Raw genomic sequence first — 57671 nt, 5'->3', positions numbered from 1 at the left:
GTGCCCGGCCCCGGTCACTTCTCCCTGCTGGCCGTCTGGGAGTCGGCGAACGACCCGCTGCCGTTCATGACCACCGACGTCCTGACCAACGTCCGGAACAACAACAACATCGCCTGGCTCGACCTGGTGTCGGTCTGACGCCGCGCGGCGAAGATCCCACCGGCGGCCCGGTCAGGCCCAGCGGCGCAGCTCCCGCTTGGCCAGCGACGACCGGTGGACCTCGTCCGGGCCGTCGGCGAGGCGCAGGGTGCGGGCCTGGGCCCAGAGCCCGGCGAGCGGGGTGTCCTGGCTGACGCCCGCGCCGCCGTACCCCTGGATCGCCTTGTCGATCACCCACTCCGCCATCGCCGGGGTGGCGATCTTGATGGCCTGGATCTCGGTGTGCGCGCCCTTGTTGCCGACGGTGTCCATCAGCCAGGCGGTCTTGAGCACCAGCAGCCGGGCCTGCTCGATGCGGACCCGGGACTCGGCGATCCACTCCCGCACCACACCCTGCTCGGCCAGGGGGCGGCCGAACGCGATCCGCTGGTTGGCCCGGCGGCAGAGCAGCTCCAGGGCCCGCTCGGCCATGCCCACCAGCCGCATGCAGTGGTGGATGCGCCCCGGGCCGAGGCGGGCCTGGGCGATGGCGAAGCCCGCCCCCTCCGCGCCGACCAGGTTCTCCGCCGGCACCCGGACGCCCGTGAAGTCGATCTCCGCGTGGCCGCCGTGCGGGGCGTCGCTGTAGCCGAAGAGCGTCATCCCGCGCCGCACGGTCACGCCCGGCGTGTCCCGGGGGACCAGGATCATGCTCTGCTGGCGGTGCCGGTCGGCCCCGGGGTCGGTCTTGCCCATCACGATGAAGATCTCGCAGCGCGGGTCCATCGCCCCCGACGACCACCACTTGCGCCCGTCGATCACGTAGGAGTCGCCGTCGCGGACGATCCGGGTGGCGATGTTGGTGGCGTCGGAGGAGGCGACCTCCGGCTCGGTCATGCAGAACGCCGAGCGGATCTCCCCCTCCAGCAGCGGCTTGAGCCAGCGGTCCCGCTGCGCCTCGGAGCCGAACTCGGCGAGCAACTCCATGTTGCCGGTGTCCGGTGCGGCGCAGTTGACCGCCTCCGGGGCCAGGTGCGGGCTGCGGCCGGTCAGCTCCGCCAGCGGCGCGTACTGGAGGTTGGTCAGCCCCGCGCCGTAGCGGGGGTCGGGAAGGAAGAGGTTCCACAGGCCGCGCCGCCGCGCCTCGGCCTTCAGCTCCTCCAGCACGGGGGAGCGGGCCCACGGGTCGCCGGCCGCCGCGACCTGCTCGGCGTGCACCGCCTCCGCCGGGTGGACGCACTCTTCGAGGAACGTGCCGAGGCGCGCGCGCAGCTTCTCGGTGCGGGCGTCGAACTGGAAGTCCATCACTGCTCCCTGACTGCGCGCAGACCGTGCTCGACCAGCGGCGCGACCATGTCGCCGATCCGGTCGAAGCCCCCGCCGAGCGTCTGCCCGAGGGTGTGCCGGTAGTGGATCCCCTCGCAGATCACCGCGAGCTTGAAGCAGCCCAGGGCGACGTGCCAGTGCAGCGGCCCGACGTCGACGTCGGCGCGCCCGGCGTACCGCTCGATCAGCTCGCGCCCGGCGGGGAAGCCGGCGCGCGGCCCGAGCCCGTCGGCGACCGGGTTGCCGGCGGCGGCGTCGCTGTCGCCGAGCACGTCCCAGTACGTCAACAGGAGCCCGAGGTCGGCCAGCGGGTCGCCGAGGGTGGCCATCTCCCAGTCGAGCACCGCCCGCACCGACACCGCGCCCGCGGTGTCGCCGGTCCCGTCGGCGGAGGGGGCGGCGCCGACCGTGGCGAGCAGGTTGTCCAGCCGGTAGTCGCCGTGCACGATCCGCCCGGCGTTCGCGCCCTCGGGCACCGAGCCGGCGAGCGCGGCGCGCAGCTCGTCGATGCCGGGCAGCGGGCGGCTGCGGGACTGGTCGAGCTGGGCGGCCCAGCGCCGCACCTGCCGGCCGAGGAAACCCTCGGGGCGGCCGAAGTCGGCCAGCCCGACGGCGGCCGGGTCGACCGCGTGCAGGTCGGCGAGGGCGTCCATCATCGCCATGGCGAGGTCGCGGCGCTGCCCGGCGGTCAGCGCGTCGGTCTGCGACCGGCTGCGGAACACCTCGCCGTCGACCTTCTCCATCAGGTAGAACGGCGCGCCGAGCACGGCGGGGTCCGGGCAGAGCAGCAGCGCCGCCGGCACCGGCACGGCGGTCGGGGCGAGCGCCGAGATGATCCGGTGCTCCCGGGCCATGTCGTGCGCGGTGGCGAGCACGTGGCCCAGCGGCGGGCGGCGCAGCACCATCTCCCGCCCGGTCGCGCCCTCGCCGACCCGCAGGGCGTACGTCAGGTTGGACTTGCCGCCGGCGATGAGCCGGGCCCGCAGCGGCGGGGCGGCCAGCTCGGGCCGGTGCGCGGCCAGGTAGGCGGCGAGCCGGTCGAGGTCGAGACCCTTCGGGGCGCCCGCGTCCGCACCGGCACCGGGGCCGGTGCGCGGGTCGACGACGGCCGGATCGGTCATCCGACTAGTTGATGGCAGCTCACGCACCTTGTCAAGGTGGGATTTTCCCCGGGGACACGGCGCGGCAACAGGGGCGAAATGGTCAACGGGCAGGCTGGTGCCCAGCCTGCCGGCCGCCCTGCGCCGGCCTGCCGAGCGGAGGGACGATCATGTTGCTGAGAGTTCGGGTGACCCTGCCGGACCGCCCCGGCACCCTCGGCCAGGTGGCCCGCACACTCGGCGTCTCCGGTGCCGACATCGTCCAGGTCGTGGTCCTGGAACGGCTCGGCGGGCGGGCGGTCGACGACTTCACCGTGGTGTGGCCGGGCGCCTCCCGGGTCGAGCGGCTGCTGGCCGGCCTGGCCGCGATCCCCGGCGTGCGGGTCGACGGCGTCTGGCGGGCGATCGGCGCGCCGACCACCACGGGGCAGGACGCCGAGCTGCTGGCCCAGGTGGCCGGCAACCCGGCCGACGGCCTGGCCACGCTGGTCGACGCGGTGCCGGGGCTGCTCGCCGCGGACTGGTCGGTGGCGGCGGTGGTCCCGCTGGACTGGGCCTCGCGCACCGGCGGCGGGGGCGGCGACGCCACGGTGGCCCACGCGAGCTGGCGGGTGCCGGTCCCGCCCCTGCTGCCCGAGATCACCCCGCTGCGGGCCCGCGCGATGACCGGGGCCGACGGCACCCACTACGCGATCGCGCCGTTCGGCCGGGCCGGGCTGGTCCTGGTGGTGTCCCGCGACCACACCGAGGCGCTGAGCCCCGCCGCGTTCCACTCCACCGAGGTGGACCGGCTCGCCCAGCTGGTCCGGGCGAGCGCGGTGATCCTCGGCGACCGGCTGGACCTGGTGGGCGCACCCCCGGTGGTGGCCGGCGGCTGAGACTGTCGGGCCCCGGTGCGGGGCCCGTCGGCCGGAGCCGGGCCCCGGTGCGGGGCCCGTCCGGCGGCACCAGTGCGGGCCCGGCCGATGCGGCCGGGTCCGCACTGTCGTTCTCCCGCCCGGCGTTGCTCCTGCGCCCGGCGTGGCCGAGGTCACCACCTGTGGTGATGGTCATGCATGCGGTTCCCGCGCCGTCACCACCGGGCAACGGGCCCGCAACAGCCGGCCGGCATCGTCGTAGGCGGGTGAAGGGAGACAACCATGGCGCTGTGGCGGATCCGAGCCACCGTGGACGACCGGCCCGGCTACCTGTCGGTCCTCACGGCGAGCCTCGCGTTGCGCGGGGTCAACATCCTCACCGTGCAGGTGCACACCACCGAGGTCGGCGCGGTCGACGACTTCCTCGTCGACGCGCCGGACACGCTCGACGAGGCGGAGCTGATCGCCGCCGTGGAGCGGGGCCGGGGCCGGGACTGCTGGGTGGCGCGCAGCGAGGCGCGCGGCCTCGCCGACCAGCCCACCCGGGTGCTCGGCCTGGCCACCCGGCTGGTCCGCGACCCCGACGCGGCGGGCGAGGCGCTGCGGACGCTGCTCGGCGCCGACGAGGTCACCTGGCGGCCCGCGGTCGTCGCGGGGGGCATCGCCGGCACGACGATGGTCCTGCCCGACCCCACCGGCGGGTCGTACGAGCTGCGCCGGGCCGCGCCGAGCTTCACCCCGGCCGAGTACGCCCGCGCCCAGGCGCTCGCCGAGCTGGCGGCGGCCGTGGGCCGGCGGGACGCCGACCAGGTGACCCTCGTCCTGCCCGACGGCGCGGAGGCGGTCGTCCGCCCGGCGACGGCCGGCGACCTGACCGGCGTACTGGAGCTGCACGGGGCCTGCTCGGCGGGCACCCTGCACCGCCGCTACCTGGGCGGGGCGGCGCTGCCCGCGCCGGCCCGGTTGGGGCGGCTGCTGGAACCGGCCCAGGGCCTCACCCTCGTCGCGACGGCCACCGGCTCCGGCGGGGCGGCGATCGACGCGGGCGGGGCGGCGGAGCCGGTCGTCGCGATGGCGAACCTGCTCGTCGAGGGCGACGAGGCCGAGGTGGCGCTGCTGGTGCGCGACGGCTGGCAGCGGCGGGGGGTCGGCACCGCCCTGCTGCGCCGGCTGGTCCGGCACGCCGAGCGGGCCGGCCTCGCGGGTCTGGTGCTGCACGTCCAGGCGGAGAACACGCCGATGCTGCGGACCCTGCGTCGGCTCGCCCGGCCGATGGTGACGGAGCGGGACGGCTGCCTGGTCACCGTCAGCGTGCCGGTGACCGCCGCCCCGGCCGCGGTGGTGCCGGCCCAGGTGCACCGCAGCTGACCCCGCGCCCGGTCGGGCGGGGCTCGGCTGCCCGGGGTCCGGCCGCGCGGGCTCGGTCACGCGCGGCCCGGCCGGTCGGCTGATCAGCGGGCGGGCGGTCGGCCGGCGACGCAGAACCGGTTGCCCTCGGTGTCGGCGAGCACGACGTACGGGGAGGCGCCCGGTTCGAGCTGCGCCGGGTAGTGCGGCCAGTCCACCCGCCGCGCGCCGAGCCCGACGAGGCGGTCCACCTCGTCGTCGAGGTCCCGCGCCCCGGCGGTCAGGTCCAGGTGCACCCGAGGAAACGCCTCGGCCGGGCTCTCGCTGAGGTCCATCGCGAGCGCCGTGCCGGGCACCCCGGGCGGCGGTGCGAGCACGATCCATTCGTCGCCCGGATAGCGCGGCGGCCGGCGCACGTAGCCCAGGGCGGCGGCCCAGAACCGGGCGGCCCGTCCGCAGTCGGAGACCCCCAGGGAGACCTGCGTGATCACTGCCATCCGGTGACCGTACCGCCGTGCCGGGGTGTTAACAGGGGCCCCTGCTCTACCGAATGCGTTAACGGGGGGCCCTTCCTTACCGCGCAGCCGCGGACCGGCCGCCGGACGGAGGTCCGGCGGCCGGTCGCGGGGCGCCTGCCCGAGGGGGGCGGGCGGGCGCGCTCGGGGTCAGCCCGTGAAGGTGATGCGGTCCCGGCGCCGGCGCAGCGTCATCAGGGCGACGCCGCCGCCGACCAGCGCGACGCCGGTGAGCGCCATGCCGGTGACGGCCACGCCGGTCAGCGGCAGGTCACTGCCGCCGCCGGTCCCGCCCGACGGGGAGGTCGTCGGCGACGCCGAGTCCGACGGGGTGGGCGACTCGGAGGCCGACGGGGACTCCGACGCCGACGGCGACTCCGACGGCTCGGGGGACTCCGACGCCGACGGGGACTCCGACGGCTCCGGCGACTCCGAGACCGACGGCGTGGGGGTCGGGGTGGGCGTGGGCGTGGGCTTGGGGACCGTGCCCTTGCAGGTGTGGCTCACGTTGAAGTCGTCGCCGGTCCCGCTGATCGTGGCGGACCCGTCGACCAGCTTCCACCCGGCCGGGGTGAACAGGTAGGCGTGGATCTGCCGGGGGTCCTTGCCGCCGGTGGAGTAGAAGAAGTCCGGGTACTCGTCCGCGCCGTCCGGGATGTTCACCGTGACGTCGTTCGTGCCGTCGGAGAAGGTCAGCGTCAGGCTCTCGAAGCTGCCGCTGTTCTTGCCGGGCAGGACGAAGTGCCAGCCGTCGTGGTCGTCCGGCAGGTTCGCGAAGCGCTCGTCGTCGCACTGCTGGGTGAAGTAGCCAGCCTTCTTGCCCTGGTGGGCCGACTTGAGGCCGATGGTGGCCGATGCCCACGCCGGGGTGGCGAGGGCGAGGCAGGCCGTGGCGGCGGTCGCGGAGAAGGCCGCGCGCGCCACGCGCCGACGCTGTGACATGAGGTATTCCTCCGAAAGGGGAGTCGAGGGGACGCCACATGATCGCCTCGGCGCGTACCGGCGGGGCATCGGATGAATAGCCTGAGCTGGGCGGACGGCGGACCCAATCCCCCCTTCCCGGAGGGGATTACCCGCGCGGGGCGGCGTGTCGGCGTAACGCTTTCGGGCGGCGCGACGCCCCGTTCCGGGTGCGCGACGCCCCGTTCCTCGGTGGAGCGGCGCCGGGGGCGGGTGGCGCGGCGGCGCAGGCTCGTGGCGGCGAGGTCTTCCCAAGTGTGCAATCCGCTGGATACATTGTCGAGCATCCATGGGAGCGCTCCCGCGCCTCCTCGGAGACCCCCACCACCCGCCTCCGCCGGCCCCGACCCCTCAGACGCCGTCCCGCGTCCGGTCGGGGCCGTCGGGCGCCATCCGTCAGGAGCTCGCAGATGCGTCACCCGAACCGGCCGTCCCGGCCGTCGCGCGGCCGACCCTGGCTGCGCCGCCTGCTCGCCGCCGGCGCCGCCCTGGCCAGCGGCCTCGCCATGGGCGTCGTCGCGCCGCAGGCCGCGCCCGTCGCCGCCGCGCCCGCCTTCAACTACGCCGAGGCGTTGCAGAAGTCGCTGTTCTTCTACGAGGCGCAGCAGTCCGGCAAGAAGCCGGCCTGGAACCGGGTCTCCTGGCGCGGCGACTCGGCGCTCACCGACGGCTCCGACGTCGGAGTGGACCTCACCGGCGGCTGGTACGACGCCGGCGACCACGTGAAGTTCGGCTTCCCGATGGCGTTCAGCGCCACCATGCTCGCCTGGGGCGCGGTCGAGTACCGCGACGGGTACGTCGCCTCCGGGCAGCTCACCCACCTGCTCAACAACCTGCGCTTCGTCAACGACTACTTCGTCAAGGCGCACCCCGCCCCGAACGTCCTCTACGGACAGGTCGGCAAGGGCGACGACGACCACAAGTGGTGGGGCCCGGCCGAGGTGATGCCGATGGCGCGTCCCGCGTACAAGATCGATGCGAGCTGTGGCGGCGCGGACCTCGCGGGGGAGACGGCGGCGGCGATGGCCGCGTCGTCGATGGTCTTCCGGCCCACCGACGCCGCCTACGCCGACAAGCTGCTGACCCACGCCAAGCAGCTCTACACGTTCGCCGACACGGTGCGTAAGAGCTACCACGAGTGCATCACCGACGCGACGAGCTTCTACAAGTCGTGGAGCGGGTGGCAGGACGAGCTGGTCTGGGGCGCGATCTGGCTCTACCGGGCCACCGGCGACGCCGCCTACCTCACCAAGGCCGAGAGCGAGTACGACAAGCTCGGCACCGAGCCGCAGTCCACCACCCGGTCCTACAAGTGGACGATCGCCTGGGACAACAAGCAGTTCGGCGCGTACGTGCTGCTGGCCAACCTGACCGGCAAGCAGAAGTACGTCGACGACGCCAACCGGTGGCTCGACTACTGGACCGTGGGCGTCAACGGCGCGAAGGTGAACTACTCGCCCGGCGGGATGGCGGTGCTCGACTCGTGGGGCGCGCTGCGCTACGCGTCCAACACCGCGTTCGCCGCGCTGGTCTACAGCGACAAGACCACCGACGCCACCCGCAAGACGCGGTACTACGACTTCGCCGTCCGGCAGATCAACTACGCGCTCGGCGACAACCCGCGCAAGTCCAGCTACCAGATCGGCTTCGGGGCCAACGCGCCGAAGAATCCGCACCACCGCACGGCGCACGGCTCCTGGTGGGACAGCCAGACCGTGCCCGCCGAGACCCGGCACGTGCTCTACGGCGCGCTCGTCGGCGGCCCGTCGTCGGCCAACGACGCCTACACCGACAGCCGGTCCGACTACGTGATGAACGAGGTCGCCACCGACTACAACGCCGGCTTCACCTCCGCCCTGGCCCGGCTCTCCTCCGAGTACGGCGGCACCCCGCTCGCCGGCTTCCCCACCGCCGAGACGCCGGACATCGACGAGCTGACCGTGGAGACCACGGTGATGCAGGCCGAGCCCCGCGCCACCGGCCTCAAGGCGATCGTCTACAACAAGTCCGCGTTCCCGGCCCGGGCGCTGACCAACGGGAAGTTCCGCTACTACTTCCGCCCCGAGGGCAGCACCGCCGTCCAGGTCACCCCCGGCTACACCCAGGGCTGCCCGTCGCCGTCGGCGGCCAAGCAGCTCAGCGGCGACATCTGGTACGTCGAGGTCGACTGCACCGGGTACACCATCGCCCCCGCCGGGCAGTCGCAGCACCGGATGGAGGTGCAGTTCAAGATCGGCGTGCCGGAGGGCGGCACCTGGGACCCGACCAACGACCCGTCCTACCAGGCCACGGCCGGGCCGAACAAGAAGGTGCCGCTCTATGCCGGCAGCACCCTCGTCTGGGGCGCGGAGCCCACCTCGACGCCCACCGACACCACCCCGCCCACCGTTCCCGGCGCCCCGACGGTCTCCGCGATCAGCCCCACCTCGGTCACGCTGACCTGGCCCGCGTCCACCGACACCGGGGGCAGCGGCCTGGCCGGCTACGACGTCACCCAGGAGACGATCGGCAGCGACGCGCTCATGCTGCACCGCACCACCACCAACAGCGTGACCGTGGCCAACCTCACGGCCGCCCGCAACTACCGGTTCTGGGTACGCGCCCGCGACGGCGCCGGCAACAACTCGCTGTCCTCGCCGACGCTGCCGGTGGCCACGCCGGCCGGGACCGGGTCGGACACCACCGGGCCGAGCGCGCCCGGCACCCCGACCGCGTCCAACATCACCTCGACCGGGGTGACCCTGTCCTGGTCGCCGTCGACCGACAACGTCGGCGTCGTCGGCTACCAGGTCTGGAAGGTCACCTGGCCGCTGCACTCCGTCGTGGCCACGGTCACCGGCACCAGCCACACGGTGACGGGCCTGACCCCGGACACGTCGTACCCGTTCTACATCGTCGCGGTGGACGCCGCCGGGAACCCGTCGGTGGTGTCGCCCAGCATCTCGGTGCGCACGCTCCCCGGGACCGACCCGACGCCCACGCCCACCCCGACGACCCCGGCCGGGGCGTGCAAGGTCGCGTACACGACCAGCGACTGGAGCACCGGCTTCAGCGCGAACATCACCATCACCAACACCGGCGCGACGGCGCTCAACGGTTGGAGCCTCGCGTTCACGTTCGGAAACGCCGGGCAGAAGGTCACCCAGGGCTGGTCGGCCAACTTCACCCAGACCGGCACCGCCGTGACCGCGTCGAACGCCGCCTACAACGCGGCGCTCGCGCCGGGCGCGTCGACGACGCTGGGCTTCAACGGCACCCACACCGGCGCCAACCCGAAGCCCACCGCCTTCACCCTGAACGGCTCCGCCTGCACGCTGGGCTGACGCCGTCCTGCTGAATCTTGGACGGTTACCGTCTCCTGTGGACGGTAACCGTCCAAGATCTCTGCGTGGGGGAGCGTGGGCGGGTCAGGGGGAAGGGCGCCAGCCGGCGGCGGCCAGGGCACGGCGTACCGAATCCGCGACCTCGTCGGGACGGGCGCGCACGAGCCAGGCGGGGAAGCGCAGGATCCGGTCGCCCGGACGTCCACACGTCGTTCTGCCGGCGCAGGTCGGCCGCCCACTCGCGGGCGTCCATGTGGTGCGCGCCGTCGATCTCCACGTGCAGCCCCCACTCCCGCCAGTACGCGTCCAGCCACCGGGTCCGCCCGCGCGCGTCGGTGCGCCGGTGCTGGAGGTCGGGCCGGGGCAGACCGTACCGCCGGCACAGCCGCAGGAAGTCGATCTCCGAGAGGGCCTGCGCGCCGCCCGCGATGTCGTCGACGGTGCGCCGGACGAGGTGTCGCCGCCGGGCCCGGGGCAGCACCTCCACCACTGCGGCGACCTCCTCCGGCAGTACCCGCCGCTGCTGGCAGCCGGCGGCCAGCACCGCCTGGGCCTCGTCGGGCGTGCGCGCCCAGCCGGCAGCGTCGACCAGGGCACGGGCCGTGGTCGTCCGGGGCGGGCGGGCGAGTTGGAGGTGCGCCGCGGGCAGCACCGACGTGCGGTGCACGACGACCGCCGCCATGTCGAGGGGCAGCCGCCGCAGCACCGTACGGCCGGCCCGGCGGGTCGCCGGCACCAGGACGTGCAGCGGCTCCTGCCGCAGCCCCCGTACGCCGGCCTCGGCTGCCGCGGTGACGCCGGCCAGCACCGCCCCGGGACCGGTGGCGAGGACCGCCACCCACAGCTGCTGATCGCGGGTCAGCCGGCCGTTGCCGGTGAGCAGGACACCTTGGCAGATCGAACGCCACTGGCCGGACCGGATCCGCCCCCGGACCCGCCCGGCACCGAGCAGCCGGGTCGCCTGAGCGGTGGTCAGGACGCCGGACTGCGCGAACGTCACCCACTCGATCTCGTCGTCATCGGAGAACTCCATCCGCCGACCCTCGCCCGTCGCCGCGCGACTGTCCGCCCCGGACCGCGAAACGGCGGTCTTTCGGACCAGACCTTGGACAGTTGCCGTCAGGGCGGAACGACAACGGTCCAGGATCTCGTCCGGTGCGGGGTGCGGTCAGTCCGCCAGGTCCTCGGCGAGCAGGTCCATCAGCAGGCCGTCGTGCCAGCGGCCGTCCTCGCCGCGCTCGTAGCGGCGCAGCACCCCGACCGGGCGGAAGCCGACCTTCGCGTACGCCCGGATCGCGGCGGTGTTCGCCGCCGCCGGGTCGATGGTGAGCCGGTGGTGGCCGTGGACGTCGATCAGGTGCCGGGCCAGGGTGCGGATCGCGTCGCCGCCCAGCCCCGCGCCGCGTACCGCGGGGTCGAGGAAGACGTCCAGGCTGGCGTGCCGGTAGTCGGGGTCGTCGTCGGCATACCACTGGATGGCCCCGACGACCCGGCCGTCGTGCTCGACGGCGTACACCGTGAGGTCGTCGTCGCCGAGGTCGGCGCGGACAGCCTCGGTCAGGTTGTCGCCGCCGCGCCACCAGCGGCGCACCTCCGGGGTGGCCCGGATCGCCGCGAGGGCCGGCACGTCGTCGGCCGTCACCGGTCGCAGCGTGACCGCCCTGCCCCGCAGCACCCGCACCGGCGTCAACCCCGCAGCTCGCCGTGCTCGACGCAGACCGCCGCCCAGCCCACCGGCAGCACCTGCACCTTCATCCGGCGGCGGCAACGCGCGCAGAACCGGGGCGGCTCCAGCTCGCGCGCCGCCCGGCACGCCGCGTGGCCACCACCGTCGGCTGGCTCCCCGCACCGGTCGCACCACACGGCCATCGTCGAGGCCCCCGTCACAGCGTCGCGGAGAGCGCCTTGACCGGCATCTTCAACTCGGTCAGCAGCGCCAGGTCGTCGGTCGCCGGCCGGCCCAGCGTGGTCAGGTAGTTGCCGACGATGACCGCGTTGATGCCGCCGAGCAGGCCGTCGCGGGTGCCCAGGTCGCCGAGGGTGATCTCCCGGCCGCCGGCGTACCGGAGGATGGTGCGCGGCATGGCCAGCCGGAACGCGGCGATGGCCCGCAGCGCGTCCTTGCCCTCGACCACCGGGCGGTCGCCCAGCGGGGTGCCCGGCCGCGGGTTGAGGAAGTTCAGCGGCACCTCGTGCGGGTCCAGCTCGGCCAGCTGCGCCGCGAACTCGGCCCGCTGCTCCACGGTCTCGCCGAGGCCGAGGATGCCGCCGCAGCAGACCTCCATGCCGGACTCGCGAACCATCCGCAGCGTCTCCCAGCGCTCCTCCCACGAGTGCGTGGTGACCACGTTGGGGAAGTAGGAGCGGCAGGTCTCCAGGTTGTGGTTGTAGCGGTGCACGCCCATGTCGACCAGCTCGTCGACCTGCTCCTGGCTGAGCATGCCGAGCGACGCGGCGACCTGGATGTCGACCTCGGCCCGGATCGCGGCGACGCCCTCGCGCATCTGCTTCATCAGCCGGGCGTCGGGGCCGCGCACGGCGGCGACGATGCAGAACTCGGTGGCCCCGGTCGCCGCCGTCTGCTTCGCCGCCTCCACCAGGGAGGGGATGTCCAGCCAGACCGAGCGGACCGGCGAGGCGAACAGCCCGGACTGCGAGCAGAAGTGGCAGTCCTCCGGGCAGCCGCCGGTCTTCAGCGACACGATGCCCTCGACCTCGACCTCCGGCCCGCACCAGCGCATCCGCACCTCGTGGGCCAGCTGGAGGGCGGCCGGGAGGTGCTCGTCGGGCAGGTTCAGCACCGCGAGGACGCCGGCCTGGTCGAGGCCGACGCCGTTCTCCAGCACCTGGTTGCGGGCCTGGTCGAGGATCTCTGGCATGGCTCGTACCCTACAAGGCGCCCGGCGGCGAAGAAACGCCCGAGCGCGCGGCCCGAGCCCCCGCACCGGAGCGCGGCCCGAGCCCCCGCACCCCGAGCGCTGCACCCGAGCGTGGCCCGGCCCCCGCACCCGACCGGCGGCGGCACCGCGCGCCGGCCCGCGCCACGCCGCGGCGCGGCCGACTGGTGGTAACTTCGCCCGGCGGAGACGGCGGGGAGGGGAGCGTGGCGGTGGCGGACTGGCTGGCGGCGCTGCACCGCCGTGCCGAGCTGCGGGCGAAGGCGGGGCTGACCCGCCGGCTGCGGCCCCGCGCCGCCGGCGACGCTGTGGTCGACCTGGCCGGCAACGACTACCTCGGCCTGGCCGCCCACCCCGAGGTCACGGCCGCGGCCGGGCGGGCCCTTTCGGCGTACGGGCTGGGCGCGACCGGTTCCCGGCTGGTGCGCGGCTCCACCGACGCCCACCACGGGCTGGAGGCGGCCCTCGCCGACTGGCTCGGCGTCGACGGCAGCCTCGTCTTCTCCTCCGGCTACCTGGCCAACCTCGGCGCGATCCGGGCGCTGACGCAGCCGCGTACCCTGCTCGTCTCCGACGCGCACAACCACGCCTCGCTGATCGACGGCTGCCGCATCTCCGGCGCGGAGACCGTGGTGACCCCGCACGCCGACCCGGCGGCGGTCGCCGCCGCGCTGGCCGCCGCGCCGGGCCGGCCCGCGGTGGTGGTCACCGAGTCGGTCTTCTCCGTCGACGGCGACCTCGCGCCGCTGGCCGAGCTGCACGCCGTGGCCCGCCGGCACGGCGCGCTGCTGCTCGTCGACGACGCGCACGCGCTCGGCGTGCTGGGCCCCGCCGGGGCGGGCGGGGTGGCCGCCGCCGGGCTGGCCGGCGAGCCGGACGTGCTGGTCACCGCCACCCTCTCCAAGGCGCTCGGCGGCGCGGGGGGCGTGGTTGCCGGCCCGGCCGAGTTCGTCCGGCACCTGGTCGAGACCGGCCGGACCTTCATCTTCGACACCGCCCTGCCGCCCGCCGTCGCCGCCGGGGTGCGCGCCGCGCTCGACCTGGCCCGCGCCGGCGACGACCTGCGCGCCGAGCTGGCCGAGCGGACGGGACTGGCCGTACGCCGGCTGCGCGCCGCCGGGCTGGAGGTCTCCGCGCCGGACGCCGCCGTGGTCTCGGTGACCGCGCCGGGCCCCGAGGCGGCCACCACCTGGGCCGCCGACTGCGCCGACCGGGGGGTGGCCGTGGGCTGCTTCCGCCCGCCGTCGACGCCGGACAGCCGGTCCCGGCTGCGACTGACCGTCAACGCCGGGGTGGCCCGGGCAGACTTCGGGCGGGCCCTCGACGTGATCGTGGAATGCGCCCCGTGACCGGCGCGGGCGCGGGCGGACGGGCGGAGGTGACGCCGTGAGCGCGGCGTGGACCGGGCCGGTGCTGATCACCGGCACCGACACGGGGGTCGGCAAGACGGTGGTGACCGCGGCGGTGACGGCCGCGGCCCAGGCGGCCGGGCTGCGGGTCGCCGTGGTCAAACCCGGACAGACCGGCACGGCCACCGGCGACCCGGGCGACGTCGACACGGTGACCCGACTGGCCGCCCCGCTCACCGGCCGCACCCTGGCCAGCTATCCCGACCCGCTCGCCCCGCTGGCGGCGGCCCGGGTGGCCCAGCTGGAGCCGCTGGAGCTGTACGCCGCCGTCGATGCGATCCGCGAGGAGGCCGACAAGCACGACCTCGTGCTGGTCGAGGGGGCCGGCGGGCTGCTCGTGCCGATGGGGCTGCGCCCCTCCGGCGAGGCGTGGACGCTGGCCGACCTGGCGGTGTCGCTCGGCGCTCCCGCCGTGGTGGTGGCCCGTGCCGGCCTCGGCACCCTCAACCACACCGCGCTGACCCTGGAGGCCCTCGACCGGCGCGCGGTGCCGGCCGGCGTGGTGATCGGCGCGTGGCCGGCGGAGCCGGAGCTGGTGCACTGGGCCAACCTGACCGAGCTGGTGCCGCACCTGATCGGCGCGTTGCCGGCGGGCGCCGGGGCGATGGACCCGGGGGTCTTCCGCCGGTCCGCGTCGGGCTGGCTCACCCCCGCCCTGTACGGGGTGCTCGACGACTGGCGGGCCTGGGCCGAGGACGCCGGCTGACCGCCCGCGAGCAAGGAAGGGCCCCCTCTTAACGCCTGGAGTAGAGAAGGGGACCCTTCTATACCGTATGCGTTAACAAGGGGCCCTTCCTTACCGGGCGACCACGAAGGCGTCGGGCATCCGGAAGGTGAGGTTGTCCGGGCACCACGGCGGACGGAGCACGCGTACGCCGTCGAGCAGCGGCGCGGCCTCGGCGACGACCACGGCGGCCTCCAGCCGGGCGAGCTGCGCGCCGACGCAGCGGTGCGCGCCCGCCCCGAACGCGAGGTGCCGGCGCGAGCCGGGCTGCCCGGGGCGGAACTCGTCGGGGGCGGCCACCACCTGCGGGTCGCGGCCGGCGCGGGCCAGCCACAGCACGACGCTGGTGCCCGCCGCGACGGGCGTGCCGCCGAGCGTGGTGTCGACGGCGGCGACCCGCCGCCAGGTGACGATCGGCGGTTCCAGCCGCAGCCCCTCCTCGACCACGTCGGCGACGTCGATCGTGCCGGCGCGCAGCCCGGCGCGTACCGCCGGCTCGGCGGTGAGCCGGTGCAGCAGCAGGGTGAGGAACTGCGAGGTGGTCTCCTGGCCGGCGACGAGCAGGAAGAACAGCGCGCTGACGACCACGTCGGGGGAGTGCCCGGCGGCGCGCAGCCGGGCCGCGAGCCCGCCGCCGGTGGCGGCGAACGCCCGCAGCACCCGGTGGAACCGGCCCACCTCGGCGGCGAGGGCGGCCTGCCGGTCGGCGTCGAGCGGGGCCCAGAACAGCTCCAGGGCCGCGCGGGCGAACTCCTTCACCGCGCCGACCGGCGCGTCGGGCAGCTCGACGAGCCGGGCCAGCACGAGCAGCGGCAGGTCCGCGGCCAGGTCGGCATACAGATCGACGGGTACGCCCGCGTCCAGCTCCGCCCGCAGCCGGGCGACCCGGTCGCGGACGAGGTCGGTGAGCCAGGGCCGCTGGGCGGCGACCCGGGCCGGGTGCAAGGCGTCGGCGACGATGCCCCGGATCTGCGGGTGGCTGACCCCGCCGTTGTTGGCCAGGGTCGGCGGCAGCCGGAACCGGTGCCCGGCGAGCACCCGCAGGGCGGCCACCGGGATCGGGGTGACCGCGTCGAGGGCGTTGTCGGGCCGGAAGGTCACCGGGTCGGCGAGCACCCGCCGCACCAGCGCGTGCCGGGTCACCACCAGGTGCGCCGCGCCCACGTGGTCGGTCACGGTCGCGATGTCGGGCCACGGCCCGTCGACGGCGTCGCCCCAGCCCCGGAACAGCACCGGGTCAACCTAGCGGGCGGCCCCCGGCGGCGCGGGGTCCAGTTCCCACACGGTGGTGTGCTTCACCCGGACGCTCTCCAGGGCCTCGGGCACCGGCACGTCGTAGCCGGCCAGCTCGCGGAACCGCTCGCGGGGCAGGAACGCCCGGCCCGGGTCGCCGACCAGCACCCGCGCGCCGGAGCGGGCGGCCCGCAGCAGGAAGCGCAGCATCCGCCGGGCCATCGCCTCGCTGTAGAAGACGTCCCCGGCGAGCACCACCTCGGCGTCGCCGGCGTCGCCGTCGAGGACGTCGCCGAGCGCGGCGTCGACGCGTACCCCGTTGGCCTCGGCGTTGAGCGCGACCGCCGCCACCGCGCGTTCGTCGACCTCGGCGGCGCGCACGGCCGCCGCGCCCGCGCGGGCGGCGGCGATGGCGACCAGGCCGGAGCCGGAGGCCAGGTCGAGCACCCGGCGGCCGGCGACGACCTCGGGGTGGTCGGTGACGTACCGGGCGAGCGCCTGCCCGCCGGCCCAGGCGAACGCCCAGAACGGCGGCGGCTGCGAGCTGCGGAACTCGCCCTCGGTGAGTTCCCACAACCCGATCGGCTCGTCAGCCTGGTGCAGGCGGACCTCGGGGACGAAGGCCACCGGGGCGAGCCGCGCGTGCAGCCTCACGAAGGCCGCGGAGAGATCGGACACGCCACCGATTGTCCCTGCCCGGCGATCCCGGGCGTGTCGCGGGTGGACGGTCACCGGTTCACCACTGTCGGTGAGATGACCCCCCGGGCTTCGCGGTACGTGCGAACACGCCCGTCTACCCGGTTGTCCGGTTCGCCCATAGCGTTGCCGGATGGATGGATCCGACGGGAGGCGAGGGCGGTGGTGACGGTGGTGCGGTACGCGCTAAGGGTCGGGGTGGTGCTGGCCTGCCTGTCCGGAGCGGGGGTCGGCGTCGCCGCGCCGGCTCGGGCGGCGGCGGCCGGGTTCGCCACCGAGCTGAGCGGCCTGCCGACGGAGTTCACGGCGGGCGACGGGGTGCAGACGGTCTCGGCGGTGGTGTCGCGCCGCGACGGCGGCTGCGTGAAGGTCCGCTGGTCGATGGTGCTCACCGTGCAGGGGCTGCGGCTGGACCAGGTGAAGATGGACCGGATCGAGGAGACCGGGCTGTTCCCCCTCGAGATCCGGACGCAGGGCAGCACGGCCCGGCTGACCGACCGGCAGCTCGACCCGGGCACGCTCTGCCCGGGCCGTACGGTGACCGCCCGCTACCGGGTGGCCTTCGCCGAGGACGTCAGCCGGGGACGGGTGACGCTGGCCGCCGAGGCGTACGACGCGCAGTCGCGGCTGCTGGCGCGGCAGGCGGCGACCCGGGAGGTGATCGGGACGGAGGTCGAGGCGACCCCGACCGCGGCGGCCCCGACGGACGAGTCGTCGGCGGACCCGACGGACGAGCCGCTGGAGCCGGCCGGGGTGGACGACGAGGTCGAGCCGAGCGAGGAGGTGGTGGCCGAGGTGCCGCCGGCCGCGTCGGGCGGGCGTCCCGTGTCGTCGTCGGGCGGCTTCGGGGTGGTGCAGGCGGCGTTCCTGCTCGGCGCGCTGCTGCTGTCGCTCGGGGTGGGGCTGCTGCTGCGCCTGCGGCAGCTGACGAAGACGGCCGAGGCCGGCGAGCCGGCCGTCGGGCTGGACTTCGAGCGGGCCGCCCCGCCGCAGCGGGGGTGGGGGCTGCTCCGCCGCTGACGCGGCTTCGCCGCTTCGCTTTACAAAACTTCGACTCTTGTAAAACGGCGTGACGCGTGCCACAGTCAGGGCGTACCCGAGAGATCGGAGACCGGCGATGACCGCTGGCGCGCCCGCGACCGCACCGCCCGCCGCCTGGCGCGACCCGCGCCGGCCGCTCTGGCCGCTCGCCCTGCTGGTGCCGGCGCTGCCCTTCGCCTCGTGGCTGGCCTGGCGGGGCGGCGCCGGCTCGTGGGCGTGGTGGCTCGCGCCGGTGGTGGTCTTCGGGGTGATCCCGGTCGTCGACCTGCTCGTCGGCGACGACCGGCGCAACCCGCCGGAGGAGGCGGTGCCGCGCCTGGCCCGCGACGGCTACTACCGCTGGCTGACCTACCTCTACCTGCCCGCCCAGTACGCGGGCCTGGTGCTCGGCTGCGCCGTGTGGGCCTCGGGTGGGCTGCGCCCGCTCGGCGCGGCCGGGCTGGTCGCCACCCTCGCCGTGGTCGACGGCATCGCCATCAACACGGCCCACGAGCTGGGGCACAAGCGGGAGAAGCTGGAACGCTGGCTGTCGAAGGTGGCCCTCGCGCCGACCGGCTACGGGCACTTCCACGTCGAGCACAACCGGGGCCACCACGTCCGGGTCGCCACCCCGGCCGACCCGGCCAGCTCCCGGCTCGGCGAGAGCTTCTACGCCTTCTGGCCGCGCACCGTCGCCGGCAGCCTGCGCTCGGCGTGGCGGCTGGAGGCGGGCCGGTTCCGCGTCCGGGGGCGCAGCCCGTGGACGTACCGCAACGAGATCCTCACCGCGTGGGCCATGACGCTGGTGCTGTTCGCCGCCCTGACCGCCGCGTACGGGCCGCAGGTGCTGCCGTTCCTGCTGCTCCAGGCCGTGTTCGGCTTCTCCCTGCTGGAGGTGGTCAACTACCTGGAGCACTACGGGCTGGCCCGGCGGCGTAACCCCGCCGGCCGCTACGAGAAGGTGGACGCGCGGCACAGCTGGAACAGCGACCGGACCGTCACCAACGTCTTCCTGTTCCAGCTCCAGCGGCACAGCGACCACCACGCCAACCCGCTGCGCCGCTACCAGACGCTGCGCAGCTTCGACTGCTCGCCACAACTGCCCGCCGGGTACGCCACGATGGTCGTGGCCGCCCTCGTGCCGCCCGTGTGGCGGCGGGTGATGGACCACCGGGTGCTCGCCCACTACGGCGGGGACCTGGAGCTGGCCAACGTCCACCCGCCGGCGCGGGCCCGCCTGCGCCGGCTGGCCGGCTGATCCGGGTCGTGTGTCGGCCTGCGTCGGGCCGGTCAGCTCACGGCGTCGGGTGAGGCCGGGTCGGTCGGGTTGTGGCGTCGGCGGGTCGGTCGGCTCGTGGCGTCGGGCCGGTCAGCTCACGGCGTCGGGTGAGGCCGGGTCGGTCGGGTTGTGGCGTCGGCGGGTCGGTCGGCTCGTGGCGTCGGGCCGGTCAGCTCACGGCGTCGGGCTGGGGTTGGGGCTGCGGGGCCCGGCGGGAGCGGTCCTGCGCGGGGGCGGACCAGTCGAGCTGGGCCGGCTCCAGGCCGAGCTCGCGGGCGGCGGCCAGGCGGATCCACTCGGCGAACTGGCGGCGCGAGATCACCCGGTCGTGCACGGCGAACTGCACGGCGAGCCCGTCCATCATGGCGTTGATCCGCCACGCCGCGCCCGCCGGGTCGGCGCACTCGAACACGCCCTCGCGCACCCCGTCGGCGATCACCGCGGCGAGATCCTCCCGCCAGCGCAGGTCGAGCCGGCGGGACACCTTCTCCAGCTCCGGGACGCGCAGCGACTCCGACCACCCGTCGATCCACATGGACCACGAGGTCGGTCGGCCGGTCGGGGCGTAGAGCTTGAGCATCCGCCGGAGCTTGACCAGGGGCGAGGCGGCGGACCGGACCACGGCGTCGAGCCGGGCGAGATCCTGCTCCGCCGCGTAGGCGAAGGCCTGGGAGAGGAGTCGCTCCTTGGTGGCGAAGTGGTAGAAGACCAGCGCCTGGCTGACCCCTGCCGCCTGGGCCACGTCGGCCGTGCGGGTGTTGGCCAAGCCCCGTTCCGCGATCACGTCACAGGCCGTGCGCAAGAGGGCATCCAGGCGGATCTCGGCGGCACGTCTCGTCACGTCGCTACCGTAACCTATCCGTTCGTGCACAAACAGTGACCGCCCCGGCGGATTCGATCCCCCGAGTCGGAAGTAAGACACTTTCCTCGTCCTTGTCGGCCATGTCCGCTCCTGTCGTGGGGCGTCCTGTCCAGTCTCCTAGGAAGCCCTGCGGGGTGTGTGGCGCGCCGCCACGTGGGCGACCACGCCAGGCTGGCCTCGGCGGTGTCGGGGACGCGGCGGTGTCGGGGTCTCGACGGTGTCGGGGTCTCGACGGTGTCGGGGACGCGGCGGAAGGCGCGCCGCCGTGTCGCCGACATGGGGCCTTCCCCGCCCGGGGATACCGCCATGTCGGCGACATGGCGACGCGGTCACCCCTCGCATGGCCCGAGCGGGCCGGTCGAGCGGCCGGTGGGGCGGGGGAGGTGGGCGGCCGGTCGGGCGGGGCGACGGCCTGGGCGGACGCGCCCGGCGGCCCCCCGATTTGGCAACCGCTCGCGGGCTCGGCTAAAGTTCTCATCCGTCACCGGGAAACGCCGGGGGCGTGCGGACGTAGCGCAGCTGGTAGCGCATCACCTTGCCAAGGTGAGGGTCGCGGGTTCGAATCCCGTCGTCCGCTCGGATCTGCCGCCACGCATGTCGGGGGCAACCTCGGTGGAGTGGCCGAGAGGCGAGGCAACGGCCTGCAAAGCCGTGTACACGGGTTCAAATCCCGTCTCCACCTCGCAGTTGACGAGGGCGATTGGCGCAGTGGGAGCGCGCTTCCTTGACACGGAAGAGGTCACTGGTTCAAACCCAGTATCGCCCACCACGGGTAACGGCCCGGCACCACACAGGTGCCGGGCCGTTTCGCCGTCCGGGGTCGTCCTGGCCGTGGCGCCCCACTCATCCGATGCCCCGCCCGGTGTCCGCACGCGCAGGCGACAGTGACGTGCCGGCCACCAAAAGGCGGTGGCCGGCACGGATCCGTGCCGCCCCCGAACCGTTCAGCTCCGTCGGCCCGGGGGAGAGCTGCCTACAGCGGCGGGGCGACGTCCCGGCGCTCCTCGACGCGGCGGTACTCGACCGGCTCGGTGGTGGTGACCACCTCGCGACGGCGGCCCCAGACCAGCGTGGTCATGACGAGGCCGAGCGCCCCGGCGGCCATCAGGATCCAGCCGACGACGTCCAGGTCGACGCCGCCGACGGTGGCGTCCATGGCGAACGTGAGGATCGCGCCGACCGCGATCAGGAAGATGCTCGTACCGATACCCACGACAGCCTCCTTCGGGGGATGCAGTGTGCCGTCGAGGTGGACAAGTACCCCGTCGGTGAGCTGCGTAATCGGCGGCGCGCGCCGCGCACCCGAGGGGCGTTTGTTCCGCGATCTTGCCATCGGGTACAGTTCACCCCGTCGCCGGCGAACGCTGGCGGCACGCGGACGTAGCGCAGCTGGTAGCGCATCACCTTGCCAAGGTGAGGGTCGCGGGTTCGAATCCCGTCGTCCGCTCGCGATCCGCCCCGTGGGGCTGACCGCAGCCGGGGTCGGCTTCTCACGCCGGGCCGGCGAGCGCGGGCGATTGGCGCAGTGGGAGCGCGCTTCCTTGACACGGAAGAGGTCACTGGTTCAAACCCAGTATCGCCCACCATCCATGTGTGCTGCGCAGAAGGTCCGTTACCGGTCATCCGGTAACGGACTTTGGTGTTTCTGCTCCTTGCGTTGCGAGCGGGTTGGGAGCGCGTGATCGTTCAGCTTTCCGCGCGGGCTGGTTCGCGGTGTGGGCGGGGGCGGGGGCGGGGGTCGGGCCCCAGGGGCGTTGAACGGCGGGCGGGCGCAGACTCGGCATCGACCTTCCTCAATGATCAAGCGGCTGACCTGCTGAAATTGTCGCTCCCGTAGTTCCGTGGGATTGGTGTGGACCGCATTCCCGCGGAGTGGATCAACTCACGGACGTCAATAACATCGAACGGCATGAAACTGCAGCTCAACAGGCGTCAACTGCCTTGAAGTGGCGCCCTGCCATGGTGGCTTTGCGGGATGGCCTCTTTGTCGTCGGAGAAGCTCGGGCGGTGTCGAGTGCAGGGTTCACCACGAGATCATGGAGGCAAGAAGAGGTATCTTGCCATTCGCTCTACACCGGTGTAGGAAATGTAGTGCCGCTGGTGTGGATGTGGGCCGTCGTGGCTGCCGGGAAGATCTCGGTAGTCGATCTCGATGGTGAGGCGCGTGCCTTCGATGCGGCAGGCCTTGACGCTCTGAGAGGAGCAGCAACGCGATGTCACACAGCAGTGGCCCCCGAATGACCAGCCTTGTCGCAGCCGCGGCTTTGGTGGTGTCAGCCATCGCGGCCGCCCCGGCGGCTGCCGCGACCGACACGTGGCATTCGCACGACGACGTCTATCACTACTTCAAGGTGCCGCAGTCGCAGGTCATCAGCATCGTCGGCGGCACGCCGGCGGCCCTCGAGCTGGAGGCGAACATTGGCCCGAGCGGCACCTGGTCGGCGCTCGCGCTCGACCCGAGTGGCTCGGACTACGCCGCGAACGTCGGTCCGCTGGAGCCCGGGCTGTACTACTACCAGTACACCGCGACCATGCAGGACAGGTCGAAGGTGTCCTTCCGCCAGCCGGGCAGCCCGGTGGCGGTGACGTCGAAGCCGAACTGGAACACCTTCTTCGTGCCGGGTGAGTCGGTCGAGTGGATGGACGACATCGCCGCGGGCGGGACGGTGGAGGAACTGTCCTACCCGAGCGCGACGGCGGCGCAGCGCCGCACCGCCCTGGTGTGGACGCCGCCCGGCTACGACGCCGCCCGGGCCGAGGCGTACCCGGTCCTGTACCTGCTGAGCAGCGAGGGCCAGACCGCTCGTGAGTGGCTGGAACTTGGCCGGGCGAAGCAGATCCTCGACAACCTGGTCGCAGGCAGGGACGCCAAGCCGATGGTGGTCGTGATGGCCGACGCCAATTCCGCCGACCCCCGCGCCGAGCTGCTCAACGCCATCGTCCCCGCAGCGCGGGCCGGCTACAACGTCTCGTCTCGGCCCCAGAGCCAGGCGCTGGCCGGTGTCGCCACGGGTGCCGAGCAGGCGATGCGCATCCTCCGCAGCGATCCCGGCGCGTTCGCCTACGTCGGCTCCTTCTCTGGCTCCGTCGACGGCTCGATCACCAAGGCGGAGGCCAAAGCGATCAACAAGGGCACCGAGCTGCTCCGGGCATACGTCGGCAACACGCTCGACCCGTCCTACAACGACAACTACGACCTGCTGGTGGACCTGAAGAAGTCCGGAGTGAGGTTCGAGTTCGACGGCGTCAACCCCGACGACGGCGCCACCTGGGACGCGTGGCGGGAGAACCTGCGAGACTTCGCCGCTCGGCTCTTCGGACAGAAGGTCGTCTCCCACGGTGCCAGCAAGGGGCATCGTGCGCTGACCCGGCCGTACGCGCCCCCTCCGGCCGGGTCGATCACGACCCCGCACATCGACCCGCACGGCATCGTCACGTTCGAGACCGGCACCCAGTGGGCTGGCGCCAAGCACGTCACGATCTGGGGCAACTGGGCCCCGAACGGCCAGTGGTTCCGGATCCCGATGGACAAGCAGCCCGACGGTCGCTGGCGCAGCACGATCGGGCCGCTCGACGGCTACCACTACTACCGGTACGTGGTCGACGGCGTCGACAAGAAGGACCCCGCCGACACCGTCAACACCCATGTGATGGAGTCGCAGCTTTTCGTGCCGGGCAAGTCCGACGCGATGCTGGCCGACGTCCCCGAGGGCAGGGGCGGCACGGTCTCGCTGATGACCTACGACGGAGGCCAGGGCGCAGAGCGCTACGCGTACGTCTGGACGCCGCCCGGCTACGATGCCGACCGCGCAGCTGCCTACCCGGTGCTCTACCTGTACCACGGCGGGGGCCAGAACTACGGCAGCTGGATCGAGACCGGGCGTGCCAGACAGATCCTCGACAACCATTACCTCAACGGGACAATGGTGCCGATGGTCGTGGTCATGCCCGACCAGAATGGCGTCGACTTCTGGACCGACCTCAGCCAGCACGTGATGCCAACCGCGGCGGAAAAGTACAACATCTCGACTGATTCGGATGAGCAGGCGCTCGCCGGTCTGTCGTGGGGAGCCATGAACACCCTCGGCACGTGGCTCAACCACCCGGGCGAGTTCGCCTACATCGGTGCCTTTTCCGGGGGCCTGCTCTCCTACCCCACCGTCGACGCCCGGGCGGTCAACGAAAGCACCAGGCTGGCAAGGCTGTACTCCGGTGACGTCGACTTCACGTACTCGTTCACGCAGGAGGCAATGCAGTGGCTGACCTCCCAGGGCATCGAGTACGAGTACGCCGGCACCTGGGTCGGACCGCATGGCTTCGACATCTGGATGGCGAATCTGATCGACTTCGTGCCGCGGCTTTTCGCGCCTGAGTACCGGTTCGGCGGGGTGCGGCCACCGCTGGCCGGCGACGGCTCCGACGTCGTCGAAGCCGGACGCCCCGTGCCGGTCAGGTTCGCCTTGACCGACGCAGACGGCGGGACGGTCACCGACGCGGAGCCGCGCATCTACCTCGTGAAGAAGACCGACGGCGTGGCCGGCAACCGCGTTCCGGCCGCACCTGTCCGGAAGGGGGCGGACAACACCGCACGCTACAGCGCCGCAAGAGACGAGTACGTCTTCCACTGGGACACCACCGGGCTCGCCCGGGGCGCCTACGAGCTGCAGATCGACCTGGTCCGCGGCTCCGTGCACACCATCGCCCTGACCATCGGCTGACCTCGCGTCACGCGGCCGGGGGTCGTGACGGGGGCAGACTTGTGCGCTGGCCTACCATTTCACGAGCGGCGGGAGGGGCTGTGGCACGCAAGACCAACGGGTCGGCGACGATGCGCGACGTCGCCCGCCTCGCCGGTGTGTCGATCAAGACGGTGTCCAACATCCTCAACGGCTATCAGTACGTGCGTCCGGAGACCCGCGAGCGGGTGGACGACGCGATCCGTGAGCTGGGCTACCACGTGAACGTGTCGGCGCGGAACCTGAGCCGGGGCCGCACGGGGGCGATCGCTCTGGTGCTGCCGGCGCTGCGCGGTGTCTACTTCGCCGAACTTGCGGACGCCGTCATGCGAGAGGCGTCCAGGCGGGGCCTGACCGTCTTCATCGAGCAGACCAACGCCGAGCGCGACCGTGAGTTGCGGGTCCTGGACGGCAGCTACCGGTCACGCTTCGACGGCGTGCTGTACTCCCCGCTCGCGCTGGGCCAGAACGACCTCTCGCTGTTCGACGTCGACTTCCCCCTCGTGCTCCTGGGTGAGCGGGTGTTCGATGGCGGCGTCGACCACGTCACGATGAGCAACGTCGAGGGGGCACGTGCGGCGACCGAGCACGTCCTGGACCGCGGAGCGACCACGGTGGTTCCCCTGGGGGTCAAGGACGACCCGTCGCCGAGCAGCGGGACGCTGCGGTTCCAGGGCTTCCGGGACGCCCTCCGGTCGCGGGGGTTGGACGTCGACCCACGCGCAGTCATCGGTGTACCCGACTACTTCCACGCCACCGGCGCGGCGACGATCGCTCGTATCCTTGACAGCGGCGTCGAACCCGACGCGGTTGTGGCGTTCACCGACACACTCGCGCTGGGCGCGCTTGCTGCCCTTCAGGACCGCGGTCTACGGGTTCCCGAGGACGTCCTGTTGATCGGCTTCGACAACATCGACGAGGCGAACTACTCCCGACCTCCACTGAGCACCATCGATCCCGGACGCGACGTGATCGCACACCGGGCGGTCGCGCTGTTGGAAGAGCGGATCCAGCTTCAGTTCGACGGCGTGCCGCGAGAGGAGCGGCCGGCGCCCCGGCGGATTGTCATCGACTTCGAGCTGATCCAGAGGCGGTCGACGCTGCGCTGAGGCCGTCCTGCCGCACTCCCCGCCGTGACGGTATGGGGCATCGACACTGCGAAACCATCGATAAATTCGAGTTCTTCAACGTGAAGGGGAGGGGTCCCTCGATGGTGAAGACCAGTTCTGCGCCCTCGCGAGCAAGGGGGCACGGCAGAGGCGCCAGGAGTCCAGGACGCAGGTCCTTGGCGTTCGGGCTGGCGTGGGCTGTGGCGGCGAGCGGGCTCGCCGCGTTCGCGCGGCCGGCTTCGGCCTCCGCCGAGGACACGCCGGCGTACCGGAACACCTCGCTGCCATTCAGTGTCCGTGCGGCGGACCTGGTTTCGCGCATGACGCTGGAGGAGAAGTACGACCAGCTCATAGCGATGCAGCCGCATGCGACCTGGCGTCCGAAGCCGAAGGCGATCGACCGGCTCGGCGTGAAGTCGTACGGATACTGGGGAGAGGCGAACCACGGGATCTACTTCCCGACCGTCCCCGGCAACGGCAACTACACGCAGTACCCGCAGAGCACCTCGATCGCATCGACGTGGAATCCGGGCATCACCCGGGAGATCGCCGGCGGTATCGCTGACGAGGCCCGCGTGACCTACAACACGTCCTGCCCGCCGGGTGTGACGAACCCCGACCCCGCCGGTGGTGCCTGTCACGGCCTGACCTACTGGTCGCCGAACCAGAACCTCAACCGCGACCCCCGGTGGGGGCGGGCGGACGAGTCCTACACCGAGGATCCCTTCCTGGCGGGCCAGGTGGCCGGCGCCTTCGTGACCGGTCTACAGGGCGACACGGCGTCACGTCCCGACACGGTTCCCACCGGAGCGGCCGACTACATCCAGGCGGTCGCCACGCCCAAGCACTACCTGGCGAACAACTCCGAGGCGAACCGCGACTTCGGCACGTCGAACATCACCGAGCGTTCGATGCACGAGTACTTCCTGCCGCCCTTCGCGGCCTCGGCCGGCGAGGCGGGCGCGCGGTCGCTGATGGCCGCCTACAACGCCTTCTCCGTGGTGGAGGACTACACCACCGACTACCCGTCCGCATCGAGCTACCCCACCCTGTGGAGTCCCCGCGACAATGTCACACCCGGCGGCACGCCCGGGACGCCGGCCGCGGCGAGCCGGTACGCCATCGAGACCATGCTGCGCAGGTCGTACGGCTTCGACGGCTTCGTCGTCTCCGACTGCGATGCGATCACCCGCGTGCACGGAACCGGGACGTCAGGACACTCGTGGCAGCCCGCCCAACTCGGCGGGCAGACGCAGATCAGCAAGACCCTCGGCAACGCCTGGGCGCTCAAGGCCGGCACCGATCTTGACTGCTCGGGCGGCGACTACCCGACGGCGAGCGGACTCCCGGCAGCTCAGAGCCAAGGCTTCGTCAGCGAGGCCGACGTCGACATCGCGCTCGTGCGCGCCTTCACCGCGCGGTTCCAGCTGGGTGAGTTCGATCCCGTCGCCTCCGTCCCGTGGAACAGCGATTCCTACTCGCTGTCGGAGGCCGGCGATCCCGATGTGAAGCTGGCTTCGCCGGCGCACCGTGCGGTCGCGCACGAGTCTGCCCTCGAGGCGCCCGTGCTGCTCAAGAACGCCGGCGGAGCGCTCCCGTTCGCGGGCGCGGCGTCCGGCAAGACCGTCGCCCTCGGGCACGTGGACACCCTCAACAACTTCCAGTCGGGCTCCTACTCCGGGCCCACGGCGGTCGACACGACCTTCGCCCAGGCGTTGGCCGAGCGGACGGGGGCGGCTCCCTCGGCCGTGACCGCGGGCTCCACCACGCCGTTCCTGTCCAGCCACCTTGCGGTGTTCCCCGACGTCCTCGACGCCGACGGCACCGCGATCACCACCTCTGTGTGCGCCAGCAGCCCCTGCGATCCCGTAGCGGACGCGGCGACCGCCGAATACCAGATCTCCCAGGCCGACAATGTCGTGGTCGTCGTCGGTCACCGGAACAACGACGGCGGAGAGGGCACGGACCGCGCAACAGTCGTCCTGCCGCGCATGCAGGCCGAGCTGATCCGGGACTCGATCGCCCCGCTCGCACAGAAGTACGGCAAGAAGATCGCGGTGTGGATCCAGGCCAAGACCATGGTCGACGTCAGCCCGTTCAAGGACCTGCCGAGCGTGGGGGCGATCGTCTGGTCGTCCTTCAACGGCATGTACCAGGGCAAGGCGATGGCCGAGTTGCTGTTCAACGACGCGGTGGCGCTGGAGGACGGGCGTACTGCGGTGGCCAACTTCTCCGGCAAGCTGCCGCTGACCTGGTACTCCGACGTCGACGCACAACTCGGGCCGGCGGCCGCTCCGGACCGCGCGATCGAGGACTACCGGATGACCAGGGCGGAAGGTGCCAGGTGCGGCCGGACCTACCTCTACTACCAGGTCGGTCCTGATTGCGCGGCTCCCCACTATGTGTTCGGTCAGGGCCTGTCCTACTCGCCCTTCGGCTACGGCACCCCGAGACTGTCGTCCTCGAAGATCACTCCCGACGAATCGGTGACGGTCTCGGTGCCCGTGTCGAACCGGGCCGCCAATCGCCCGGGCAAGGCTGTCGTGGAGGTCTACGCCAGAGCCCCGCAGGGCGCCGACGGCAGCCAACGCCCGCTCAAGCAGCTGGAGGGCTTCGTCAAGAGCGGCCTGATCGCTGCGAAAACCAAGACGGTGAAGGTCACCATCGACGCCGGTGACCTGTGGTTCTGGGACGACGTGAAGCACAAGAAGGTGTTTCCCACGGGCGACTGGACCATCCTGGCCGGGCCGAGCTCGGCCGACGCGGACCTGAAGTCGGTGAAGCTGCGGGTGACCGGACGCCGGACGCCCGGCGTCGAGGTGGTCTCGGCCCAGCCGGACGCCACCGAGTTGAGCCTGGACACCCCCGACAACCGGATCAACGCGCGACTGTCGGTCACCAGGCACGACATGACGTTCTGGAACCTGTCCGACCGGGCGCTCACGGTGACGTACACCTCCTCCGACCCGTCGGTCGCCACGGTCGACGCCCGCGGCTCGGTCACACCGGTGTCCACCGGTGCCGTCCTGATCACGGCCAGGGCCACCGCCAACGGGGAGAGCAGGGCGACCACGTTCCCGGTCGTGGTGACCTCCGGCGCACCGGACGCCACCGGCTCGGCGTTCCCGAACGCCTACCCGTCGCGGGTCAACTTCGGCGATCGGGCAGTCAGCCTCGACCAGGCGTCCTCGGGGACGCAGCTGTCCGCGCGTGTGTTCCCGGCGGACCCGACAGCGACGTACGGCTACCAGATCGCCCCGATGGACACCAACACCGCCGGTGCGAGCGTCACCCCGGCGGGAGTCCTGACCGCGGCGAGGACCGGGCACGTGCGGGTAACCGTCACGGCAACCAGTGCCGGCGTACAGACGTCGGAGTCCGCCCTGATGACGATCACACCCGGGCGTCGGTGGGACACCACCGGCCCAACCAGGGGGAGATCCGGGCCCTGCACGCCTCCGCCGACGGGCCCACCCTGCTGGTCAGCGGCGCCGACGGGAGCCGGGCGCTGACCGGCGACCACGAGGGCAGGGTGCACCTGTGCGGCTGGGATCCGGCGGGCTACTTCGCCGCCGGGCCGGCCGGGTCCGGCGACGGTGTCGGGGCGCCCTCGTAGACTCGCCGGATGACTTCCCCCAGCGACACGCTCGCCGAGACTCCGCTGGGCGTGCTCCGGCGGGTCTTCGGCTACGACGCCTTCCGGGGCGAGCAGCAGGAGATCATCGACCACGTGGTCGGCGGCGGCGACGCCCTGGTCCTCATGCCCACCGGCGGTGGCAAGTCGCTGTGCTACCAGATCCCCGCGCTGGTGCGCGACGGCGTCGCGGTGGTCGTCTCCCCGCTGATCGCCCTCATGCAGGACCAGGTGGACGCGCTCACCGCCGTCGGGGCGCGGGCCGGCTTCCTCAACTCCACCCTCGACCCCGACGCTCGCCGCCTCGTCGAGGCCCAGTTCGTCGCCGGTGAGCTGGACCTGCTCTACCTCGCCCCCGAGGCCCTGGGCAGCGGGGGCACGCTGCGGCTGCTCGACCGGGGCCGCATCGCGCTGTTCGCCATCGACGAGGCGCACTGCGTGGCGCAGTGGGGTCACGACTTCCGCCCCGACTATCTCGCGCTGTCGATGCTGCACGAGCGTTGGCCCGACGTGCCGCGCATCGCGCTGACCGCCACGGCCACCGCCGAGACCGCGAAGGAGATCGCCACCCGGCTGGATCTCACGGCGGCCCGGCACTTCGTGGCCAGCTTCGACCGGCCCAACATCCAGTACCGGATCGTGGCCAAGCGGGAGCCCCGCAAGCAACTGCTCGACCTGATCCGCGCCGAGCACCCCGGCGACGCCGGCATCGTCTACTGCCTCTCCCGCGCCTCCGTCGACAAGACCGCCGAGTTCCTCGTCGCCAACGGCGTCGCCGCGCTGCCCTACCACGCGGGGCTGGACGCGGCCACCCGCGCCACGAACCAGAAGCGGTTCCTGCGTGAGGACGGCCTGGTCATGGTGGCCACCATCGCGTTCGGCATGGGCATCGACAAGCCCGACGTGCGGTTCGTCGCCCACCTCGACCTGCCCCGCTCCGTGGAGGGCTACTACCAGGAGACCGGCCGCGCCGGCCGCGACGGCCTGCCGTCGACGGCCTGGCTGGCGTACGGGCTGCAGGACGTCGTGCAGCAGCGCAAGATGATCGACTCCTCGGAGGGCGACGCGGCGCACCGGCGGGTGCTCGCCGCCCACCTCGACGCCATGCTCGCCCTCTGCGAGACCGTCGAGTGCCGGCGGGTGCGGCTGCTCAGCTACTTCGGGCAGGCCAGCGGGCCGTGCGGCAACTGCGACACCTGCCTGGAGCCGCCGGAGTCGTGGGACGGCACGATCGCCGCCCAGAAGCTGCTGTCGACGGTGCTGCGGCTGCACCGCGAACGCAACCAGAAGTTCGGCGCGGGCCAGTGCATCGACATCCTGCTCGGCCGGCGCACCGAGAAGGTCGTCCAGCACCGCCACGACGTGCTGTCCGTGTTCGGCATCGGCGAGGAGCTGAGCGAGGCCGAGTGGCGGGGCGTCGTGCGGCAGCTGCTCGCCCAGGGCCTGCTCGCCGTCGAGGGCGACTACGGCACCCTCGTGCTCACCGACGCGAGCGCCGAGGTGCTGGGCCGCCGCCGGCAGGTGCCGATGCGCCGCGAGACCGTGCGGCCGCCGAAGGCGCGGTCGGCGGCGAAGACCCGCCCCGGGGCGGCGGCCGTCGTCGAGCTGCCCGCCGGGGCCGAGCCCGTGTTCGAGCGGCTGCGCGCCTGGCGGGCGGCCACCGCCAAGGAGCAGGGCGTCCCCGCGTACGTGGTGTTCCACGACGCCACGCTGCGCCAGATCGCCGCCGACCCGCCGTCGACGCTGGACGAGCTGGCCCGGGTCAACGGCGTCGGCGAGGCCAAGCTCGCCCGCTACGGCGAGCAGCTCCTCGCCGCCCTGGGCGAGTAGGGGAGGGCGCCCGGGTTCTGCTGTCGGCAGATCCGCTGGGGGTGAACACCCGTCGCGGCCGGGCCGCCGCCCGGGGCAGGGTGGGACGATGAGACTCCTGGTGCTGGGCGGGACGGGCTTCGTGGGCGGGGCGACGGTAGCCGAGGCGGTGCGCCGCGGCTGGTCGGTGACGGTGTTCAACCGGGGGGTGAGCGGCGCGCTGCCGGCGGGCGTACACCGGTTGCGGGGGGACCGGGACGCGCCCGGCGGCCTCGCCGCGCTGGCCGACGGCGAGTGGGACCTCGTCGTCGACACCTGGGACGGCGCGCCCCGCGCGGTCCGCGACGCCGCCCGCGCCCTGCGCGAGCGGGCCGGCTGGTTCGGGTACGTCTCCAGCGGTTCCGTCTACGCCCGGCCGGTTCCGCCCGGCGTCGGCGAGGACGCGCCCACCGTCGCCGCCGAGCCCGACGCCGTCGACGGCTCCTACGCGCAGTTCAAGGCCGGCGGGGAACGGGCCGCCGCGGCGGTGTTCGGCGACCGGGCGCTGCTGGCCCGCGCCGGGCTGATCCTCGGCCCCGGGGAGGACATCGGCCGGCTGCCCTGGTGGCTGCACCGGGTCGCCCGGGGCGGCGAGGTGCTCGCCCCCGGCCCCGTCGACCTGCCCCTGCAGTACGTCGACGTCCGCGACCTGGCGGCGTGGCTGCTGGACCGGGGCGTGGCGGGCGACGGCGGGGCGTACAACGTGCTGTCGCGGACCGGGCACGCGACGATGGGTGAGCTGCTCGACGCCTGCGTCGCCGCCACCGGCTCGGCCGCCCGGCTGCGCTGGACCGACCCGGACACGATCCTCGCCGCCGGGGTGGAACCGTGGAACGACCTGCCGATCTGGGTCCCCCTCGGGCACGAGTACCGCTGGTTGCAGGAGCGCGGCGTGCAGCGGGCGCACGCGACGGGGCTGACCTGCCGGCCGGTGGCCGAGACCGTCGCCGACACCTGGGCCTGGCTGCGCGCGGTCGGTGGCGTGCCGCCGCGCGCCGGCCGCCCGGCCCGCCCGCCGGTGGGCCTGGACCCGCAGCGGGAGGCCGCCCTGCTCGCCGCCGCCGGCTGACCACGGAGGCCGCCGGACGGATCGCCGTCCGGCGGCGCGCCGGAGGCGGCCCATGCGTCGTCTACCGCCGAGCGGGTTCCCACCACGCCAGATTGGCGGCGACCTGGGCCGTCGGCTCGATGATCTCCCACCCCTCGGCGATCAGCCCGGCGTCGATCCGCCAGATGTCGACGACCGCGATCTCCGGCCCCGCATCGGGAAGCCACCGCCGCGAGTACACCACGACGTGATCGCCATCGGCGAGCACCTGATGAATCTCGACCTGCATGCCGACGAGCGGCACCAGCGCGGCGCGGACGGCGGCGAGCCATTCCCTCCTGGTCGACTTCACGAAGCCCGGTCTGTGGTGGACGAAGTCGTCGCTCAGGAACTGGGCGAGCGCGTCGACGTCGCCCGTCTCGACCAGCCCGGCGAGCGCCCGCTGGACGATGCTCTTGTTCTGCGCACTGTTGTTCTGTGTGGTCATGGACGCAGTGTTTCCGTGGTCGCTCCGGTTGTCGATGAAATCGGATTTCATGGCGTCCGGCGCGACGACGCGTACGCTTGGCGATCGTGCACACGGTCGGGGATCTCCTGCGGCAGTGGCGGCGACGCCGGGGACTGAGCCAACTGGATCTCGCGATCGCTGCCGACGTCTCGGCTCGCCACGTCAGCCTCGTCGAAACGGGCAGGTCCAAGCCGAGCGCCGGCATGATCCTCCGCCTCGCGGACCAGCTCCACGTGCCGCTGCGCGACCGCAACCGGCTCCTGCTCGCCGGGGGCTTCGCACCCCGGTACGCCGAGCGTCCCCTCGACGACGGCGCGCTGTCGGCGGCCCGCGACGCGGTCCGGCGGGTGCTCCGCGCGCACGAGCCGTATCCGGCGGTGGTCTTCGACCGCCGGTGGAACATCGTGCTGGCCAACCGCGCCGTCGATCCGTTCTTCGCGCAGGTGGACCCCGACCTGCTGCGACCGCCGGTCAACCTGGTGCGGCTGGGGCTGGACCCGCGCGGCTTCGCCCGCATGGTCGTGAACCTGGCCGACGTGCGCGCGGTGTTCCGTGCCCGGATCTCCCGCCAGCTCGCCGTCGCCCCCGACCCTGAAGTCGCCGCACTCTACGAGGAGCTGCTGGCAACCGCACCCGAGGACGCGTCGAGCCAACGGATCGACACCGACGTCGTGATTCCGATGATCCTGCGCATCGGCGGACGGGAGCTGCGGCTGTTCTCGACCATCACCACATTCGGCACGCCGATGGACGTCACGATCGACGAGATCGCGATCGAGTCCTACTATCCGGCGGATGCGGAAAGCGCCGCCTACTTTGCGGATCAGCGCCGCCCCGTGGTTGACACGCGGGACTTCCCCGGTCAATCGTTGCATTGATGAGGGTCGTTTTGAGTTCGGATTGCACCGGGCTCCGGTCCCTTCCCCGAACGCCCTACCGGGAGGACGCCATGCGCAGCTCCGTCAAGCCCGCCGCCGCAGGTCTCGTCGCAGCCCTGGTCGCCACGCTGGCCGTGGCGCTGCCGGCGTCGCCCGCAGCCGCCGGTGAGCCGTTCCAGAGCCCCGACACGGGCCTGGTCTTCTATTCGAGCTACCCGACCGAGATCGTCGGCAGGCCGCCCCTGACGGCGTCTGTCGTCCGGTCCCGGCCGACGCGACCTGGATGCTCGCCTGGAGCGGCGGCTTCGGCAGTGTCCCCGGCTACCAGACCCCCGACTGCAGCGGCCAGGCGTCCGAGCTGAACAACTTCCACAGTTGGCCGGAGGGCCGCTACCTCTCGTACCGGGCCGGCTGACCGGTGCTTCCGGTGGTCGTTCGTCCCGGTGGTCCTCTGCGGCGCGACGATCTGGAATGCTTCGGCCATGCCTTCCCTGCCGCCCACCTTCGCCGAACAGGTCATCGCACAGCCGGCCCGTGCCCAGTTCGAGGCGTTCATCGACGAGCACCGCAGTGCGCTCAACCACTGCCTGGACGGGCTGACGGAGGAACAGGCGCGCCGGTCGCTGGTGTCGTCCCGGACGACGCTGCTGGGCCTGGTGAAGCACGCGACCTTCGTCGAGAGGGTCTGGTTCGACGAGGCCATCACGTGCCGGCCGCGCGTCGAGCTCGGCCTCCCCGCGGCCTCGGAGGACTCGTTCCTCCTCGACGACGGTGACACGATCGCCAGCGTCCAGCAGGCGCACCGCGAAGCCTGCGACGCGGCCCGCCGGGCGACGTCGTCCCTGGACCTGGACGACATCCTGCGTGGCAACCGGCGGGGCCCGCTGCCGCTGCGGTGGGTCTATCTGCACGTGCTGCGCGAACTCGCCCAGCACTGCGGGCACGCCGACATCCTCCGGGAGCAGATCCTCGACGAGTAGTGCGCGGAAGTCCGCCTCCGCCGCCTCGAGCCGGTGTCAGTGTGAGCGGGGACAAGCGCAGCGCGTGTCCCCGGGCGGCCACGAGACCTCACGCAACGCCGCAGAGCGGAGACCGGGGCAGATCTTGGTACGAAACAGCCCCCAGAGGGGCCATTTCGTACCAAGATCTCTGAACTCGCGAGCGTTTCGGGTTCCTCGGCCGGGGCCGCGACCTGCGCGGGAGGCCGGAGGGGCCGGAGCCGCCGGAGATCGTCAAGCGGTTCCTGTGGTTCCTGCCGCTGCGCGACGCCGAGGCTCGCGCGATCGCCCTGCTGATGCGCTGCCTGCGGAGGTGCTGATGGGCCGTCCGCACCTGCCGATGCGCCCGGCCTGGCTGTGCCGGTCGTGCGCCGCGCCCTGGCCGTGCCAGCCGGCCCGCGCGTCGCCGCCGACGGCGTAGCCACCTCTGGGCACCCGCCGGCGGCGTACACCCAACGGTGGTCGGCGGGTAGCGGGCCCCCCCACCCACCGCCGCCCCCCCGCCGCACCCGTGGCGGGGCTGGTCCCGGTGACCCCGCCACGGGCGCTGTTGCGCCACGGACCGGGGCCCGCCGCAGGCCGACTCCGCAACGTCAGCCGCCGGCGGCGGGGCCCCGGTCCGGGCGGTCAGGGGTGGGTGCCGATCTGGTCGGCCTCGCCCTCGCCGATGCCGTACTCCCGCTCGGCGGGCGGGATGCCGTAGAAGCAGACGCTGTCGATCTGCCCGGCGGTCTCGTTGGCCACCGACGAGCCGAAGCTGACGTAGCGGTAGCCCCGGTCGGACTTGTAGCCGTCGATCCCGGCCTCGGTGACCTTCATGCTGATCCGGTTGTTCCAGCCCCGCACGTAGTCGACCATCTTGTACGGGTTGCGCTCGCCTCCGCCGTCCGCGCCCCGCTTCAGGTACGTCGAGCTGTAGCAGTGCACCGTGACCACGTCCGGCTGGTACGGGCCGGAGAGCATCCCGCCCAGCCCGTCGCCGGTGTCCCGCACGAACGCGTCGAACCAGCTGCCGGAGCTGCCGAAGGTGAAGCCGCTGCCGTCACCGGCCCACCGGCCGGCCGGCATGTTGACCGCCCAGAGCAGGTTGCCCCGGTCCTGCGACGGCTTGTTGTCGCGGATCGTCGCCAGCCGGTTCCACCGGGCCAGCCACGGGTTGTTCGGCTGGTGCCAGTCCGGCTCGTTGCCGATCTCCCAGACGAACAGCGTGTTCGGGTGCGCGTCGATGTAGGGCAGCATCAGGCTGAGCTGGTGGCGGGCCAGGTTCGGGTCCGGGTCCTCCGACGACTGGATGATCATTTCGGTGAGCCCGGTGCCGCGCAGCGAGTCGAGCTGCGCGTCGCTGAACCGCCGGTTGTACGGGTCGCCCCAGAACATCGAGATCCGGGCGGTCTGCGGGCGCATCCGGCGCAGGATGTCGACCTTGCGGCTGAAGTCGATGTTGTTGCTGGCGTCGCCCGGCGAGACGACGGCCCCCCACTTCATGTAGTAGGCGGCCGAGGCGGGCCGGGCGTCGCCGAGGACGCCGCCGACGGTCAGCGCGGCGGCGGACGCCCCGACGCCGCCGAGGAAGCCGCGCCGGGACAGCCCCGGGCGGTCCCCGGCGGGGATGGAACGGTCGGTCATGGTGGAGCCTCCCCAGGTCCGGTGGGCACGGCACGCGCCCGCCGCCCACCCTCCCCGGTGGACGCCTCGCCGGCCCTCTCAACCTGCTCTCACCCCGCTCACGCGAGCGCGGCGGCGGCTCTCACCCCGCCCGCACCTCGCCCAGCAGGCGCAGCGCCCGCTCCCGTTCGCCGTCCTCGCCGTGCTCGCGGCACAGGGCGAGGCAGTAGCGCAGCGCCGACCGGGCCGCCGGCAACCGGCCCAGCGCCAGGTACGCCGCGCCGAGGCGGCGCAGCGCGATCAGCTCGCCGATGCCGTCGCCGACCTCCCGGGCCCCCGCGACCGCCTCCGTCAGCTCGGCCACCGCCCGCTCGTGCGCGCCCGTGCGCAGGTGCAGCTCCCCCAGGTGCCCCAGGGAGATCGCCTCGCCCCGCCGGTAGCCCAGCTCCCGGCACAGCCCGAGGGCCCGCCCCAGCAGGGCCTCGGCGTCGGCGTCCGCGCCGCGCCCGCCGAGCACCAGGGCCAGGCTCGTCGACGTGTACGCCTCCCCGAACCGGTCGCCCAGCTCCCCGAAGATGGCCAGCGCCTGCCGGAACGCCGCCTCCGCCGGCCCGGGCCGCCCGGCCACCCGGTGCGCCGCGCCGACACCGAACAGCACCTGCGCCTGGCCGGCGCGGTCGCCGAGTTCCACCGTGATCGCCTTCGCCCGGCTCAGCGCGGCCATCGCCTCGGCGTCGCGCCCCCGCAGCCGGTAGGCGGTGCCCGCCGCGCGCAGCGCCAGCGCCTGCCCCCTGCGCTCGCCGAGCCGGTCGAACCCGGCCAGCGCCGCGTCGAAGCAGGCCAGCGCGTCGTCGAGGCGGTCCAGGTTGAGGTGCCGCTCGCCGAGGGACCGCAGCAGCCAGGCCCGGCCCGCTTCGGCGCCGGCGGCCACGCAGGCGTCCAGGGCCGCCGTCGTCGCGCCCGCCCAGTCGTCGAGGTGTTCGCGCAGCTCGAACAGCCGGCCCAGGGTGTTGGCGAGGTTCCACGCCGGCTCGACCAGACCGGCCGCCGCCGCCCGCCGCACCGTCGCCACCAGCATCCGCCGCGACGCCTCGAACCAGGCCACCGGGTCGCCGAGCACGGCGTCGCGTTCGGCGGCCGTCCACCGCGACCAGCGCGGGGCGGCGCCGGCCACGCCCCGCCGGAAACCCCCGCCGGTACGCCGGTACGCCTCGTCGGCCAGCGTCAGCCACCCGCCGGTGAGCCGCCCCAGCGCGGTCGTGCGCTCACCGGGCGCGCCGTCGGCGTCCAGCAGTTCCCGCGCGTACGCCCGAACCAGGTCGTGCAGCCGGTAGCCGCCGCCGTCGGCGTCCACCAGGCGGGCCTCGACCAGCCGCTCGGTCAGCTCCTCGCCCTCGGCCGGCGACCGGTCCAGCAGCGCGGCGGCGGCCCAGCCCGGCACCCGGGGCAGGTCCACCCCGCCGAGCAGCCGCAGCAGCCGCCGCTCGGTCGGGTCCAGCTCGTGGTAGCTGGTGGCGAGGCTGGAGCGCACCGCCAGGTCGCCGGTGCGCAGCACGTCGAGGCGGGCCCGCTCGTCGGCGAGCTGCCCGGCCAGCTTCGCCACCGGCCAGTGCGGCCGGGCGGCCAGCCGCGCCCCGGCGATCCGGATGGCCAGCGGCAGGTACCCGCAGCGTTCGGCCACCCGCACGCAGTCGGCGTGCTCGGCGGCCACCCGGTCGGCGCCGATCGCGTGCCGCAACAGGTCCACCGCCTCGTCGGCGGCGAACACGCCCAGGTCGACGTGGTGCGCGCCGGGCAGGGCGGTGAGCCGGCGGCGGGCGGTCACCAGCACCGCGCAGCCGGGCTCGGCCGGCAGCAGCGGCCGGAGCTGGTTCTCCCCGGCGGCGTTGTCCAGCACCACGAGCAGCCGTCGCCCAGCCGTGCGGGCCCGGAACAGCGCCGCCCGTTCGTCGGTGTCGGCCGGCACCGCCCGGGGGTCCTCGCCGAGGGCGTGCAGGAACCGGCCCAGCACCGTCGACGGGTCGTGCGGCTCGCCGCCGCCGCGCAGGTCCACGAAGAGCTGACCGTCGCCGAACCGGTCCCGCACCAGGTGCGCGACGCGTACCGCGAGGGTGGTCTTGCCGCTGCCAGCCGCGCCGGACACGACCACGACGGGCGGCGCGGCCGGCTGCCCGGCGTCCGTGGCGGGGCCGTCGGCTGGCGGAGCCAGCAGCGCGGCCAGCCGGGCCGCGAGGTCGTGCCGGCCGACGAAGTCGGCGGCGTCCATCGGCAACTGGGCCGCCGGGCGCGCGGGCGGCGGCGCCGCCGGGGCGGGCTCGGCGGCGTCCAGCAGGGGGTCGCCGTCGAGGATGCGCCGGTGCAGCTCCCGCAGCCCCCGGCCGGGCTCCAGGCCCAGCTCCGCCACGGTCGCCGCCCGGCCCCGCCGGTACGTCTCCAACGCCTCGGCCCGCCGGCCGGTGCGGTGCAGCGCGAGCATCAGCCGCTCCCGCAGCTCCTCCCGCAGCGGCTCGGCGTCGACCATCCGGTGCAGGGCGGGGATCAGCTCGGCGTGCCGGCCGAGGGCGAACTCGACGTCCACCCGGTCCCGCTCCACGGCCAGGCGCAGCTCGGTCAGCTCCGCCACTGCGGCGGGGAACCCGGCGGCGTGCGGGTCGCCCGGCAGGCGCACGTCGGCCAGGACCGGGCCGCGCCACAGCGCCAGCGCCTCGCCGTAGCGGCGGGCCGCCTCGGCCGCCCGGCCCGCCCGGGCCAGCGCGGCGGCCTCGGTGGCGCGGGCGGTGAACACGCGCGCGTCGAGGTCGGCGTCGGCGACGGTGAGCCGGTACCCGCCGGGGCGGGTGGTGATGGCGTCGCCGAGCACCCCGCGCAGCCGCCAGATCAGCGTCTGCACCTGCCCGACGGCCGTGTCCGGCGGCGCGTCGCCCCACAGCGCGCCGAGGAGCTGGTCCAGCCCGGTGTCCCGGCCGGCGTTGACCAGCAGGACGGCCAGCAGCGCCCGCTGCTTGCCGCTGCGCGGGGTGACCGTCCGCCCGGCCACGGCCACCTCGAGCGGCCCGAGTATCGCGAAGCTGGCCATCGGCCGGCACCGTACCACCGTGCGCACAGGCGGGGGCGGGGGTCGCCGGCGTGCGGCGCGCACCCCGGCGACCGTCGCCTCACGCTTGGCCGACCGGCACGTCCAGCACCTCGTCGACGCTGCGGCGGGGGGTCGGCGAGCCGGGCTGGCCGTACCCGATCCGCATCACCATCTGCGGGGTGCCGAACCGGCCCAGGGACAGCCGCAGCGCCTCCCGCGCCCCCGGCACCTCGATCGGCTGGGACATCATCGACACGCCCAGCCCGGCGTCGGTGGCGGTGAGCAGCACCCGCTGCAGGGCCTGCCCGGCCACCACCTGGTCGGTGGTGGTGTTGCCGGCCGTGCCGAGCACCGCCACCAGCGGCTCCGGCTCGAAGTCCCGGCCCGGCGCCCGGCTGCGCCCGCCGAAGCCCCGGCTGGGCAGCAGGTCCTGCGGCTCGCCCAGCGGGCCGCCCGCGCCGGCCGGCACCCCGTCGGGCGCGGGCGCGCTGCGCACCCACTCGGCCAGCTCGGCCCGGTAGGCGGGGTCGCGCTCCAGCACCCGGTTGGCGCTGCGGGCGACCTCGGCGAACGCGTTCACCGCGCTCACCCCGATCACCATCTCCAGCCAGCCCTGCTCGGCGCGGGCCGCCTCGCCGAGCCGCCACCGCACGTCGGCCGGCACCGGATCGGGCCAGAACGGGGCCCGGTTGCTGAACCGGTGCGGGATGACGCCGTACAGCATCTGCTCGGTCGGCGTGGGGCGGCGCGGCACGTCCGGGACCAGCCGGGCCAGCACGTCGGGCTCCGTCGGGTACGGGCGCAGCCGCACCGTCGCCGGGGTGCCCGCGACGGCGAGCGCCAGCCGCAGGTTGAACAGGGCCGCCCCGCAGGCGATCCGGGCGCCCCAGCCGCTCGGGTCGGTCGCCGGCAGCCGGCGACCGCGGTCCAGCAGCACCTCGATCCCGCCGTCGCGCAGCCGGAACCGCCACGGCTGGCTGTTGTGCAGCGAGGGCGCCCGCACGGCGTCGGTGGCGGCGGTCCTGAGCTGCTCGACGGTGAAGCCGGTCTCCATCATGATCCCCTCCCGTGGCAGTCGTGCCGCCCCGTCTGGTCCTCCTCCACGGTGCGTGACCAGGGCGGTCGGCGGGCAGGGCCGGACGTCCCGTCTGCGCCGGGACCCCCAGCCCACCGCCGCGCGGCGGCGGTAGGGACCTTCGGCCCGTGCGGGCACCCGGCCCGAGGGGGTAGAAACGAGGGATGATCCGGGTGTTCCTGCTCGACGACCACGAGGTCGTCCGTCGTGGCCTTGCCGACCTGCTCACCAACAGCGGCGACATCGAGGTGGTGGGGGAGTCGGGCTCCGCCCAGGAGGCGGCCCGCCGCATCCCCGCGCTGCGGCCCGACGTGGCGATCCTCGACGCCCGGCTGCCCGACGGCAACGGCATCGACGTGTGCCGCGACATCCGCGCCGTCGACTCGTCGATCAAGGGCCTGATCCTCACCTCGTACGAGGACGACGAGGCGCTGTTCGCGGCCATCATGGCCGGCGCGTCCGGTTACGTGCTCAAGCAGATCCGCGGCACCGACCTGGTCGACGCGGTGCGCCGGGTCGCCGCCGGCCAGTCCCTGCTCGACCCGGCGATCACCACCCGGGTGCTGGAGCGCATCCGCAGCGGCGTGGAGCAGCCCCGCGAGCTGAAGACCCTCACCGAGCAGGAACGGCGCATCCTGGAATACGTCGCCGAGGGCCTGACCAACCGGGAGATCGCCGGCAAGATGTTCCTCGCCGAGAAGACGGTGAAGAACTACGTCTCCAGCGTGCTGGCCAAGCTGGGCCTGGAGCGGCGCACCCAGGCGGCCGTCCTGGCGACCCGCCTCCTCGGCAAGGCGCACTGACCGGCCGCCGGCACTGTCGGGTCACCCGGCGCGCCGAGCCGGCCGTCACGCCAGCCCGGTCGTCGTGCCGGGCCGGCCGTCGCGCCGGGCCAGCCCGTCGTCGTGCCGGGTCAGTCGTCGCGCAGCGGGGCCGTCCAGCGCAGCTCGGTGCCGTGGGGCGTCACCGGGCGCACCTCGAACTCGCCGCCGTGGCGTTCGGCGCGCTCGCGCAGGTTGACCAGGCCGCCCCGCGCGGCAGCCGGGTCGCAGCCCTTGCCGTCGTCGGCGACCGTGACCGTCACCCAGCCGCCCTCCACCCGCACGCCCACCGCGACCCGGCTCGCCTCGGCGTGGCGTACGGCGTTGGACAGCGCCTCGCGGAGCACGGCCGTGAGGTCGGGGCGGACCGGCTCGGGAACGGCGCTGTCGATCGGGCCGGTCAGCTCCAGCGACGGCCGGAAGCCCAGCGACCCGGCGGCCACGTCGACCGCCTCGCGGATCTCGGTGCGCAGCGCCGCGCTCATCGGGGTGCGCAGCTCGAAGATCGTGCGGCGGATGTCGCGGATCGTGGCGTCGAGGTCGTCGACGGCGGCGTTGATCCGCTTGGCCACCTCGGGGCGGGCGTTCATCGCGCCGCTCTGCAACTGCAGGCCGGTGGCGAACAGCCGCTGGATGACCACGTCGTGCAGGTCCCGGGCGATGCGCTCGCGGTCCTCCAGGACCACCAGCAGCTCCCGCTCCTCCTGCCCCCGGGCCCGCTCCATGGCCAGCGCCGCCTGCCCGGCGAAGCTGCCGAGCAGCGCCACGTCGTCGTCGGTGGCCCCGCCCCGGTCGGGCGGGTAGGCGATCACCAGGACGCCGTGCAGCGTGTCGGCGGCGGCCAGCGGCGAGACCACCGCCGGCCCGGCGGTCACTGGTGTCGGCCAGGGCGCGGCCTCGGCCAGGTTCTCCACCAGCGTGTGCCGCCGCTCGGTGACCGACTCGGCGAAGCTGGTCTCGCCGGCCGGCAGCACCGCGCCCACCAGCCCCCGGACCGGCTCGCCGGCCCCGTCGGCCGGCCCCCGGGCCGGCCTGTCGGCGGCGTCGACCACCTCGACGGTGAACTGGCCGGCGTCCTCGTCGTAGAGCAGCACGACGGCCAGTTCCGCCTCGGCGACCTCCCGGGCCCGCCGGGCCACCAGCGCCAGCGCGTCGGTGCGCCGCACCTCGCCCAGCAGCACCGAGGTGATCTCGGCGGTGGCCGCCAGCCAGCGCTCCCGGCGATGGGCCAGCGCATACAGCCGGGCGTTCTCGATCGCCACGCCGGCCGCGGCGGCCAGCGCCACCACGATCTCCTCGTCGTCCTCGGTGAACTCGGCCGCGCCCTGCTTCTCGGCCAGGTAGAGGTTGCCGAAGACCTGCTCGCGGATGCGCACCGGCACCCCGAGGAAGCTGTGCATCGGCGGGTGGTGCGGCGGGAAACCGTAGGACTTGGGGTGCTTGGTGATGTCGGGCATCCGCACCGGGCGGGGCTCGTCGATGAGCAGGCCGAGCACGCCCCGCCCGTGCGGCAGGTCGCCGATCTTCGCGTGCAGCTCGGCGTCGATGCCGTGGGTGATGAAGTCGTGCAGCAGCCGGTCGGGGCCGATCACCCCGAGCGCGCCGTACTTCGCGCCGACCAGCTCGCACGCCGCCGCCACGATCCGCTGCAGCGTGCTGCGCAGGTCGAGATCGGTGCCGATGCCGACCACCGCGTCGAGCAGGGCCCGCAGCCGCTCCCGGCTGGTGACCACCTCGCCGACGCGGTCCAGCATCTCCTGGAGCAGTTCGTCGAGGCGGACCCGCGACAGCGGGCTCAACCCCAGCGACGGCGCGACCGGCTCATGCCTCGGGTTCGGTGCGTTCACCCGGCGATGGTATCGCCCGGCGAACGCACCGGCCCAGCCTCGATCACCCGTGCGGTCGCCTGATCACGCGCCCTGCCCGCGCACCGCGGACGTGTCGACGATCTGCTCGGTGGGCAGCCGGGGGGTGTGCGGCGGGCCGGCGTGCGCCGGGTCCGCGATGCCCATCCGCAGCACCAGGTACGGGTATCCGAGGCCGGCGAGGACCTGCCGCAGGGTCTGCCGGGTGCCCTCCACCTCGACGACGCCCGACAGCGGCACCATCGACACGCCCAGCCGGGTCGCCGTCAGCCACCCCGCCGACAGCGCCTCCCCGGCCCGCAGCCAGCTGTCCGGCTCGTCCTCGTCGCCGAAGAGCACCCCGTACGCCGCCGCCCGGTCGTGGCCCGGCCCGATCGGCAGGGTGCCCGGGCGGCCGAAGTCCCGCCCTGGCACGGTGGTCTGCTGCGCCTGCTCGGGCAGCACCTCCGGCGGCAGGCCCGTGCCGGTGCCCACCCGGCTCGTCCAGTACTCCAGCTCCTCGCGCTGCCCCGAGTCCTCCGCCTCCACATTCGCGGCGTGCGAGGCCGCCGCGGCCAGCTCCATCACCTGGTCGGAGTTGAGCACCTGGAACCGCGCGCCCTCGGCGGCGACCGCCGCGGCGATGTCGCCGAGCGCGGCCGTCGACACCGGCTCGTCGCCGACCGGGCGGCGGTCGGTGTGCCGCACCTGCATGCACTGCACCACCCGCATGGCGTCGGGGTCGGCCTCGACGCGCTTGAGGTCGCCGACCCGCGCCAGCAGCTCCGCATCGCCCGGGTCGGGCAGCCGCTCCACCACGAACGCCCAGCCCTCGGCGGCGAGGGCCACCCGGGCGTGGTGCAGCGCCGCGCCACAGCTCAGCGCCGACAGCCGCCCCTCCGGGTCGGTGGCGGCGAGCTGACGGTCCCGCACCACGCGCAGCTCCAGCGCGTCGGGCAGCACCCGCCAGCGCCACGGCTGGGTGTTGTGCACCGAGGGCGCGTGGCCGGCCGTCGCGGCGGCCTCCGCGAGCGCGGTGGTCAGCGGGCGGTCCGTCGCCGGCGTCTCGTGGCTCATCGTCACGACCTTTCGTCTCAGCCCATCGTGCCCCACCGCGCGGTGCCCCGGGCGGGGTTGCCGCTCCATCCTGCGGCACCGGCACCCCCGGACGCACGGTACGCAGGTCCCGTCCCGTCCGGGTAGTTCGCCTCCGCCGATCATGACAGGCGGCGGGCGTGATTCGGTGGTTGGCCTCCTCGCCGACCCCGCCCGTTGAGAGGATCCGCAGGTGGGCACCGAGGCGCGGGAGTGCGTACCGGAGCGGCCGGTGCGGCAGCGCTGGGCGCGCGGGCTGCAGTGGGCGCCGCTGGCCGCGCTGACTCTGGCCGTGCTGGCCGGGGCGGGGCTGTGGCTCGCCGGCCGGCGCACCTGGGCGGACTGGCTGTGGGCGGCGGCGACCGTGACCGCGCTGGCCCCGGCGGCCTGGTCCATGCTGCGTCAGCTGTGGCGGCGGCAGTTCGGGGTGGACGTCATCGCCGTCCTCGCGCTGGCCGGCGCGCTCGTCGTCGGGGAGTACCTGGCGGGCGCGGTGATCGCGCTGATGCTCGCCACCGGGCGCGCGCTGGAGGCGTACGCCCAGCGCAGGGCGACCCGCGACCTGCGGGCCCTGCTGGAACGGGCCCCGCGCACCGCGCGGCGGCGGGTCCCCGGCGGCGGCATCGAGACGGTCCCGCTGGACCGGGTCGCGGTCGGCGACCGGCTGGTGGTCGGCCCCGGCGACGTGGTGCCGGTCGACGGGACCGTCGAGGAGGCCGCCACCCTCGACGAGTCGGTCGTCACCGGCGAGTCCCGGCTCGTGCAGCGGGCGGCCGGCGAGCAGGTGGCCAGCGGCGTGGCCAACGCCGGGGCCGGGTTCGGGCTGCGGGCGACGAAGAGCGCGGCGGCCAGCACGTACGCGGGGATCGTCCGGCTCGCCGAGGAAGCCACCGCGCGCAAGGCCCCGATGGTGCGGATGGCCGACCGGTACGCGGCGGCGTTCGTGCCGTTCACGCTGGTCCTGGCCGGGCTGGCCTGGTGGCTCTCCGGCGAGTTCGTGCGGGCCGTGGCGGTGCTGGTGGTGGCCACCCCGTGCCCGCTGCTGCTGGCCACCCCCATCGCGATCGTCTCCGGGCTGTCCCGGGTGGCCCGGCGCGGGGTGCTGGTGCGCGACGGCGGCTCGCTGGAGCTGCTGGGCCGGGCCCGGACCCTGCTGGTCGACAAGACCGGCACGCTCACCGCCGGCCGGCCCCGGGCCGCCGAGACGGTGGTCGCCCCCGGCGGCGACCGGGACGAGGTGCTGCGGCTGGCCGCCTCCGTGGAGCAGCTCTCCCCGCACGTGCTGGCCGCCGCCCTGGTCCGGCAGGCCCGGGAGCGGGGCCTGCGGCTGACCGACCCGACCGACGTCACCGAGGAGCCGGGGCGCGGGGTCACCGGCCGGGTCGACGGGCGGCTGGTGCGGGTCGGCCAGCTCGGCGGGGAACTGCCGCAGTGGGCGGCCCGGGCCGCCGAGCGCGCCGAACTGGCCGGCCGGTCGGCCGTCTGGGTCAGCGACGAGCGGGAGCCGCTCGGTGCGATCCTGCTGGAGGACCCGGTGCGCCCCGACGCCCGCCGCACCGTGCGGCGGCTGCGCGAGGCCGGGCTGACCCGGCTGATCATGGTCACCGGCGACCGGCCCGGCACCGCCGACCAGGTCGCGCAGGCCGTCGGCGTCGACGACGTGCTGGCCCGGTGCACGCCGCAGGAGAAGACCGCCCGGGTACGCGAGGAGTCCCGCCGGGCCGTCACCGTGATGGTCGGCGACGGGGTGAACGACGCCCCCGCCCTGGCCGAGGCCGATGTCGGGGTGGCGATGGGCGCCACCGGGGCGACCGCCTCCGCCGACGTCGCCGACGCGGTGCTCACCGTGGACCGGCTCGACCGGCTCGCCGACGCCGTGGAGATCGCCCGGTACGCCCGCCGCATCGCCACCCAGAGCGCCGTCGTCGGGATGGGACTGGCCGTGGCGGCGATGCTGGTCGCCGCCGTCGGGAGGCTGCCGCCGGTGGCCGGGGCGTTCCTGCAGGAGGGCATCGACGTCGTGGTGATCCTCAACGCGCTGCGGGCCCTCGGCGGCGGGCTGCGCCGCCGGGACGTCCCGCCGGACACCCGGGAACTGCTCGACCGGTACGCCGGCGAGCACGCCGCGGTCCGCGACGTGCTCGCCACGCTGCGCGACACCGCCGACCTGATCGCCACGCACCCCGACTCGCCCGACTGCCTGCCCGCCCTGCGCGCGGTGCACGGGCGGCTCACCGGGCGGGTGCTGCCGCACGAGGCCGCCGAGGAGCGGCAGCTCTACCCGGCGCTGGCCGGGCCACTCGGCAGCGACGAGGCGACCTCGACGATGAGCCGGGGGCACGTGGAGATCCGCCGGCTGGTCGACCGGATCGGCGGGCACCTCGCCCAGGCCGGCGACGGGCCGCTGCGCGGCGACCAGGTCACCGACCTGCTCGCCGCGCTGTACGGCCTCGACGCCGTCCTGCGCCTGCACCTGGCCCAGGAAGAGGAGGACTACTTCTCCCTCCCCGACTGACGCGGGCGCGTCAGCGTTCGCGGACCACCGCCACCGGGCAGTGGGCGTGGTGCAGGAGCTGCTGGCCGACCGAGCCGAGCAGCATGCCGCGTAGCCCGCCCCGGCCCCGGCTGCCGACCACCACGAGCTGGGCGTCCCGGCTCGCCTCGACCAGCGCGCCGGCCGGGCGGCCGGCCACCACGTCGACGGTCACCGCGACGTCGGGGAACGTCTCCCGCCAGCCGGCCAGCGGCCCGTCCAGCGCCGCCCGTTCCGCCGCCGCCGCGTCGTCGGCGCCCAGGTCCCGGTCGGCCGACGGCTCCCAGGCCCGCACCACGTGCAGCGGGACGCCCCGCTGGGCCGCCCGCTCGACGGCGAACCCGAGGGCCAGCAGCGAGGTGTCGGATCCGTCGACGCCCACCACCACCCGGCCCGTGCGCCCGGCGGGGGTGTCGCCGTCGCGGACCACCACCACCGGGCAGTGCGCGTGGGCGGTCACCGACACGGCCGTGGAGCCGGCGAGCAGGCCACCGAACCCGCCGTGGCCGCGGCTGCCGAGCACCAGCAGGCCCGCCTCGGCGGAGCGTTCCTCCAGCACCAGGGCCGGCGGCCCGTCGAACACCTCCCCGTGCACGGTGACCGTGGGCCGCGCGGCGGCGGCGTCGGAGGCGGCCTTCGCGACCAGCTCCTCGACCTGCCGGCGGGCGGTGTCGTCGGGCCAGATCCCGGGGGCCACGCCGGGGCCGACCCAGCCGGCCACGGTCACCCACTCGAAGACGTACGCCAGGCGGATCGGCCGGCCGCTGTGCTCCGCCTCGTCGAGCGCCCAGTTCAGGGCGAGGGTGGCGTCGGCGGAACCGTCGTAGCCGACGAGGATCTCGTCACCGCTCACTGTCCGCTCCCCAGCTCGGTGTCGGTCTCCCGGATCCACCGCCACTCGACGACCCGGGGGTCGTCCTCGCCGTACTCGCGAGTGTGGTCGCGGCACGCCTGCCGGGCGTCCACCATCTCCTGGCGCAGGTGCGCGGCGCGCGCGGCCAGCCCCGGCACCCGGTCGATCACGTCGATGACCAGGTGGAACCGGTCCAGGTCGTTGAGCATCACCATGTCGAACGGCGTGGTGGTGGTGCCCTCCTCCTTGTATCCGCGCACGTGCAGGTTGTCGTGGTTGGCGCGCCGGTAGGTGAGCCGGTGGATCAGCCACGGGTAGCCGTGGTAGGCGAAGATGATCGGCTTGTCGCGGGTGAAGATGGTGTCGAACTCGTTGTCGGGCAGGCCGTGCGGGTGCTCCGACGGCGGCTGGAGGCGCATGAGATCGACCACGTTGACCACCCGCACCTTCAGCTCCGGCAGCCGCTGGCGCAGCAGGTCGGCGGCGGCCAGGGTCTCCAGCGTCGGCACGTCACCGGCGCAGGCGAGCACCACGTCCGGCTCCTCGCCGTCGTCGGTGCTGGCCCAGTCCCAGATGCCCAGGCCGCGCCGGCAGTGCTGGATCGCCTCGTCCATGGTCAGCCAGTTCGGGGCGGGCTGCTTGCCGGCCACCACCACGTTGATGTAGTGCCGGCTGCGCAGGCAGTGGTCCATGGTGGAGAGCAGGGTGTTGCCGTCCGGCGGCAGGTAGACCCGGACCACCTCGGCCTTCTTGTTGACCACGTGGTCGATGAAGCCCGGGTCCTGGTGCGAGAAGCCGTTGTGGTCCTGCCGCCACACGTGGCTCGACAGCAGGTAGTTCAGCGACGCCACCGGCTCCCGCCACGGGATGCTCCGGGTCACCTTCAGCCACTTGGCGTGCTGGTTGACCATCGAGTCGACGATGTGGATGAACGCCTCGTAGCTGGTGAAGATGCCGTGCCGGCCGGTCAGCAGGTAGCCCTCCAGCCAGCCCTGGCACAGGTGCTCCGACAGCACCTCCATCACCCGGCCGTCGGGGGAGAGGTGGTCGTCGCCGTCGACCCGGTTGGCGACGAACGCCCGGTCGGTGACCTCGAAGGCCGCGCCGAGCCGGTTGGAGGCGACCTCGTCGGGGCCGAAGAGGCGGAAGGTGCGCGGGTTGGCGGTGATGATGTCGCGGACCCACGCGCCGAGCACGCCGGTCGCGCCGACCGCGGGCTCGCCGGGCTGCTGGACGTCGACGGCGTACCGGCGGAAGTCCGGCAGCTCCAGGTCGCGCAGCACCCGCCCGCCGTTGGTGACCGGGTTGGCGCTCATCCGCAGGTCACCGGTCGGCGGCAGCGCGGCCAACTCGGCGACGGGCGCGCCGGTCGGGTCGAACAGCTCCTCCGGCCGGTAGCTGCGCAGCCAGCGCTCCAGCTCGGCCAGGTGCTCCGGGTTGTCGCGCACCTCGGCGATGGGCACCTGGTGGGCGCGGTAGGTGCCCTCCACCTGCTTGCCGTCGACGACCGCCGGGCCGGTCCAGCCCTTCGGCGTACGCAGGATGATCATCGGCCAGCGGGGGCGCTCGACGGGTGCGCCGGAGCGGGCCCGGCGCTGGATGGCGGCGATCTCGTCGACCGCCCGGTCGAGGGTGGCGGCGAGCGTCTGGTGCACCGTGGCCGGGTCGTCGCCCGCGACGACGTACGGCTGGTAGCCGAAGCCGCGCATCATGTCCAGCAGGTCGTCGGTGGGGATGCGGTCCAGCACCGTCGGGTTGGCGATCTTGTAGCCGTTGAGGTGCAGGATGGGCAGCACCGCCCCGTCGCGGGCCGGGTTGAGGAAGACGTTGGACAGCCAGCTACCGGCCAGCGGGCCGGTCTCGGCCTCGCCGTCGCCGATGACGCAGGCGACCAGCAGGTCGGGGTTGTCGAACGCCGCGCCGTAGGCGTGGCTCAGCGCGTACCCCAGCTCGCCGCCCTCGTGGATCGAACCCGGCACCTCCGGTGCCACGTGGCTCGGGATGCCGCCGGGGAAGGAGAACTGGCGGAACAGCCGCTGCATGCCGGTCTCGTCGCGGCTCACCGAGTGGTAGAGCTCGCTGTAGGTGCCCTCCAGCCACGTGTTGGCCACCAGGGCGGGACCGCCGTGACCGGGGCCGGTGATGAAGATCGTCGGCAGCTTCCGGTTGACGATGATCCGGTTGAGGTGCGCGTAGAGCAGGTTGAGGCCCGGGCTGGTGCCCCAGTGCCCCAGCAGCCGGGGCTTGACGTGCTCGGGCCGCAGCGGCTCGCGCAGCAGCGGGTTGTCCAGCAGGTAGATCTGCCCGACGGTCAGGTAGTTCGCGGCACGCCAGTAGGCGTCCAGCCGGCGCAGCTCGTCTTCGGTCAGGGGGCTGTGCAGGTCTACAGCGGTGTCCATGCTGCGTTAGCCTCTCGCGGATCGGGGACGTTCGCATCCGGGGTGCCGGGTTTTCCCGGCCACGTCCAGCTTCGCGGTGCGGGCGGAGATCGATCAGGGCCGTTGGTCCCGGACCGTGGGGACGTCATGCCCCGCCCGGTGCGGTGGAAACCAGTCCACGCACGACGATGACCGGCGCGGGGGAGTGGTAGAGCAGCGACTGGCTGACCGCGCCGAGCATCCCGCGCAGCGGCTCGTCGCCCCGGGCGGCCACCACGGTCAGCTGCGCGGAGCGGGACTGCTCGACCATGACCGCGCCGGGGTCGCCGACGACGACGTGGCACTCGACCGACACCTCCGGGTGCCGGCGTCCGCACCGGGCCACCACGTCGGCCAGCTCGGCGTGCGCGGTCCCCAGGCCGTGCCGGTCGTACGCGTCGTGCCGGCCGTGCGGGCCGTTCGGGTCGCTGGCCGGCGGGGTGCCGGCGGTGTCGGGCGGCCGGTCCTCGGGCGGCGGCTCGACGACCCGCACGGCGAGCAGCCGGGCGGACCGGCGGGCGGCGCAGCCGAAGGCGAACGCCAGCGCCGTACGGGAGCTGGCCGAACCGTCGACGCCGACGAGGACGGGGCCCTGCGGTGGCGGCTCGGGGCGGACCACCAGCACCGGGCAGCCGGCCCGGGCGGCGAGTTGCACCGCCGGTGCGTCGGCGGGGATGCACGCGCCGCAGCGCGCCATCCCGCCGTCGCCGATGACGACGAGGAACGCCGACTCGGAGCGGCGGACCAGCGCGGCGACCGGCGCGCCCTCGACGATCTCGCCGCTGACCGGCACCGCCGGCTCCGCCTCGCCGGCGGCTGCGGCGGCCTGTTCGAGCAGTTCCTCGGCCCGGGCGCGCGGGCCGGTCACCGACGGGGCCTCCAGCGCCGCCGACCAGTTGAAGGCGTGCAGCAGGCGCAGCGGACGGCGGTGACCGGCGGCCTCCCGCGCGGCCAGCCGGACGACCTGCCCGGCGGACTCCGGCGAGCCGAGTGCGGCCACCACGGGCGCGTCGGCGGGTGGGGTCATCCGGCCTCACCTCCCCCGACAGGCGCGCGCACGGCGGGTCCGATCCCTGCGACCGAGCGTAGTGGTCGACGGCCCGGCGGGGGCCGGTATCGCGCCTGCCCGGCCGGCGCCGCTGTCAACTCTGGTTGACGCAACCTTGCTGTCAACGTATGTTGACACCATGAGTCACGCGACGGAACTCGCGGCGGCGGCCGGCAGCACCGATCCCCGGGTTGGCCTGCGTGCCGTGCGCGCCCTGCGCCGGCTGCTCGAACGGTTGGAAGTGGTCCAGGTGGACAACGCCCGACGGCAGGGCTGGTCCTGGCAGGAGATCGCCGACGCGTTGGAGGTCAGCCGGCAGGCGGTCCACAAGAAGCACGCCGGGCGACCGGCGGTCCCGAGCACCTGGGAGGAATGATGTTCGAACGGTTCACCGACCGGGCCCGCGAGGTGGTCAAGCAGGCCGCCCACGAGGCGCGGGCCGCCGGGCGGCGCCCCATCGGCACCGAGCACCTGCTCCTCGCCGTCCTCGCCGACCCCGACAACCTGGCGAGCCGGGTGCTGTCCGCCGCAGGCGTCCGCGCCGCCGACCTGCGCGCCGCCGTGGCCCGGCACACCGCCGAGGGCGACGCGGGGCTCGCCGAGGCCGACGCCGCCGCGCTGCGCGAGATCGGTATCGACCTGGCCGCGATCGTCGCCCGGATCGAGGAGTCCTTCGGTCCCGACGCGCTGCGTGCGGCGGCGCCCGCCCCGCGCCGCCGGTGGGGGTGGCGGCAGCGGCAGCGGCCCGGCGGCCCGTTCTCGCCCCGCTCGAAGAAGGTCTTGGAGCTCTCGCTGCGCGAGGCGCTGCGGCTGCGGCACCGGCACATCGGCACCGAGCACATCCTGCTCGGGCTGCTGCGCGAGGGCGGCGGTCCGGCCGCGCTGGTGCTCACCGAGGCCGGGCTCGACCTGGACGACCTGCGTCGCCGGGTCGAGCTGGCCCTGCGGGCCGCGGCCTAACCGCCCCGCCCGGTCCGCCCGGTCCACCCGGTTCTCTGGGCCTTCCCTCGCTTCGCGGTTCCCCTCACCCTTCCCCCTCGCCTCTCCTCGTTCCCTCCCCTCGCACTTATCCCGCCCGCCGCCTGTGGCCCGACTCCCTCCCACGCCTCTTCTTCCTCGCCCGCTCGCCGACGGCCCACTCTGTCGACTCCATGTCACTCAGGGTGATCGCCTCTCCGGCGGCGGCGTTGCCGTCCGCCCTCCTTTGCTCTGCACCCATCCACGCAACGGTATGCGGATCGTGACCGACCGTCGTGTCGCGTGACTCTGCGCGATTCCGCGTATCCACAGCTCGTGCGCTGTGCTGCGCCCGTGGGTGCAGAGCAAAGGGGGCGGGCGGTGTCGGGCGGTGCGGGCACGAAGCAACGCAGGGTGACGAGCCTCGGTCCCCCTGTGCCAGCGACGCGTACCTTACGCACCGTGGCCGGCGGCGCGGCCGGTTCCGGGCACCCCGGCCCCGTAAACCTGTTTTCGGTGCGCGCAACCTCACCGGTCGCCGGCTCGCCGCCCGCACCGATGTGGCGCACACTGGCGCCGTGGATGCTGAGCAGAACACGCGTTCGACGCGGGACGCGCGCGCGGCCGACCACCACGGCGGGCTGCGCTCCGCCGTGGTGGTCAACCCGGTGAAGGTCGCCGACCTCGACGAGCTGCGCGAGACGGTCGACGGGGCGCTCGGCGCCGCCGGCTGGCCGGCACCGCTGTGGTTCGAGACCACCCCGGAGGACCCGGGCCGGGGGCAGACCGAGAAGGCCGTCTCCGCCGGGGTCGACGTCGTCTTCGCCTGCGGCGGCGACGGCACCGTGATGTCCTGCGTCAGCGCGCTGGTCGGCACCGACGTGGCCCTCGCCGTCCTGCCCCAGGGCACCGGCAACCTGCTCGCCGCCAACCTCGGCCTCTCCACCGACCTGGCCGCCGGGCTGGAGGTGGCCGTCGAGCAGGGCCGCCGCCAGCTCGACGTCGGCGCGGTCGACGACGCCTACTTCACCGTCATGGCCGGGATGGGCTTCGACGCCCAGATGCTCGACGCCACCTCGGAGACGACCAAGGCCCGCATCGGCTGGCCGGCGTACGTGATGGGGGCCGCCCGGCACCTGCGCGACCGGCCGATGCGGGTCACCATCCGCATCGACGACCGGCCGCCGCTGCGCCGCCGGGCCCGCTCGGTGCTGGTGGCCAACGTCGGCCGCCTCCAGGGCGGCGTCACCCTGCTCACCGACGCCGAACCGGACGACGGCTGGCTCGACGTCGCCGTGCTCACCCCGCGCACCCTGCGCCACTGGCTGGCCATGGGCTGGGCGCTGGTGCGCCGCCGGGGCAGCGTCCCCCGGATGGAGGTCTACCGCGCCCGCCGGGTGGAGGTCACCAGCAACCGGGCCCAGCCGCGCGAGCTCGACGGGGACCTCATCGCACCGGGGCGGCGGCTGGCGGCCGAGATCCGCCCCCGCGCCCTCTGGCTCTGCGTGCCGCAGCCGCAGGAGGCACCCGACCTGGCCGCCGACGCCGAGGCAGCCGGGGAGCGGGGCGAGGAGCTGGTCGAGGAGGCCCGCCGTGAGTAGCACCAGGATGGTGCCCGAGACCCGGCTCATGGCCGACGAGGAGCTCTCCGCCGACGACGCCTGGCACACACTGCGCCGCCACGGCGGCTGGCGCCTGCTGCGGGACGCGTTCGTCCGGTTCCGCTACGGCGACGGGTTCAGTCACTCCCGCGCCCTCGCGTTGCAGCTCTGCCTCGCCGTGGTGCCGTTCCTGATCGCCCTCACCGGCCTGATCACCGACCTCGGCGCCGACGAGGGCGGCCGGGTCGTCGCCGACACCGTGCTCGCCCTCACCCCGGGGCAGAGCGAGCAGGTGGTCGGTGAGCTGCTCGACTCCGGCGAGCGCACCGAGGACGCCGGCGAGCTGGCGCTGACCCTCGGCCTGCTGACCGGCCTCGTCGCGCTCACCACCACGATGGCCCAGATCGAGCGCGGCGCCAACCGGATCTACGGCGTCGAGCGGGACCGCCCGGCCCTGTGGAAATACCTGCGCGCCGCCGTCCTCGCGCTCGTCGCGGGCGTCCCGGCGCTCGCCGGGTTCCTCATCCTGGTCGGCGGCGGGGCGATGGGCGATTCGGTACGCCTCAACTACGCCTGGGGCGACGTCGCCACCTTCGCGTGGGACGTGGTCCGCTGGCCGCTGAGCCTCGGCCTGACCGTGCTCGCCGTGGCCCTGCTGTTCCGGCACGCCCCCCGCCGCAAGCAGCCCGGCCTGTCCTGGCTGTTCTTCGGCGCCGGCATCGCCACCGCCCTGTGGTGGCTGGCCAGCCTGCTGCTCGCCGCGTACGTGCGGTTCAGCGACGGGTTCGGGCAGACCTACGGGGCGCTGACCGGCATGATGGCGCTGCTGCTCTGGGCCAACCTCACCGGGATGGCGCTCTTCGGCGGGCTGGCCTTCGCCGCCCAGCTCGAAGCGATGCGCATCGGGGTGCCCGAGCCCGCCCAGCCGGACCTGTGGCAGCCCGAGACCGAGCGCGAGGAGATCCACGACACCGGCGAGATGAGCGCCCTGTAGACCTGGCCGCGACACCCCCCGGTGTACGGGAGGCCCGGACCGGGTAAATCGCCTCGCCAGAGCAGACAAGGGAGGTGCGGGGTGACCGCGGTCAAAGAGGTGGTGCGGCGACCACTCGGCCATTTCGCCGAGCGGAGCATCGCCGGGCTGGTGGCCGTCGTCGGCGCGGGGGTCGCCTTCGGCTTGCTGCTGATGCTGGTGCGTTTCCGGTGGAGCCCGCTGCAGCACGCCGACCACGAGGCCGCCGAGTGGTTCAACGGGCTCGTCGCCCCGCACCACGCCCTGGTCACCGTGTTGCAGGCGATCACCGACCTCGGCGGGCGGCCCGTGCTGATCTGGCTGGTCAGCGTCGCCGTGCTCGGGCTGCTGATCCGCAAGCAGGCCCGGCTCGCCGTCTATCTGATCATCACCGGGGTCGGCGGGCTGATCCTCGACCCGTCGCTGAAGACCCTGGTCGGCCGCCTGCGCCCCGTGGTGGACGTGCCGCTGGCCAGCGCCCCCGGCAACAGCTTCCCCAGCGGCCACGCCCTCGGCTCGTTCGTCGCGTACGGGGCGATCCTGCTGGTCTTCCTCCCCGCCATGGCGCCCCGCTGGCGCAAGCCCGCCATCGCCGTCGCCGCCGTGCTGGTGGCCCTGATCGGGCTGACCCGGATCGCGCTGGGCGTGCACTTCGTCTCCGACGTGCTCGGCGGCTGGCTGCTCGGCGCGGCCTGGCTGGGCGTCACCGCGTACGCCTTCCGGCTGTGGCGGCGCGAGCGCGGCCGGCCGGTGCCGCCGCTGACCGAGGGCCTGGAGCCGGAGGCGGGCCGCGACATCGCCCCGGCCCCCGCCGAGGAGCACGTGCTGGAGCACCCCCGCTCGGCCGTCGCCGAGTTGCTGGTCGGCTGGGTGCTGGTGTTCGGCGTGCTGTACGCGTTCGGCATGTTCGTCAGCTACCACGCCAAGGACACGTTCCTCGGCACCCTCGACACCGAGGTCCCGCGCTGGTTCGCCGACCGGCACACCGACGCGTTGACCGACCTGAGCTGGTGGTGGAGCAAGTTCGGCGACACCCACGCGATCCTGCTGGTGTCGCTGGTCTTCTGCCCGCTGGTGCTCGCCGTGTGGCGGCGCTGGCGGCCGGTGCTGTTCGTGGCACTGGCGATGTTCGGCGAGCTGACCCTCTTCCTCGCCTCCGCCCGCGCCGTCGACCGGCCCCGCCCGCCCGTGGAGAACCTCGACGGGCAGATGCCCACCTCGTCGTTCCCGTCCGGGCACATCGCCGCCACCATCTGCCTCTGGCTCGCCATCGCCCTCATCGTGTTCCCCCGCACCGACCGCTGGTGGCGCTGGATCTTCGTGGCCGCCGCGGTGGTCATGCCGGTGGGGGTGGCGGTCTCCCGGATGTACCGGGGCATGCACCACCCGACCGACTTCATGGGCGCGATCCTGCTCAGCGCCCTGTGGATCGGCCTGCTCTACTGGGTGATCCGCCCCAACGCCGACCTCGCCGAGGGCAACCGGCCGGCGATCGAGTCCGAACAGGTCGACGAGCTGGACGACGAGCTGGCCACCGCCGGCCGGCCCGACTGACCCGATGCTGCGGGTGATGACCTGGAACATCAAGACCGGCGGTCGGGACCGGACGGGTCCCGGCCGCCTGGACCGGGTGGCCCGGGTCGTCGCCGCGCACCGGCCGGACCTGCTGGCCGCGCAGGAGCTGCGCGGCTTCGACTCCGGCGGCGTGCTGGCCGGCTTCGCCGCCGCCGTGGGCATGGAGCCGTACCTGGCCCGGTCGTGCTTCGGCCAGCCCGTGGCGGTGCTGGCCCGCCCGCCGCTGCGGGTCGTCGCGGCCGGTCCGGTCCGCCGCCCGTTCCACCACGCCGCGGTACGCGTCACCGTGGCCACCGACGCCGGTCCGCTGACCGTGTTCGGCGCGCACCTCGACCCGTACTCGGGGCTGCGGCGGCGGGTCGAGGCGGGCTGGCTGGCGGGGGCGGTCGGCCGGGCCCCCGGCGCGGGGCGGACCGCGCTGGCGCTGCTGGCCGGGGACCTGAACACCCTCGCCCCGGGCGTCGACCACACCGACCGCGTCGCCCGGCTGCCGGCCGCGTACCGGCGTCGGCACCTGCGTCGGGACGGGCGGACGGTGGAGACCCGGGCGGTGGCCCGGCTCGCCGCCGCCGGCCTGGTCGACCTGCACGCCGCGCTCGCCCCCGCCGACGACGAGGGGCCGACCGCGCCGACGCGGCACGGCGGCGGCGCGGAGTTCTCCGGCATGCGGCTGGACTATCTCCTCGGCACGCCGGCCCTGGCCGGGCTGGCCCGGTCCTGCGTCGTCGTGCGCGGCGGCGACACCGAGTACGCCTCCGACCACTACCCGGTGCTCGCCGACCTCGACCTGCGCCCGGCCTGACCGCCGCCCGCGCCGCCGCGCCGGCCGCCGCCGCGTGGTTGCCGCAGGCCACTAGGCTCGCCGGCGTGACCGGTCGCCCCACCCCCCGCCCCGAGCCGCCGCCCCCGCTGGTCGCCGCGTTCGCCCGGGGCGTCGCCCTGGTCGTGGTGCTGCCCGTCCGGCTGCTGTGGGAGCTGCTCGTCGGGGCCGGGCGGCTGCTGCACCGGTGGCTGCTCAGCCCGCTGGGCAGGGCCCTGCGTGCCTGGGTGCTGCGCCCGCTCGCCTGGCTCGCGTACCACCTGCTCTGGGTGCCCCTGACGTGGCTGGCGCGGCACCTGGTGCGGCGTCCGCTCAGCTGGGCGCTCCGGACGCTGGTCCGGCCCGTGGCGCGACTGGTCGTGGTGGCGGTGGACTGGCTGATCCGGCACCTGCTGGTGCCGCTGGTACGCCTGGTGGGGCGGCTGTTCGGCCCGGCGTTGACGGCCCTCGGGCGCGGCCTGTGGTGGCTGCTGCGGCTGGCCTGGACGGCCCTGTCCTACGCCTGGCGGCTCGCCGGGCGCATCCTGCGCGCCCTGCACCGGCTGCTGCTGCGCCCGGTCGGGCTGGCCCTGCGCTGGGCCTGGCGGCACACCGTCGCCCCACTCGGCCGCGCCCTGCGCGCCGCCTGGCGGCACACGGTCACCCCGGCGGCCCGCTGGCTGAACGCGTCGGTCCTGACCCCGGTCCGCGAGGCCACCCGGGCCCTCCTGGCAGCCCTGAACCTCCGCCCCTGACACCCCTGTCGGCATCGTTGGGGCGCTATCACTTTCCGTGATGGTGGTAGGCGATCGGTTGCGAGGGGCGGCTGGCATCACTCTGCGCGCGCGGGGGACTGCGTAGTTTTCCGTGTTTGGCCTGGGTGTGGTCCGTTGGACAGGACGTTGATCCTGTCCGGGAAGGACCACGTCATGGCAGACAAGAAGAACGCTGCTCCACTTCCGCAGCCCTCGGCGG

General features: G+C 74.1%; 45 protein-coding genes, 5 tRNA genes and 1 pseudogene (1 of these 51 running past the window's edge). 30 read left to right on the top strand and 21 right to left on the bottom strand.

What is annotated here, in order from left to right; translation table 11 throughout:
* Positions 1-138: the 3' end of a hypothetical protein gene (locus LPA42_RS28985; RefSeq protein WP_077936843.1), read on the top strand. 474 nt of this gene lie to the left of the window's left edge; the window shows 138 of its 612 coding nt (coding positions 475-612); its start codon lies off the left edge, out of view; it ends in the stop codon at positions 136-138.
* A 33-nt stretch (positions 139-171) separates the two neighbouring features.
* Here LPA42_RS28985 and LPA42_RS28980 read toward each other — a convergent pair whose 3' ends face one another.
* Both LPA42_RS28980 and LPA42_RS28975 read right to left on the bottom strand, forming a co-directional pair.
* On the bottom strand, positions 172-1383 hold the full coding sequence (locus tag LPA42_RS28980) for an acyl-CoA dehydrogenase family protein (protein ID WP_077936844.1): 1212 nt from the start codon (positions 1381-1383) through the stop codon (positions 172-174).
* Complete coding sequence (locus LPA42_RS28975; protein WP_077936845.1) at positions 1383-2525, bottom strand: phosphotransferase family protein; 1143 nt, start codon at positions 2523-2525, stop codon at positions 1383-1385. Before LPA42_RS28975 ends, LPA42_RS28980 begins: the two co-directional genes overlap by 1 nt.
* Positions 2526-2674: 149 nt before the next feature.
* Between LPA42_RS28975 and LPA42_RS28970 the strand changes: the two genes are divergently transcribed.
* Both LPA42_RS28970 and LPA42_RS28965 read left to right on the top strand, forming a co-directional pair.
* Positions 2675-3382 (top strand): amino acid-binding protein, encoded by a 708-nt coding sequence (locus tag LPA42_RS28970; protein WP_043962578.1) that lies wholly within the window; start codon positions 2675-2677, stop codon positions 3380-3382.
* 261 nt (positions 3383-3643) lie between these two features.
* Entirely contained in the window at positions 3644-4729 is a 1086-nt protein-coding gene (locus tag LPA42_RS28965; RefSeq protein WP_077936846.1) for a GNAT family N-acetyltransferase, read from the top strand.
* 83 nt (positions 4730-4812) lie between these two features.
* On the opposite strand, the gene LPA42_RS28960 is transcribed toward LPA42_RS28965, so the two are convergent.
* Both LPA42_RS28960 and LPA42_RS28955 read right to left on the bottom strand, forming a co-directional pair.
* Positions 4813-5205 (bottom strand): VOC family protein, encoded by a 393-nt coding sequence (locus LPA42_RS28960; RefSeq protein WP_077936847.1) that lies wholly within the window; start codon positions 5203-5205, stop codon positions 4813-4815.
* A 168-nt stretch (positions 5206-5373) separates the two neighbouring features.
* Positions 5374-6165, bottom strand: a complete 792-nt coding sequence (locus tag LPA42_RS28955; RefSeq protein WP_198956489.1) for an LPXTG cell wall anchor domain-containing protein — start codon at positions 6163-6165, stop codon at positions 5374-5376.
* 428 nt (positions 6166-6593) lie between these two features.
* Between LPA42_RS28955 and LPA42_RS28950 the strand changes: the two genes are divergently transcribed.
* On the top strand, positions 6594-9506 hold the full coding sequence (locus LPA42_RS28950; RefSeq protein WP_077936849.1) for a glycoside hydrolase family 9 protein: 2913 nt from the start codon (positions 6594-6596) through the stop codon (positions 9504-9506).
* 25 nt (positions 9507-9531) lie between these two features.
* Here the strand turns inward: LPA42_RS28950 and LPA42_RS28945 are convergent, their stop codons facing one another.
* From LPA42_RS28945 to bioB, 4 genes are all read right to left on the bottom strand, one after another.
* Positions 9532-10539 (bottom strand): hypothetical protein, encoded by a 1008-nt coding sequence (locus tag LPA42_RS28945; protein WP_228986999.1) that lies wholly within the window; start codon positions 10537-10539, stop codon positions 9532-9534.
* 135 nt (positions 10540-10674) lie between these two features.
* Entirely contained in the window at positions 10675-11181 is a 507-nt protein-coding gene (locus LPA42_RS28940; protein WP_077936875.1) for a GNAT family N-acetyltransferase, read from the bottom strand.
* 11 nt (positions 11182-11192) lie between these two features.
* On the bottom strand, positions 11193-11375 hold the full coding sequence (locus LPA42_RS28935) for a hypothetical protein (RefSeq protein WP_043962582.1): 183 nt from the start codon (positions 11373-11375) through the stop codon (positions 11193-11195).
* A gap of 14 nt (positions 11376-11389) precedes the next feature.
* Positions 11390-12385 carry a biotin synthase BioB gene (gene bioB, locus LPA42_RS28930; RefSeq protein WP_043962583.1) on the bottom strand — a complete coding sequence of 332 codons (996 nt, stop codon included), beginning with the start codon at positions 12383-12385 and terminating at the stop codon, positions 11390-11392.
* Between the two features lie 230 nt (positions 12386-12615).
* On the opposite strand from bioB, the gene LPA42_RS28925 reads away from it, so the two are divergent.
* Both LPA42_RS28925 and bioD read left to right on the top strand, forming a co-directional pair.
* Entirely contained in the window at positions 12616-13752 is a 1137-nt protein-coding gene (locus tag LPA42_RS28925) for an 8-amino-7-oxononanoate synthase (protein ID WP_077936876.1), read from the top strand.
* Positions 13753-13813: 61 nt separating this feature from the next.
* Positions 13814-14518, top strand: coding sequence for a dethiobiotin synthase (gene bioD / locus LPA42_RS28920; RefSeq protein WP_043964245.1), 705 nt, complete (start codon positions 13814-13816; stop codon positions 14516-14518).
* 90 nt (positions 14519-14608) lie between these two features.
* On the opposite strand, the gene LPA42_RS28915 is transcribed toward bioD, so the two are convergent.
* Entirely contained in the window at positions 14609-15721 is a 1113-nt protein-coding gene (locus LPA42_RS28915) for a cytochrome P450 (RefSeq protein WP_228987001.1), read from the bottom strand.
* Positions 15722-15778: 57 nt separating this feature from the next.
* Positions 15779-16447: a methyltransferase gene (locus tag LPA42_RS28910; RefSeq protein ID WP_043962585.1), complete on the bottom strand. Its 669-nt coding sequence runs from the start codon at positions 16445-16447 to the stop codon at positions 15779-15781.
* Between the two features lie 180 nt (positions 16448-16627).
* Here LPA42_RS28910 and LPA42_RS28905 point away from each other — a divergent pair, with 180 nt between their 5' ends.
* On the top strand, positions 16628-17485 hold the full coding sequence (locus LPA42_RS28905) for a hypothetical protein (protein WP_144082582.1): 858 nt from the start codon (positions 16628-16630) through the stop codon (positions 17483-17485).
* 97 nt (positions 17486-17582) lie between these two features.
* Complete coding sequence (locus tag LPA42_RS28900; protein ID WP_077936851.1) at positions 17583-18743, top strand: alkane 1-monooxygenase; 1161 nt, start codon at positions 17583-17585, stop codon at positions 18741-18743.
* 262 nt (positions 18744-19005) lie between these two features.
* Here LPA42_RS28900 and LPA42_RS28895 read toward each other — a convergent pair.
* A pseudogene (locus tag LPA42_RS28895) lies at positions 19006-19605 on the bottom strand (TetR/AcrR family transcriptional regulator); the annotation flags it as partial.
* 525 nt (positions 19606-20130) lie between these two features.
* Between LPA42_RS28895 and LPA42_RS28890 the strand changes: the two are divergent.
* From LPA42_RS28890 to LPA42_RS28880, 3 genes are all read left to right on the top strand, one after another.
* Positions 20131-20203, top strand: a tRNA-Gly gene (locus LPA42_RS28890).
* A 34-nt stretch (positions 20204-20237) separates the two neighbouring features.
* Positions 20238-20308, top strand: a tRNA-Cys gene (locus tag LPA42_RS28885).
* 12 nt (positions 20309-20320) lie between these two features.
* A tRNA-Val gene (locus LPA42_RS28880) sits at positions 20321-20395 on the top strand.
* A 204-nt stretch (positions 20396-20599) separates the two neighbouring features.
* On the opposite strand, the gene LPA42_RS28875 is transcribed toward LPA42_RS28880, so the two are convergent.
* Entirely contained in the window at positions 20600-20839 is a 240-nt protein-coding gene (locus tag LPA42_RS28875; protein WP_043962588.1) for a DUF6458 family protein, read from the bottom strand.
* A 161-nt stretch (positions 20840-21000) separates the two neighbouring features.
* On the opposite strand from LPA42_RS28875, the gene LPA42_RS28870 reads away from it, so the two are divergent.
* The 7 genes from LPA42_RS28870 to LPA42_RS28840 all read left to right on the top strand — a co-directional run bounded on the left by LPA42_RS28870 (position 21001) and on the right by LPA42_RS28840 (position 32022).
* Positions 21001-21073 (top strand) — tRNA-Gly (locus LPA42_RS28870).
* A 64-nt stretch (positions 21074-21137) separates the two neighbouring features.
* Positions 21138-21212: transfer RNA gene (locus tag LPA42_RS28865), tRNA-Val, on the top strand.
* 651 nt (positions 21213-21863) lie between these two features.
* Positions 21864-24344 (top strand): alpha/beta hydrolase-fold protein, encoded by a 2481-nt coding sequence (locus LPA42_RS28860; RefSeq protein ID WP_158229391.1) that lies wholly within the window; start codon positions 21864-21866, stop codon positions 24342-24344.
* A gap of 80 nt (positions 24345-24424) precedes the next feature.
* Positions 24425-25471 (top strand): LacI family DNA-binding transcriptional regulator, encoded by a 1047-nt coding sequence (locus tag LPA42_RS28855; protein ID WP_198956492.1) that lies wholly within the window; start codon positions 24425-24427, stop codon positions 25469-25471.
* A 32-nt stretch (positions 25472-25503) separates the two neighbouring features.
* Positions 25504-28983: a glycoside hydrolase family 3 C-terminal domain-containing protein gene (locus LPA42_RS28850; protein ID WP_077936882.1), complete on the top strand. Its 3480-nt coding sequence runs from the start codon at positions 25504-25506 to the stop codon at positions 28981-28983.
* A gap of 113 nt (positions 28984-29096) precedes the next feature.
* Entirely contained in the window at positions 29097-30935 is a 1839-nt protein-coding gene (gene recQ / locus LPA42_RS28845; protein WP_077936884.1) for a DNA helicase RecQ, read from the top strand.
* 88 nt (positions 30936-31023) lie between these two features.
* Positions 31024-32022, top strand: a complete 999-nt coding sequence (locus LPA42_RS28840; RefSeq protein WP_077936885.1) for an NAD-dependent epimerase/dehydratase family protein — start codon at positions 31024-31026, stop codon at positions 32020-32022.
* Between the two features lie 61 nt (positions 32023-32083).
* Here the strand turns inward: LPA42_RS28840 and LPA42_RS28835 are convergent, their stop codons facing one another.
* Positions 32084-32488, bottom strand: a complete 405-nt coding sequence (locus LPA42_RS28835; RefSeq protein WP_228986998.1) for a nuclear transport factor 2 family protein — start codon at positions 32486-32488, stop codon at positions 32084-32086.
* A gap of 86 nt (positions 32489-32574) precedes the next feature.
* Between LPA42_RS28835 and LPA42_RS28830 the strand changes: the two genes are divergently transcribed.
* The 3 genes from LPA42_RS28830 to LPA42_RS28825 all read left to right on the top strand — a co-directional run bounded on the left by LPA42_RS28830 (position 32575) and on the right by LPA42_RS28825 (position 34367).
* Positions 32575-33387, top strand: a complete 813-nt coding sequence (locus LPA42_RS28830) for a helix-turn-helix domain-containing protein (RefSeq protein WP_077936903.1) — start codon at positions 32575-32577, stop codon at positions 33385-33387.
* A gap of 283 nt (positions 33388-33670) precedes the next feature.
* A complete protein-coding gene (locus LPA42_RS34055; RefSeq protein ID WP_255378725.1) occupies positions 33671-33802 on the top strand; it encodes a hypothetical protein in 132 nt (43 codons plus the stop codon).
* 67 nt (positions 33803-33869) lie between these two features.
* On the top strand, positions 33870-34367 hold the full coding sequence (locus LPA42_RS28825; RefSeq protein WP_077936887.1) for a DinB family protein: 498 nt from the start codon (positions 33870-33872) through the stop codon (positions 34365-34367).
* 645 nt (positions 34368-35012) lie between these two features.
* Here LPA42_RS28825 and LPA42_RS28820 read toward each other — a convergent pair.
* The 3 genes from LPA42_RS28820 to LPA42_RS28805 all read right to left on the bottom strand — a co-directional run bounded on the left by LPA42_RS28820 (position 35013) and on the right by LPA42_RS28805 (position 40120).
* Entirely contained in the window at positions 35013-36011 is a 999-nt protein-coding gene (locus LPA42_RS28820; RefSeq protein ID WP_043962596.1) for a twin-arginine translocation signal domain-containing protein, read from the bottom strand.
* Positions 36012-36132: 121 nt separating this feature from the next.
* On the bottom strand, positions 36133-39066 hold the full coding sequence (locus LPA42_RS34250) for an AfsR/SARP family transcriptional regulator (RefSeq protein ID WP_077936888.1): 2934 nt from the start codon (positions 39064-39066) through the stop codon (positions 36133-36135).
* Positions 39067-39145: 79 nt separating this feature from the next.
* Entirely contained in the window at positions 39146-40120 is a 975-nt protein-coding gene (locus LPA42_RS28805) for a nitroreductase family protein (protein WP_077936889.1), read from the bottom strand.
* A 185-nt stretch (positions 40121-40305) separates the two neighbouring features.
* On the opposite strand from LPA42_RS28805, the gene LPA42_RS28800 reads away from it, so the two are divergent.
* Positions 40306-40944, top strand: a complete 639-nt coding sequence (locus LPA42_RS28800) for a response regulator transcription factor (RefSeq protein WP_043962597.1) — start codon at positions 40306-40308, stop codon at positions 40942-40944.
* A 110-nt stretch (positions 40945-41054) separates the two neighbouring features.
* Here LPA42_RS28800 and LPA42_RS28795 read toward each other — a convergent pair whose 3' ends face one another.
* Positions 41055-42761: a GAF domain-containing sensor histidine kinase gene (locus LPA42_RS28795; RefSeq protein WP_077936890.1), complete on the bottom strand. Its 1707-nt coding sequence runs from the start codon at positions 42759-42761 to the stop codon at positions 41055-41057.
* A gap of 111 nt (positions 42762-42872) precedes the next feature.
* Entirely contained in the window at positions 42873-43883 is a 1011-nt protein-coding gene (locus tag LPA42_RS28790; protein ID WP_077936891.1) for a nitroreductase, read from the bottom strand.
* Positions 43884-44094: 211 nt separating this feature from the next.
* Here LPA42_RS28790 and LPA42_RS28785 point away from each other — a divergent pair, with 211 nt between their 5' ends.
* Positions 44095-46416, top strand: coding sequence for a heavy metal translocating P-type ATPase (locus LPA42_RS28785; protein ID WP_077936892.1), 2322 nt, complete (start codon positions 44095-44097; stop codon positions 46414-46416).
* 10 nt (positions 46417-46426) lie between these two features.
* Here the strand turns inward: LPA42_RS28785 and LPA42_RS28780 are convergent, their stop codons facing one another.
* The 3 genes from LPA42_RS28780 to LPA42_RS28770 all read right to left on the bottom strand — a co-directional run bounded on the left by LPA42_RS28780 (position 46427) and on the right by LPA42_RS28770 (position 50731).
* Positions 46427-47287 carry a universal stress protein gene (locus LPA42_RS28780; protein ID WP_077936893.1) on the bottom strand — a complete coding sequence of 287 codons (861 nt, stop codon included), beginning with the start codon at positions 47285-47287 and terminating at the stop codon, positions 46427-46429.
* Positions 47284-49686 carry a phosphoketolase gene (locus LPA42_RS28775; protein WP_077936894.1) on the bottom strand — a complete coding sequence of 801 codons (2403 nt, stop codon included), beginning with the start codon at positions 49684-49686 and terminating at the stop codon, positions 47284-47286. Before LPA42_RS28775 ends, LPA42_RS28780 begins: the two co-directional genes overlap by 4 nt.
* Before the next feature lie 124 nt (positions 49687-49810).
* Positions 49811-50731 carry a universal stress protein gene (locus tag LPA42_RS28770; RefSeq protein WP_077936895.1) on the bottom strand — a complete coding sequence of 307 codons (921 nt, stop codon included), beginning with the start codon at positions 50729-50731 and terminating at the stop codon, positions 49811-49813.
* Positions 50732-50891: 160 nt separating this feature from the next.
* Here LPA42_RS28770 and LPA42_RS28765 point away from each other — a divergent pair, with 160 nt between their 5' ends.
* The 7 genes from LPA42_RS28765 (at position 50892) to LPA42_RS28735 (ending at position 57451) form a co-directional block, all read left to right on the top strand.
* Entirely contained in the window at positions 50892-51128 is a 237-nt protein-coding gene (locus tag LPA42_RS28765) for an HTH domain-containing protein (RefSeq protein ID WP_043962604.1), read from the top strand.
* Positions 51128-51712: a Clp protease N-terminal domain-containing protein gene (locus LPA42_RS28760; protein ID WP_077936896.1), complete on the top strand. Its 585-nt coding sequence runs from the start codon at positions 51128-51130 to the stop codon at positions 51710-51712. The genes LPA42_RS28765 and LPA42_RS28760 overlap by 1 nt, the downstream gene beginning before the upstream one ends.
* Positions 51713-52350: 638 nt before the next feature.
* Complete coding sequence (locus LPA42_RS28755; RefSeq protein WP_043964263.1) at positions 52351-53310, top strand: diacylglycerol kinase family protein; 960 nt, start codon at positions 52351-52353, stop codon at positions 53308-53310.
* Positions 53303-54304 carry a YihY/virulence factor BrkB family protein gene (locus LPA42_RS28750; protein WP_077936898.1) on the top strand — a complete coding sequence of 334 codons (1002 nt, stop codon included), beginning with the start codon at positions 53303-53305 and terminating at the stop codon, positions 54302-54304. The genes LPA42_RS28755 and LPA42_RS28750 overlap by 8 nt, the downstream gene beginning before the upstream one ends.
* Positions 54305-54385: 81 nt before the next feature.
* Entirely contained in the window at positions 54386-55876 is a 1491-nt protein-coding gene (locus LPA42_RS28745) for a phosphatase PAP2 family protein (RefSeq protein ID WP_077936899.1), read from the top strand.
* 4 nt (positions 55877-55880) lie between these two features.
* A complete protein-coding gene (locus tag LPA42_RS28740; protein ID WP_077936900.1) occupies positions 55881-56699 on the top strand; it encodes an endonuclease/exonuclease/phosphatase family protein in 819 nt (272 codons plus the stop codon).
* A 65-nt stretch (positions 56700-56764) separates the two neighbouring features.
* Complete coding sequence (locus tag LPA42_RS28735) at positions 56765-57451, top strand: hypothetical protein (protein WP_077936901.1); 687 nt, start codon at positions 56765-56767, stop codon at positions 57449-57451.
* Positions 57452-57671: the final 220 nt, after the last annotated feature.

The sequence above is a fragment of the Micromonospora sp. DH13 genome, from assembly GCF_020873825.1.
Taxonomy (GTDB): Bacteria; Actinomycetota; Actinomycetes; order Mycobacteriales; family Micromonosporaceae; genus Micromonospora; species Micromonospora haikouensis.
This window is presented reverse-complemented; position numbering and strand designations above follow the sequence as displayed.

Excerpts from the sequence above, each read along its gene's own strand:
- LPA42_RS28980 (WP_077936844.1), bottom strand. The coding sequence starts at position 1,383 with ATGGACTTCCAGTTCGACGCCCGCACCGAGAAGCTGCGCGCGCGCCTC.
- LPA42_RS28975 (WP_077936845.1), bottom strand. The coding sequence starts at position 2,525 with ATGACCGATCCGGCCGTCGTCGACCCGCGCACCGGCCCCGGTGCCGGT.
- LPA42_RS28970 (WP_043962578.1), top strand. The coding sequence starts at position 2,675 with ATGTTGCTGAGAGTTCGGGTGACCCTGCCGGACCGCCCCGGCACCCTC.
- LPA42_RS28965 (WP_077936846.1), top strand. The coding sequence starts at position 3,644 with ATGGCGCTGTGGCGGATCCGAGCCACCGTGGACGACCGGCCCGGCTAC.
- LPA42_RS28960 (WP_077936847.1), bottom strand. The coding sequence starts at position 5,205 with ATGGCAGTGATCACGCAGGTCTCCCTGGGGGTCTCCGACTGCGGACGG.
- LPA42_RS28955 (WP_198956489.1), bottom strand. The coding sequence starts at position 6,165 with ATGTCACAGCGTCGGCGCGTGGCGCGCGCGGCCTTCTCCGCGACCGCC.
- LPA42_RS28950 (WP_077936849.1), top strand. The coding sequence starts at position 6,594 with ATGCGTCACCCGAACCGGCCGTCCCGGCCGTCGCGCGGCCGACCCTGG.
- LPA42_RS28945 (WP_228986999.1), bottom strand. The coding sequence starts at position 10,539 with ATGGAGTTCTCCGATGACGACGAGATCGAGTGGGTGACGTTCGCGCAG.
- LPA42_RS28935 (WP_043962582.1), bottom strand. The coding sequence starts at position 11,375 with ATGGCCGTGTGGTGCGACCGGTGCGGGGAGCCAGCCGACGGTGGTGGC.
- bioB (WP_043962583.1), bottom strand. The coding sequence starts at position 12,385 with ATGCCAGAGATCCTCGACCAGGCCCGCAACCAGGTGCTGGAGAACGGC.
- LPA42_RS28900 (WP_077936851.1), top strand. The coding sequence starts at position 17,583 with ATGACCGCTGGCGCGCCCGCGACCGCACCGCCCGCCGCCTGGCGCGAC.
- LPA42_RS28860 (WP_158229391.1), top strand. The coding sequence starts at position 21,864 with ATGACCAGCCTTGTCGCAGCCGCGGCTTTGGTGGTGTCAGCCATCGCG.
- LPA42_RS28850 (WP_077936882.1), top strand. The coding sequence starts at position 25,504 with ATGGGGCATCGACACTGCGAAACCATCGATAAATTCGAGTTCTTCAAC.
- recQ (WP_077936884.1), top strand. The coding sequence starts at position 29,097 with ATGACTTCCCCCAGCGACACGCTCGCCGAGACTCCGCTGGGCGTGCTC.
- LPA42_RS28840 (WP_077936885.1), top strand. The coding sequence starts at position 31,024 with ATGAGACTCCTGGTGCTGGGCGGGACGGGCTTCGTGGGCGGGGCGACG.
- LPA42_RS28835 (WP_228986998.1), bottom strand. The coding sequence starts at position 32,488 with ATGACCACACAGAACAACAGTGCGCAGAACAAGAGCATCGTCCAGCGG.
- LPA42_RS34055 (WP_255378725.1), top strand. The coding sequence starts at position 33,671 with ATGCTCGCCTGGAGCGGCGGCTTCGGCAGTGTCCCCGGCTACCAGACC.
- LPA42_RS28825 (WP_077936887.1), top strand. The coding sequence starts at position 33,870 with ATGCCTTCCCTGCCGCCCACCTTCGCCGAACAGGTCATCGCACAGCCG.
- LPA42_RS28820 (WP_043962596.1), bottom strand. The coding sequence starts at position 36,011 with ATGACCGACCGTTCCATCCCCGCCGGGGACCGCCCGGGGCTGTCCCGG.
- LPA42_RS34250 (WP_077936888.1), bottom strand. The coding sequence starts at position 39,066 with ATGGCCAGCTTCGCGATACTCGGGCCGCTCGAGGTGGCCGTGGCCGGG.
- LPA42_RS28805 (WP_077936889.1), bottom strand. The coding sequence starts at position 40,120 with ATGGAGACCGGCTTCACCGTCGAGCAGCTCAGGACCGCCGCCACCGAC.
- LPA42_RS28800 (WP_043962597.1), top strand. The coding sequence starts at position 40,306 with ATGATCCGGGTGTTCCTGCTCGACGACCACGAGGTCGTCCGTCGTGGC.
- LPA42_RS28790 (WP_077936891.1), bottom strand. The coding sequence starts at position 43,883 with ATGAGCCACGAGACGCCGGCGACGGACCGCCCGCTGACCACCGCGCTC.
- LPA42_RS28775 (WP_077936894.1), bottom strand. The coding sequence starts at position 49,686 with ATGGACACCGCTGTAGACCTGCACAGCCCCCTGACCGAAGACGAGCTG.
- LPA42_RS28770 (WP_077936895.1), bottom strand. The coding sequence starts at position 50,731 with ATGACCCCACCCGCCGACGCGCCCGTGGTGGCCGCACTCGGCTCGCCG.
- LPA42_RS28765 (WP_043962604.1), top strand. The coding sequence starts at position 50,892 with ATGAGTCACGCGACGGAACTCGCGGCGGCGGCCGGCAGCACCGATCCC.
- LPA42_RS28760 (WP_077936896.1), top strand. The coding sequence starts at position 51,128 with ATGTTCGAACGGTTCACCGACCGGGCCCGCGAGGTGGTCAAGCAGGCC.
- LPA42_RS28740 (WP_077936900.1), top strand. The coding sequence starts at position 55,881 with ATGCTGCGGGTGATGACCTGGAACATCAAGACCGGCGGTCGGGACCGG.